Consider the following 56,510-nt stretch of genomic DNA (forward strand, 5'->3'; position numbering starts at 1 on the left):
CGTTGTCATTTAGTACACCATTGATATTTCACACCTTGGGCGGAAACCTTATCGGCTTTTCAGATCGCTTTTTTATTCTTTTCATGCTGGGTTTAAGCGATGTTGGTATTTATTCCGTTGGTTATCAAATAGGAATGGTAATCGCATTGGTCCAAAACTCTTTCAATCAAGCTTGGGTCCCCTTCTTTTTTAAGAAATTGAAGGAAAATGTCTATTCAGAAAAACTGCGGATAGTTAAAATCACGTATTTTTATTTTGGCTTTATGCTAATGTTAGTGCTGTTATTTTACTTTTGCATGCCTTATGTGTATCGCTATTTCATAGGTAGTTCTTTCGAATCCGGCGCTGTGATCGTTTTCTGGATCTTATTGGGTTATGCATTTAACGGAATGTATAAAATGCTTGTCAACTATCTATTTTACCTTAAGAAGACAAAACTGGTCGCATTTTGCACGCTAGGTTTAGGGGGGGTGAATTTAATCTTAAATTACTTTCTAATTCGATTAAATGGCATTGAAGGAGCGGCGCAAGCTACTGCAGTTACATTTTTATTATTGTTCATCGTAATCTTTATGCTAAGTAAGAAGATGTATAAGATGCCCTGGAACCTCAAACCAATCGAATAATGATGTTTTTGATTAAGAAGTTAAGATCCCTTTTTTATACCGCTTTGGCGAAGTTTTCATGTAGAAATTGGAAGGCCGGGCTTAAAGCTAATGGGTATACCAAACTTAGCGCAAATACCGTTATCGGAAAAAATGTAAATTTTAACGGTCTCGTTGTTTATGGAAAAGGAAAGTGCATTTTCGGAGATAATTTTCATTCGGGGTTTGGCTGTAAAATACTGACAACATACCATAATTATGAAGGAGAGGCTATTCCGTATGATAGTACAATGATAACGCGTGACGTCATCATTGAAGACAATGTGTGGTTGGGAATCGATGTTACGATTCTTTCAGGGGTTACCATTGGCGAAGGTGCTATTATACAAGCTGGGAGTACTGTTGTAGGAGACATTCCAAAAATGACGATTGCAGGAGGACACCCCGCTAAGGCATTCTCAAAACGAAATGAAGAGAGGTATCTTGAATTGAAGGAACAAAAACGCTTTTATTAACTGGTCTTACAGGTTGATTGGAGTACCGCCTTCGATTAACAACCCGGGACCACGAAGACCATTATTGAAGTTCATGCCCGTATGCCATTTTGCATGCAATAGATGTATACATCCTTTGCGCTAACCATTAATCTATGAAGATAACCATAGTAAGTAATTATTTATTTCCTGAAACCGGTGCTGCGGTATCGAATGGGATTGCCAAAATGACAAATAAACAATGGATGATTCTAGAGCTAATTTTGACCTACCGCAACAATCATCTTAATTTCTTCAGATTTAGACGAGTGGCTTCCTATGAACATAAACTTTTTCGATGATAGTGAAGGGCGCGCCAATACATTTGAATTTACTTTTCATCCGAATTCCCGAGAGACAATGTGATTGTTGAATTTTTAATTGCACCTACAGGTTCGTGGTGGTTATATAATATCTCAATGGGGCGATAAGCCGAGCTCCAAGTAGACAACCTGGCTTGAAGATTATCACCCCAAAGGCAGAAGTATTCCCCTTAAGGCACCTCCTTTTCGAATCTCTGTATCTGACCCTTAGGCCTCTTGTTATTGAAAAAGAGCGAAGTTGCCGATACTAGGTTAACTCATAGGATTATCAAACTAGTCATTTCCTCCCATTATTTCGTGGTATAAGTAAATCTATATATTCAGAGGTAATTTTACATTTAATTAAAGAAAAATTAAAATAATATTTGTAAAAATAGTACTACTTTTTGTATTATTGAATCTTAATAAAGAAGTAATCGTAAAATTTAGACTATTATGAAAATCAATCTACCCTTGACGCTTGTCTTATTATCCGTTATTCACATTTGTACCGGCCAAAATGAGACCGTAAACGGCAATCTCACCATAAATGGAGGCACAGGAGGCACTTCCAATAAATTGATCTTCAAGACATCGGATAACGGTGACCTTTCAAAATTTATTGCCACTGAAAGTTACTGGACGGTTATAGGGGCCAACGGAAACGAAGGGTGGAAGTTTAAGGATGACTCCGGTGACGTATTGATGCAAATCAATGGGCTCGGAAACAATGATGGTAACGTAGGTATTGGAACGACCGCTCCTACTGCAAAACTTCATGTTAACGGTATTTTTAGGGCTCAAGATAAGATTTTGGTAAATAGAGCAGGCAGTTACCGAATTGCGCTCAACGGTGAAAATGACAGTTATATTAAAGGCCGTAATGCGACTTCGGAAACTAAATTTGAAATCAATACCAATGGGGTCACCTATTTTAATGGAGGTGATGTTGGTATCGGAACAACGGCACCTACGGCAAAACTCCATGTAAATGGAATTTTACGGGCTCAAGATAAGATTTTAGTAAACAAAGACGGCAGCTATCGCTTAGCACTCAATGGTGAAAATGACAGTTATTTCCTAGGTAGAAACGCGGCTTCGGAAACCAAATTTGACATTCGCACCAACGGCAACACCTATTTCAATGGAGGCAATGTAGGCATAGGTACTTCGACACCGGCAGCCCTATTTGAGGTGAATGACAATATCAACAACGATTGGTTGTCTAAAATGTATAATGGCGGAGGTGACGGTTTTGGTCTGCTGATTCAAAGCGGTTATGGTGGCGCGCAATCGGCAAATGTGGGCACCATTCTCCAATTGGAAGATGGCAATGGTAACCTAAGAATGAAGGTGCAAAGCAATGGTAAAGTGGGCATAGGCACGAATGATATTCCCAATGGCTATAAACTGGCCATAGCTGGCTCTGCTATAGCCGAGGAAATTGATGTTCAGCTTCAGGGGCAATGGCCCGATTTTGTATTTAAAGAAGCGTATGAACTACCTTCTTTAAAAGAGGTCGAGACCCATATTCGTCGCAAAGGCCACCTTCAGAATATTCCAAGTGAGGAAGAAGTAAAAGAAAAGGGGATTAATTTGGGTGAAATGGACGCCAAGCTCCTTCAAAAGATCGAAGAGCTGATGCTCTATACCATTCAACAGCAAAAGGAGATTGAAGATTTGAAAAAAGAAATTCAAGACTTGAAAGGCTAGTGTTTGCCACAAGTCAAAAGAAGTTATGTGTTCATTAACTAAAAATCTCCAAATGAAAAAATATACCCTATGCTTTATAGTTTTTGCGCTGTGCTTTTGTAGCCTTGCCGCGCAAGATGAATATAGAATACAGTTTAGTTATGATGCTGCGGGAAATCAGGTTCTTCGCGATCGCGTATGCATCAACTGTAATTCAGGTAAATCTGAAATAGATTCAACAGCCGTTGCCGCCCTTGACGAAAAACTCGAAGAATTGGGTTTGGATGAAGAAAATCTTTCCAGTTCATCCATTACGGCCTATCCCAATCCCGTGACTAATGTGCTTCAAGTAGAATGGTTAGGTAATGAAAACATTGTGAAAAGTGTACTGTTGTTTTCAGGTATTGGCCGCAAACTTCAAAGCAAGAACATTAGCCCCAAGGCGACCAGTATGGGTCTAAATTTTAGCGGGTACCCCCCAGGGTCTTATTTCGTTATCGTACAGTATGCCGACAAGACCAAAGAATCCTTTCAAGTCATTAAAAAATAACCTGCCGAAACATGAAAAAAATCACCATACTCCTGGCTCTTTTCGCTTCGGTCACTCTTTTGTGCCAAGAAAAGAATAAAGGATACAAATCCAAAAATATCCATACCGTTGTTTTGGGGGAAATGCCAGATTCCCAAGAATCGGGCAAATCAAGAAACACAGACGTTAGCGCTCGCACAGGCACCTCAAATGGTAGTATAGTTGCTGATTTATCGGTTTCGAACACTGGAGGGGTTAATTATACGATACCCATTAATGTCCCACCCGGATTAAACAATGTACAACCTGATATTGCCTTGACTTTCGATAGCCAGTCGGGCAATGGATTGGCCGGTTGGGGTTGGAATATCTCGGGTATATCTGTAATAACCCGTATCCCGGCCAACTCGTTCTACGATGGCAGGGTGGGGGGTGTAAATTTAGATCTGAATGATCGCTTTGCCCTAGATGGTCAGCGTTTGAAGTTGGTTTCAGGGAGTTATGGTGCCAGTGGATCAGTCTATGAGACCGAACAAAAATCGAATATAAAGGTGGTTGCCTACGATACCCACTCCGATGTAAACGTACAAGGCCCAAAATATTTTAAGGTCTTTTACCCAGATGGATCTATAGCGCATTATGGGTTTTATGCCGACTCAAGAAGTCCAGTGGACTATGCGATATCTTACTGGGAAAACCCCCAAGACATTCGTGTTTCTTATTCATATACCAATGCCGATAATACTCTTTCTATAGATAAGATTAAGTATGGAAGTCGAGGTACAGCGACTGCCATCAATGAAATCGAATTTATGTATGATGATGTACCGAATAATAGAATCATAGAAACAGCCTATGTAGGGGGCAAACGTTTTATAAGAAATAAGAATTTAAGCGATATTCTGGTGAAAGGACAAGGAGGTTCTTTATATCGTAAATACCATCTTGACTATTCGCGTTCGTCGCTTAGTTATAAAAGATTAGAAAAAGTATTTGAGGAAACCGGTGATGGGTCTGAATCCAGAAACATTGCATTTCAATATTCCGGAAGTGCATATAGCAGCAATCAAATTCATAATGCAGGCTTGGTTGAGGTGTTAGATGAAGCTACGCAACTCGATGTTGGAGACATTGCTTTGAATAATTCAGGAGTAGTCTCATTAGATTTGAATGGAAATGGGAAGATGGATTTTATACTATATCCAAAAACCGGAAACGATGCGAAGAAAAAGTTCTGGTTTTTCGAAGATGTGCAGAATTCTGGTGGATTTAACTATAATCTTGTAAATACTGGCTTGTTTCAAGATGTGTTCCCAGTGAATTGGCTGAACCAAGATAGCAGGCTAATGCCAAATCAGGCACTTGCTCTGGTCAAGAATATCGGCGACCGTGCCTATTTTGATATAATGGTCAAAGCAGCCCCCTCGGCGGGTAATACCTTGTATACCGCTTACTCCAAGACTTGGGATTTGCCCCAAGTGAATAACCCTTATTCAAGTGGTCAGTTGACTGTGCCTCAAAAATATGTTTCTGGTGATTTTGATGGAGATGGACTTTCAGATATTTTGGCAATAGGGGAACAGGTAAATGCTCAAAATGGTCCCTATTCTGTACCCGTTCAAAACATTCCAAGGGTACACGCCATTAAATTGGATCGCAGAGATGGGAGTGAAGTGGGTATTGATTTAGGTCTTCTTAACAATGCCTTGTCCGGTAACGATCAGCTTTTTGCATTGGACGCAACCGGTGATGGAAAAACAAACTTGATCCATTTCGAGCCAAATAACAAGGTTCAAGTATACGGTTTGAATTCTTCAAACACGGCAATTGAACTGTTGTGGGAACATACAGATGGTGACCTCAATATGGAATTTGTACCAATGCCTGGGGATTATAATGGAGATGGGAAAAGTGATTTTTTAATCCCGCTCGCCAACAATAGCGATGCATTTTTCATGTTGCTTTCTACTGGTAAGGGCTATGATAGAAAAGAGTACCTGCACCAATCTTTTGAATATAGAAATACCGATTACAATGGTAAAGGAACACTTTATGGGTATAACTTGTTTCCAGCAGATATTAATGGCGACGGCAAAACCGATATCATTGAGTATAATACAATAACCTACAATGGCAATGATAATGGTGAACAATACATTCGTTTACATCAGAATGCGACAAAGTATTTAAGTGCTGACCAGCCAAATTTTATTCCGACTGACCCCCTAGAACCGCCCCCGGGTGATTTAAGGCATTATCCAATACCGATCTTCCTTTCTTCCAATGACGAGAATCCTAGTTTAGAGTTTGCTACGATTAGCAATAAATGGGTACGGTCCTTTAGATCCTTAAAGGATCATCGCGAAGATGTTACTTTAAGCGGAATTACCAATAATGGGGTTCAGACTGATATTAGTTATGATCAGGTCAATATACATTATGTTCATGATGCTGATCCAAATTATGTAAACTCCTATAGTGCTTCAGCCCAAGTATTGAATCAAGTTTTTCCGTTTGTGAACGTAGATGCGGCACCATCGTTTAAAGTGGTGAGGGAATTGCTACAAACCGGTTCTGGAATCAGCAGAACCCGGAGCTTCAAATATGAAAACGCAATCTCTACGGCCAACGGTCACGGGTTTGTAGGTTTTGAAGTGGTCAAACAGAGCAATTGGTATGGCACCAATGTACCGGCGGTCTGGACTATTTCAAAATACAACCCCTTGCTCCGGGGTGCCTTATTTGAACAGATCGTTTCAGACTCCTATGCCAATAATCCGAGTCAATATGCCAGCAAGGTCAATTACTTTTACGACTATCAACTGATAGACAATCCCGTTTTTCCTGCTGGATCAGGTTACCCCTTTACCTTGAACCCAACTTCACCGGTCACGGTATCAAGAGTTGATGAAGCCGAGTACAAAATTACCCTATCACCAGGTTTTAACGCGAACGCTAGCAACTTTGATTATTCCGCTAGAATCATTCCTCCAATTAACCAATCCGGTCAGGGGGGCTATACTGGGGCCATCGACATACGCCTCAAACGTATGGAAACCGATAATGGACTCACCGGGGTGCTCACCACCGAGACCTATGTGTATGACCAATATGATAATCGCACTAAGATCAGTACGGTATTTCCTGGCGGGAGTCGCGTAGTAGATTATACCTACTACAACAACCCTTCTGCCACCAATAATACCTATCATGTAGGTCGGCAAAAGACCATGAAGGAAACCATGACCACCTATGGAAACACCTTTAGTACAGAAGAAGAGTACGAATACAACAATAACCTCGTCACCAAGATCAAACGCAAAGGCAATGGCACCCCTTGGTTGGTACAAGAACTTGATTATGATATTATAGGAAATATCAAGAGCAAAACATTGAAGGGTGGCACACAAGCCGATCGAGTACAGCAGTTTGAATATGAGCTCAATGCTCCTTATTTCGGTCGTTTTATGACCAAGTCGACTGCTGTAAACGGTCTCGCGGCCACCTTTGAATATGACCCTATTGATGGTAGTTTAACATCGTCCACCGGACCTTATAACCTTGAGACCAAATATGATCACGATAGCTGGAACCGTATTTGGAAGGTAACCGATTATCTTAATCACGATACGTTACATACCTATACACCCCTTAGTGGAGGGGCATTAAAGCATACCGTCGATTACCCTGAGGGAGGTATGGATGAAACCGTTTACAACGCTTTTGGATGGACAACCCGTTCAGGGTCCCTAAGCCTGAACAACCAATGGGTATATACCGATTATGAATATTATGTTTCCGGGCAACTGAAAAAGACCAGTGAGCCGCATCACGGCTCAGCCTCGCAATGGAATACGACCATTTACGATGAATATGGCCGCCCCCTAACGGAGCAATTGTATACGGGCAGAAACATCAACATCTCGTATAATCAGGGCACCCTATCTTCCACGGTCAATGATGGGGTAAAGAGTGTAACGACCACTCTTGATGCTTTGGGCAATGTCGCCAAATCACAAGATCCAGGGGGTATGATAGACTATACCTACCATGCTAGTGGGCAGTTAAAGACGGCCGACTATGGGGGGCATGTGGTCACCATTGGTGTTGATGGTTGGGGCAGAAAGACCAGTTTGAACGATCCCTCCGCAGGCACATATACCTATGAGTACTATGATGATTTCGGCGATTTAAAGAAAGAAACCACTCCCAAGGGCACCACCACCTATACGTATGATGACTTTGGTCGTGTCGATATGAAAACCGTGGTAGGCGATTTAACGGACCTATCATTGGATTATATCTATGATCCCAACACAGAACAACTTTCTGACATCAATGGATTTGATAACACCAATGGGAATCGGGCCTATACCTATGAGTATATCTATGGCGCGTATGAACGTCTGATGACGATAACGGAAGATACCGGCCTAGCGGATTTTGAATACAGCATGACCTATGATCAGTATGGTAGGGTAGAAACGGAAACCCAAATCGCCAATTTGACAGGAGGCGCCACCAAAAGCCTCACTACTAAAAATGTGTATGATACTTCAGGACTCCTCAAGGAAATTTGGAATAATGGCACCCCGGATAAATTATGGGAATTAAATGATATCACCGCTCGTGGCCAGGCAAAGACCATTGCATTGGGGAATGGCATAAATAAGGTCAAGGAGTATGATACCTATGGGTATTTGGAGAAAATCGAGGATAAGGAAGCAGGGAATAATCCTAGTCCGACAGTCGCCTTACATACGGAATATGATTTCAACCAGCAGCGAGGAACGCTCAACAGCCGGGAGAATTTTGGGTTCAATTGGCAAGAAGGGTTTAATTACGACGCTCAAGACCGTCTAACGACCATCACAGGTGATGTCGTAAAGACTATGGCCTACGACGATCGCGGAAGGATTGATGACAATACGGATCTGGGCGACTACACCTATGCCACACCCAAAGATTATCGCTTGAACGAAATAGACCCCAACCCGGCAGGGGAAACCTTCTTTCAGCAACACCCCACCCAACAGATTACCTACAACGCCTTTAAAAAGCCGATTGACATCCATCAATCGGGCCATGGGCGGGTGAGTTTTGAGTATGGGCCGATGATGAACCGCAGCACGGCCTATTATGGAGGCGAAGATCAAGATAAGACACTAAGGCGCTACCGCAAACACTATTCGAGCATTATACCCGCTGAAATTGTGGAGGACACCCAAACAAGCAGTACCAAGATCATCAATTATGTAGGGGGCGACGCCTATTCGGCACCCATTGCCCATATCAAACAAACGGGTACCAATGCCCTTGATGAATACCATTACCTGCATCGCGATTATTTGGGCAGTATTTTGGCGATTACCGATGCCGCTGGCAATGTCAAGGAAGAACGCCACTTTGGGGCCTGGGGTACGGTAGACAAGTTCTTGGACAGTTCTTCAGGTACCACCTTTGATCACACCAGTTTGTTAGGTCGGGGGTATACCGGTCATGAGCACTTTTTTGAAGTGGGGCTGATCCATATGAACGGCCGGATGTACGATGCCAATTTGGGTAGGTTCTTATCACCGGATAACTATATACAAGACCCCTTCAATACCCAAAATTACAATCGGTACGCTTATGTGTTAAATAATCCGTTACTATATACGGATCCCAGCGGAGAAATCGCAATTGAGAGTGCGGCCGTGGCTATTATTGTTAAAGCAGTTTCGATTATATCCGCCTACGTTGCCGCTCATGTACTAATATCCGAGTTTTTGGTTGACAAAGTTTCTATAGGTTCGGCAGGCGGAGCACCAACGCCTTCAAATATCCAAAATAACTCACAGACCACTTCGAGCATATCTAGGCAATCACGAGGTAATGGCAGTCTTAACGATGGAGGTAGAATACCGCTTAATATTCCTGCGATAGAATTCCCTGATGGGGGTGTGACTACTTTTGATAATATGTCATCACAAAGTAGCGGTGTTTACGGTATTTCACAAACTGGTAGTGCCGATCCCTTGCAAGGCATTCCGAAACCAGCTAATTTTGTCCCCAACGATGGTTTGGACGACCCTTTGGCTGACGAAGGGTTTAACATCACTGCTGAGGATGTTATAGACACTGCTCTGGATTTCATTCCGGTGGTGGGAGGCGCAAAGGATATTTACAAAGGTATTCGGGATGGAAATGGCTGGATGGTTGCCCTTGGAGTAGGATCTATTATCGCAGACGTGTTTACATTGGGAGGAGCATCCATTGCTAAAGGGGCCATAAAAACTGGAATTAAAGCAGGAGGAAGGGTTCTAACTAAAAAAGCGCTCACTAATAGGCAATTAGTACAAAAAGCAGCAAACCTGGCCAATAGAAATGTTAGAAATATCAGACGCACTGCGCGAGGTACTGGCACCGCCAAACATTCGCACGCTTCGGAATTATTGAGAAGATATCAACGTAGATATGGTGATCGAGGGCTTCAAGTCAATGAATACTTTAATAATAATGCACTACTTGGACCTGGAAACAGAGGGTTTTTAGATGTACGAGACATTAAGGACAATAAGATTTATGATTTTAAATTTGGAGACGCAGGCTGGAGTCCGGGACAATTTGAAAAATACCAAGGCAACTTTTTGGATCACGCTCTGGAACTTATTAGACCTCAATAAATAAAAATTTAAGTATGTCTAAAAAACAAATTTCAAAAGATTGGCTTGATGCTTTTCCAGAACTTAGGATTTACTCAGCAAATAGATTTTACAAAATTCTTGGTCCGACTATAATAGGTTTAGAGCTTACCAAACTCCCTAGGGTGGAACATTATAGGCCACATTTTGTTATATATTCTTTATGTGGCAACAACGCAGGGAATGATTTAAAGTCCTGTATGTCAGGCCCAATTCTACTCCGACAGTTTTACAATAAAAAAAACCTTCAATTTTCAATTCCTTATAATGATCACTCGAAATATTTTCAAGAGGTTAAAGCAGTGGTTAGAGACCAAGCAGAAATATGCACTGAGGGAAATTACCCATTAGGAAAAGCAATTCAAGCATTAAAGGAATACTCTAAAAAACCTCCTATGGGAGTTTCTCCAAATTCGTATTTACAAGCAATGTTTTATGAAGCTTTACTTAAAATAACTCTGTATTGTGATTCTTTAAAGGAGATAAGTACAATTCTAGATATAATTGAATCTAGAAAATGGGACGCCAAACATTTCAAACTTTTTGGGACAGATATTGATTCTTGGCTTAATAATATAGTGGAAATATCTCAAAATCAGAGTCAGATTATTTCAATAGTAAATACAAACCTTAAGGATTTAAGATTAACTAAATTATTAAAATCAGAACTGGTTTAATGGATTCCATTTGAAGGTTCCCATGACTTTGTTTCAACAAGGTAGTTTTAGTCTATGCTACCCTTTTTGTTATCTTATAAGGAGTATAAGAATCGATTGATAAAGATAAGAATTAATAGGCTTTTAGGGTTTCATTTCTTCGTCTGTCGTATGGCTGTAAAAGCCTCTTTTTCATTACCCAATCCCTCAGTCAAACTATGGGTCTTTGGATAGCGAGATAACCTTGTCATCGGTCTCCCCAGCATCAATTAGCTTTAAAAGAGAAATCGGTATAATTTGGTAACGGCATGCCTTCTGGCGCTTTCCGAGAGCGCCAATACGGCTAGAGGTGTCACTACCATACCCGGCTAAGCTTTGGGATAAGATCGACCGAATAGAACCATAATGCGTAGGAGTGTCCATATGGCTACCAAAGCCTTGTTAAACCAGCAAGAGAATTCGTGGTAGTAGTACTTTTTAAGGGATGTCGTTTTTAAGTGCATGTACTACACCAATTCATTGTGGTACAAGAGGTTAATCCCATTGACATACTTCGAATTTTTGGAGAGACGGGCCCCAATTTGTTGCGAGAGTTGTCGGGCTTCGGCATCGTCTGCTGTTGCATATTTGAGTTCTAAGACCACATCGGCGATTTTTCGTCGACTGTACCGCAGCTTTGTGTAATTGGGGTTGTAGAAGGCCTGATTAAAGTCTACCGTAATGCGGTAGCGCCCACAAAACGAGAGAAAATAGCGTCGCTCATAGGTATTGATCAGGGTAGGATGCAAGCGTTTTAAGACCTCGTGAACTGGCCCATGGTGTTCGGTGTTGGCAATCAAAAGTTGGTGCATCTCATCGGCCGTTTGGTCAGCCAAATCAAAGGAAATACCGGTCAGCCGAAACGAATCCTTATCGCCGGCCTCCCCCATTTTTTAGGATCGGCGACCCCTTCTACATTCTGTTTGTAGAAGTTGTAATTCGAATCATCGAAGTAAATGTTGTTAACCTGACGCTTGTGAAAGATCTCCCGAAAACCAAAGGAGTGGCGAAAGACACTTTCTACAATATCTTGAACATGGCTATTTTGAAAGAGAAACTTGCGTTCAAAACGAATGTTCGATTGTTGCACGGGCTTATCTGCTACTTTTTCCATATTCATTGCCGTACATTTTGTCGATGACGTTCGCCGATTTATCTTCTTAGACTACACCATCGATAATCAGATCGGAATTTTCCGCGATCAGATAGGGCACTTCGATACCCGTTAAGCGTAGCTTTTTTAAATACACGATTCCAGGTCCGAATTCGCTTTTCTTTTGAAAACAGGGAATACCCAATCGCGTATGTTCTATAGTGACATCCGTCAGGCTAATGGTCGAGAGATCTTTGCTGACCACCCCTATTTCGTCCTTACTGACCTTGATATTGTGCCCGGTCATGGTACTTCCTTCCCCGGCACTCAGACCTTTGTCCGCAGGGTTTTCAATGACGATATTCGCCAAGCTCAGGGTAGACCCTGAAACATCGATACCATCGTTGCCCGAATCGATAAACGTAGAATTGGTGATATTGCCCATTGTAAAACCCCGATCAAAGGCTATCATAAACTGAGTTTTGCAGGGTTCAAAGGGTGCAATTTATGCAGAAGCTTCCAAAGGCGAGGATAGGTAGAAAGTGGTGTCTGGAAGAATTTCTGATTCGAATTGAAAAACCCCAATATTAAGCATATCTTGCCTTGAGGATAATAGCACGAAATCTCCATGAAAATCACCATAGTCAGTAATTACCTTTACCCCGAAACCGGTGCTGCGGCCAATAGAATCACCCTGATGGCAAAAGCGCTGTCGGTGCATCATGAGGTTACCGTACTGGCGCCCTTACCCAACTATCCTACCGGAAGCATTTTTAAAGGGTATAAGGGAAGATTTTTCATGAAAGAATCATTGGAAGGATTCACGGCAAGGCGCTATTGGACCTACAATACCATTTCAAAAAGCCCTATGAAGCGATTTCTCGCCATGATTTCCTTTGCATTTTCGATGCTTTTTGAAATTTGGTATTGGTTACGGCATCCGCCGGAAATGATGATAGTACAAAACTCTCCCTTATTGGTCTCAAGTTGTGCTATTTTCTATGGGAGGCTTTTCACCAAAGCCAAAATTGTGCTTAATGTTTCCGATTTGTGGCCCCTTTCCGCCTTAGAACTCGGTGCGATGAAAAAAGGCACGTTCTATTCCCTCTTAGAACGACTAGAGCTGTATAACTATCGAAAATCAGGGCTCATTTTAGGCCAATCACAAGAAATCATTGATTACGTTCGAACAAAAGTGTCGGGTAAGACCTATTTCTTATACAGAAATATACCTGTGCTGAAAAAAATGGATGATATAACCAAAGCAGATGAAAACGAACGCCCCTTAAGGCTCGTTTATGCCGGATTATTGGGTGTGGCCCAAGGAATCATGGAGATATGCCGTCAAGTCGATTTTGACGGTTTAGGTGTAGAGTTCCATGTTTATGGAAAAGGAAATGAATTAGTGGAATTGGAAGAATACATTGCCACAGGAGAACAAGAGAACATTCAGTACAAAGGTTCCTTTGATGCCGATACGATTCGTAAAAAATTGAAGCAGTATGATTTTGCCCTGGTGCCTCTGCGAAACCGGATATACGGAGCGGTCCCTTCAAAGATTTTCGAGTTGACCCTTTTACATGTACCCATTATTTTTTGTGGAGGAGGAGAAGGAGCTGAGATTATTACCCAAGAAGGCATAGGACTGGTTTCGGAACCAGGAGATTTTGACGGACTGGCGAAGAACATCGTCAAGGCCAAATCGCTTTCTGAGGCCGATTATCAAGAAATGGTTCAGAAGTGCAAGGTTCTGGCTCGGGAGCAGTATGATTTTCACGCACAAATTAAGGCTTTGAACGAGGTATTACATACGTTCGGTGCTTCTGGCGAATACCCTTAATTTAACCCATAAGTCCATCTGTATTCAGAAGTGAATGGGAAGCGCTTTGTGATTTGAGCGACACGACGGATCTAAAAAATAACGATTGGTATAGCCCAAAAGATGGCATACTTCCCATTTTTATTGGCTTGAAGTAGATGCTCGATTAGTTCAGATCGGTATTTTATCTACTTTCCGCTATTATTTTAAAATTGAAAAGTTACTTTTGAATGACTCAAGATGAGTTTCTTAAATTGGCAAGCTAACCATGGCCCGACCGTCCATTCTTAATTCCGTTGAACGCAAGTTTATACTGCTCGTTATAGATGTAGCTATTATTGTGGCGGCCATAAATGTCTTGGTGAATTTTGCCATAGACTCGGAGTTTATTTCGTTGCGGCTGAAAATCGGGGTGTTTGGTTTTGGAATCTTCACCTATTTGGTCTTGGCTTACGTACTGGAGTTTTATAATCTTGAAAAAATCACTAAAAGGCGCTACATCGTATCCCAATCGCTCTATGTCAGTGCAATTTTCGTATTCTTGGTGTTTATTTTTTCGGTACTCGTCTATGACGTTAGCTTTTGGCGGATACCCTTATTGTCTTTCCTTTTGCTAACCCCGGTTCAGATTGCTGGTTGGCGGCTGTTGTTCCGAAACGTTTTCGACATTATACCCGACACCAAAAATGTCTTATACATCTATGACGAAAATACCTATGGCAGCCTTCAAGATGATATCAAGGTCATCAACGGTGATGATATGAGGACCTTTTACAAGGTTAAATTGACCTATTCCCTGCAAAAAGACTCTGCCGTGAATAAGAAATTCTTCCTGTCGGCAACGGATAAGATCGATGCCGTAATCGTCAATATCAAATCGTACAATGACCTCCCCCAAAGTTTGGAAAATATGGTCTTGAAATCCATCCTAAATGGTAAAGAGGTGATTTCCTTTACGACCTTCTATGAAAACACCTATGAGGCCATGCCTATAAAGTCGCATAATGATAGTTTTTACGAACTGTTACAATTGCGAAATAAGAAAATCAGGTATTTACAGCGAATTTTTAGTTTTTTGATTAACTTTTTTCTTTCCTTAATTGTTGGGGTTGTCTTTGTAGCCAGTATTCCCTTCGTTTGGATTCTGAATTTGTTCTTCAACCGGGGCCCATTATTTTACACACAATACCGGGTGGGGCTCCATGGGAAGGAGTTTAAAATTTATAAGTTTCGCTCAATGGTGGTTGATGCGGAGCGTCAAGGTGCCAAAATGGCTACCAAGAACGATGCTCGTATTACCCCCTTTGGTAAAATACTCCGGCTATTTCGGGTAGATGAATTGCCACAGATTATCTCGGTCATCAAGGGTGATATGCAATTTATCGGCCCTAGACCCGAACGTCAGGTCTTTGTCGATGAATTGAATCAATTGACCTCATTTTACAACGTACGGCACCTCATTCGACCGGGAATAACGGGTTGGGCCCAAGTAAAATACAAATACGGGGAAAATTTAGAAGATTCCATCAAGAAACTGGAATACGATTTCTATTATATCAAGAATAGATCGATTACATTGGATTTACGTATCATTTTCAAGACGATAACTACCGTTTTGTTTTCGAGAGGCGTTTAGAATTTCTTGCTCTATACATTTTCGGGGATGATAAAGGGAAAGAACGTTTTTTTCTGACCCGATGGTGTTGCCTTCAATATTGGTAGCTGCTTCCCTGATGGAATTGCGAATTTGTTTTTTGGAATTTGAAGGCTTTAGCGATCTTGAACAAGGGTTTTCGACAGTTTACCTAGTCTATTTGGTCTTTCGTAAGTTCAAAATTACATTTGCCATTCAATTTTTACGAAATACTTACGTTACAACCTCAAACAATAGTATCACATGAAACGAATCTTAATCACGGGCGCAGCGGGTTTTTTAGGCTCACACCTTTGCGATCGATTTATCAAGGAAGGTTTCCACGTCATTGCGATGGACAATCTCATTACAGGAGACCTAAAGAATATTGAACATTTATTCAAACTTGAAAATTTTGAATACTACCATCATGACGTGACCAAATTTGTTCATGTTCCAGGCAAATTGGATTATATCCTTCATTTCGCCTCACCAGCGAGTCCGATCGACTATCTAAAGATTCCGATTCAGACCTTGAAGGTGGGCGCATTGGGTACGCATAATCTGTTAGGGCTTGCCAAAGAAAAGAACGCTAGAATCTTGATTGCTTCCACATCCGAAATCTATGGAGATCCGTTGGTACATCCACAAACTGAAGAGTATTACGGAAATGTCAATACAATAGGCCCTAGGGGCGTATATGACGAGGCGAAACGTTTTCAAGAGTCCATTACGATGGCCTATCACCGTTTTCACGGTCTGGAGACTCGTATCGTACGTATTTTCAATACCTATGGCCCACGTATGCGACTCAATGACGGGCGTGTGATTCCGGCATTCATGGGGCAAGCACTACGAGGAGAGGATTTAACCGTATTTGGCGACGGCTCGCAAACACGTTCTTTTTGTTATGTAGATGACGAGATAGAAGGAATATACCGCCTATTGATGAGCGATTATGCGTTGCCGGTGAATATTGGCAATCCACATGAGATTACCATACGCGATTTTGCCGAAGAAATCATAAAACTGACCGGGACTACCCAGAAAGTGATTTACAAAGACCTGCCTCAAGATGATCCGATGCAACGGCAACCGGATATTTCAAAAGCAAAGGAAATTTTGGGTTGGGAGCCGAAAGTCGGACGGGAAGAAGGTATGCGAAAGACCTTCGAGTATTTTAAGACCTTGTCTCAGGAAGAATTACAACGAACGGAACATCGTGATTTCACACAGCGTAACAAGAAGTAAAGAAAAAACTCAAAAAATAAATTAAAAAACCGGACTGATTTCAGTCCGGTTTTTTAATTTATACCAAGTGCTCCATTTTTGAACTGATTTCTTCTATATAAGGAATATTCCAGAGGCCAGAAGGCTCTAAAACGAAGCACAAAAATCGTATACGATTTTTGTGCTTATTAATGAAATCCCGTGTTCGCGGTAGATTAACGGTTGTATTTAGTCGATGAGGTGCTTCTATTTACATTAAAAGGAACAGTTCTAATGCGAATATGATTTTCAGATGAAAAAGGTTTTTAAGGGCCGATATTAGGGTCTATGAATCACACTATTGACATCTTATCCTCTTTTCGCCCAACGAGCATTGCTATTGCCTAGAACATTTCTATTTTTACGGCAAATCTTATCCAATGAATATTTTGATTCTAGGCTCGGGAGGTCGCGAGCATACATTAGCTTGGAAACTGAGCCAAAGCCCTCAACTGAAGAAATTATACGTCGCTCCCGGAAATGCCGGTACCGCGAGCATTGCACAAAACATACCGATTGGTGTAAATGATTTTGAGGCCATTAAGAAGACCGTTCTTTCAGAAGATATAGCCCTAGTGGTCGTTGGCCCTGAAGATCCTTTGGTTCGAGGGGTACACGATTTTTTTCTTAACGATGGCGAATTGAGGGATATCCCCGTGATAGGTCCTCAAGAAGAGGCAGCGCAGCTTGAGGGAAGTAAGGAATTCGCCAAGCAGTTTATGATACGCCACGCTATTCCGACTGCTGCCTATCAAAGCTTTACCGCGGCGGATTTGGAAGAGGCCTATGGTTTTCTTGAATCGTTACACCCACCCTATGTGCTGAAGGCCGATGGTCTTGCCGCTGGCAAAGGCGTTGTGATACTAAAAGATCTCAATGAAGCTAAGGCCGAACTTCGCTCGATGTTGGTAGATGCAAAATTTGGTGAGGCGAGTGCCACGGTAGTTATTGAAGAGTTTTTAGACGGTATTGAGCTCAGTGTATTTGTATTGACCGACGGTAATGGATACAAAGTATTACCTACCGCCAAAGACTATAAACGAATCGGTGAGGGTGATACCGGATTAAATACAGGCGGTATGGGGGCGATTTCCCCGGTTCCTTTCGCCGATAAGACTTTTATGGATAAGATACACGAGCGAATCGTTAAACCGACCGTAGAAGGCCTTAAAAAGGACGAGCTCCCCTACAAGGGGTTCATCTTTATCGGATTGATCAAGGTGGGCGATGACCCCAAGGTCATTGAATACAATGTACGTATGGGCGATCCAGAGACGGAAGTGGTCATCCCCAGGATCAAAAACGATTTTCTGGAAGTTTTACAGGCCGTAGCCCAAGGAACCTTGGATGAGGTGGTTTTGGAATTGGATTCCCGCTCAGCAACAACGGTCATGTTAGTATCTGGAGGCTATCCTGAGGCTTACGAGAAAGGAAAAGAAATTACAGGCTTTCAAGATATCACCGATTCGCTGGTGTTCCACGCAGGTACCAAGCTCAATGAGGATGAGGTTGTTACGAACGGAGGTAGGGTAATGGCAATAACCTCCTTGGACGAGGATTTTAGACAGGCACTTCAAAAGTCCTATCAAAATATAAAAAAGATTCGGTTTGATGCGATGAACTATCGCAAAGATATCGGCTTTGACCTATAGGTACGAATGTGAAGAGATGCTTTTGTCTTCTTCGCCCTTGTCATTGTACTTTTTCAGTTCGAGCATCCAGTAGACGAAAGCAACCATTCCAATAAGGGCCAACAACCAATTCACCATGTTGGACGCCCACCAACTTTCCATGAAACGGAAAAAATCATAGGGCCAAAAAAGTACGTTTACGAATAAATCCTCAATGCCTTCAAAGAATGCTCTCATCTTAATAGTATATTTACATTGCAAAAATAGGGCATAAAACACAACTTGCAAAATCTCGAATACCCGATACAATGATCTCAAGCATTTTTGGAAAGACGAAACCCATAAATTATATCATTGTACTGGTTTTTTTATTTGTTTTTTACTGGTTTTGGCACGCTATGATGTCAACCATGCCTTCCGAATCTGAAGTATTTGCATTAAAACTTCTGGCCTCGGCGGTGTTGCTGCTCAGTGTTTTTGTGGCTGATTTTATAGTGAAACGAAACAAACTGACAGAACCGAATTCCTTTGCCATTTTGTTCTATGCGATTTTAGTCCTTGTTTTTCCTGAAACATTATTGGACAATGATGCCGTCTTCTGCAGCCTTTTTTTGCTATTGGCCTCAAGACGGCTGATTAGTATCCGGTCATTGAAGAATATCAAGCTCAAGATTTTCGACGCCACGGTTTGGGTTATGGTATCCAGTGTTTTTTATGATTGGGCTATCTTGTATCTGCTACTTGTATTTGCGGCGATCTATATCTACGAACCTAAAAACATCAGAAACTGGATGGTCCCTTTTGCCGGCATCTTTACAGTATTCATGATTGGGTATGGGATACTGGTTTTGGCGGGAAACACAGCCTACATCACCGAACATTATCAACTTCGATTCAATTGGGACTCGTCTTACTTTTCCAATATCGCAAATAGCTCTAAACTGATCTTGTACATACTGCTTATATTTGCTTTAAGCATCTATGCCTTCTTAAAACTGGGAAAGGCAGGCCTCGGTAAGATTGTCACGATGCGCTTGATAGCATTTTCGTTCGTAATCGGATTGGTCGTTAAGATTTTGACGAAATCAAGTGATGATTATCCCATAATGATCACGTTTTTTCCTGCTGTGATTTTTTTGACCAATTATGTAGAATCCATTAAAAAAGCCAATATCAAAGAGTTGGTCTTGATGGCTTCCATTGCCGTACCCCTATTGGTGCGTGCTATCGGACTTATCATTGGTTAGTGTATTCGTGGGAACCCTGCATTTGCCCCCAAAACTCAATTGACCCTCAGAGGAGAATATTCTATCGAACAAACCAAAAGTTGAATCGAGTTCAATAACTTTGCATAAAATAGCACACCTATGTTCAGCACAATGGCCTTTGGCATTTTTGACGAAAGTATTACGAAGTACCATATTGTGGACGATGTCGATCAACCCTTTGAAAACCCATATCCGAAGGATGAAATCGCTCATTTGCTATATCGCAAAAACTGGATAGACACCGTACAGTGGCATTACGAGGATATCATTCGTGATCCAAATATAGACCCTGCTGCGGCCCTGGTCCTTAAACGTAAGATCGATGCCAGCAACCAAGACCGCACGGACTTGGTCGAATTTATCGACAGCTATTTCTTAAATAAATACCAATCGGTAGAAATTAAGAAGGATGCCAATATCAACACGGAGAGCCCAGCTTGGGCCATCGACCGCCTATCTATTCTAGCCTTGAAAATCTATCATATGAACGAGGAGGCTACCCGAGAGGATGCCACTTCCGAACATTTGGAAAAATGTCGCGCCAAACTCGCAGTCTTGCGGGAACAAAAGCATGACCTTTCTACGGCGATCGACCAATTGCTCTCCGACATCGAAAACGGAAACAAGTACATGAAAGTGTACAAGCAGATGAAGATGTACAATGATGCTGAATTGAATCCAGTGCTCCGAAATCAAAAGTAAGCCTTACCCATCGCCATGAAACCCATTAAACACCTATTGGTCATACGCTTGTCGGCCATGGGAGATGTCGCGATGTCCGTTCCCGTTCTAAAGGCATTTTGTAATCAATATCCAGATATTAAGGTCACCGTACTAACCAAGGCTTTTTTTAAACCCATTTTTTCTCAGTTGCCCAATGTTGACGTGCATATTGCGGGGGTAAAGGGCAACCATAAAGGAGTTTTTGGCTTATATCGCTTGTACAAAGAACTGAAATCGAAGAAAATCGATGCGGTGGCCGATTTACATCGGGTGTTGCGCAGTACAGTGTTAAAGGTATTCTTCAGATTCGGGGGTGTTCAGTTCGTTCGAATAGATAAGGGTAGGGCCGAGAAAAAAGCCCTGGTCAATGGCAAAGCCGGTGGGTTCAGACAATTGCGAAGTACGCATAATCGATACCGTCAAGTGTTCGTCCAATTAGGATTTGAACTCGAAGTCCCGAAAAATTCGGTAGTACCAACACAACCCATGAGCGATAAAACAAAACAAGTTTTTGGGGAAGGACAACAACAGGTCATTGCAATTGCCCCATTTGCAGCCTTCAAGGGAAAAATGTATCCGCTTGATCTGATGAAAGTGGTCGTATCCAAATTGAACGCATCCAATGCGTATCGCATACTTCTCTTTGGAGGGGGTGAAAGGGAATTGAAACAGCTTTCACTTTGGGAAGGAGCGTACCAAAACGTGACGAACGCCTCGAGGATACTCAATTTTCAGGAAGAGTTAAGCCTTATTTCACATGTAGACTTGATGCTAGCGATGGACAGTGGCAATGGACATTTGGCCGCTATGTACGGAGTGCCTACGATTACCCTCTGGGGCGTGACACATCCGTTTGCAGGCTTTGCCCCTTTTGGGCAACCCCAGGAAAATTCCCTGCTCGCTAACCGTAAGGAATTCCCAGCGATTCCAACCTCCATTTATGGCAATAACATGCCAGAAGGCTACGAAAAGGCCATGGAGACTATTGCTCCGGAAACAATTCTAAACAGGATAACCGAGCTTACTAATAAATAGTATCATTCGGCTGATTCTCGGCTCGAGACTCTATCGATTTGAAATATTGGCGCAGTTGCGACATAAATCGATATTTACGTGCACTCGGGGCGGTTTCAACCATTAAGGTTCTGATTCCAATAAAGGAGCTCATCAAATAGACGGCGACACCTTCGGCGTCGACATGCCTATCGATATGCCCGTTGAATTTTCCGCGTTGAATCGCTGAAACCAACGTCACCTCCCAAATTCGTAAGATCTCATTGAGATGCTTCATTATTTCCGGATTTCGACCATTGAACTCATTAATGAAATTGTTCAACAAAAACCCATAATCCAGCTCATTGTGCACTGCGGTTTCCAAAGCATCTTCGAAACAATTGGTAATCAACTCTAAAGTGTTTTCATGGCCTTCTATAGGTTCGATGAGCATACTGTAGACTTTACGTACCACTAACTGTTCTATAATCTGTACAAAGAAATCCTCCTTCGAATCAAAGTGATAATAGAAGGCACCTTTTGAAAGCGATAATTCTTTTAGAATATCATCCACACTGGTGTTGTAGTATCCTTTTTTATAGAACAGATTAAGTCCGGTGACTTGCATCCGTTGCATGGTCGCCATGCGTTTTAGATTTTTTTCCATATAATTTGGGGGTTTAATGAAACCGACCAACAGGTCGGATTACTATAACTGGTAAAACATATAATTGTTTTACACCCTCGGTTATTTTTGATGAAAAAATCGTTGAAATACCTGAAAACAGGTAAAATGCGACGCTTTTTGGGCTCACCCGACCCATCAGTCTGTTTCATTAGGCTGTGGCAATGATTTAAATAATGCCTATATGGTCGATTTACTTCCCACTATTTGATTGTCACTCACAATTCCGTTAACTTAAGGGGTCTCATATAACCAACACACGACCATGAGGTTTTTGGAATTTTACAATAACGTCTTATACGATGAGGAACCAGTGAAAGACGTTCCTTTTCCCATAGAAAAAGTGTTTTTCGCAAAAGGAAAAGTAATCACACCTTTTGATGCAATCGAGGGTTCCGTTTATTTTATCAATAAGGGCATCGTCGAACTTAGTATCAAAAGCTATATGACGGAGAAGATCATTGACTTCTTCTTTGAAAATGAAATGGTAGCCAGTTTAACCTCGTTTTTACTGCAGTCGAAAAGCGATGTTCAGGTAACCGCACTTTTGGATTGTGAGCTAGAAAAGGTCACCTATGGGGATCTCATGACGGCGTATCAAAAAGACCTTCGAATCAACAAGTTCGGGAGAAGGATTATGGAAGGGGCCTACATTCGAAAGTCAGACCGAGAGAAAGCCCTGTTGACCAAAACAGCAGAAGAGATCTATGGGGGGATGTTCGAAAAGCAACCTCGTTATATTTCTTATATACCGGTAAATAAAATCGCCAAGTATTTGGGTATTCATCCAGAAAGTCTCAGTAGAATACGTAAAAAGCTAAATTCCTAACATAGGTCAAGTCCGAATTTTAGGGTGCTGTTTTTTCCACAGTTAGTTTTGCGGAATTAATTGTAAACCGTAAAATCATGGAAAGTTTAATACAGCAATGGCCATCGCCAATTGCTATTTTAGTTGACCCCTTATCGATTGTTGTCTATTTCATTTTTGGCGCCCTATTTCTATGGGAAACCCTTTTTCCGGCCAGAATACTTCCTCAAATGAAGTTTTGGAAAGTTAAAGGACTATTGTTCTTTTTCGCGTATCTCTTGTTTACCACCTACATCCCATTGCTCTGGGACGGTTTCTTGGCACCCTATCAACTTATGGACCTCAGCGCATGGCCATTGGCCGCGCAACTGCTTTCAGGAGTGATTTTATTCCAATTGGTACAATATGGGTGGCATGTCAGTATGCACAAATCCGATTTTCTATTTCGTATATCGCATCAAATGCACCATAGTGCAGAACGCCTTGATGTGCCGAGCGCCTTTATGTTCAGTATACCCGATATGGTCGGCCTGTCATTGGTAGGGTCGATTAGTTTTACCTTGTTTATGGGCCTTTCACCGCAGGCGATTACGACCATTATACTTTTATTGACTTTTTTAGGGGTCTTTCAACACGCAAATATCAAAACCCCGCGGTGGTTGGGCTTCTTTGTACAGAGACCGGAAAGTCATTCGTTGCATCATGCCAAGGGTATCCACAAATACAACTACGCCGATTTGCCTATCATCGATATGATTTTCGGAACGTTTAAGAATCCAAGATCTTTTGAAAAGGAAACGGGTTTCTATTTGGGTGCCTCCAATCGGATATGGGATATGTTGTCGTTTAAGGACATTACCCATAAAAAGGGTTAGAACGCAGCACCAAGAAATAACTGTGCTATGCAAAAACCAACCAATATTCCTTCAGTTGGTTTTTGCATAGTACCGAATGGTGCTTTAGCGTCATTTTATTTTCTAAGCCACCGTCCCTTGACAACTACTGCCCGCCCCTGCCGTGCAGCCATAACAGTGCTGTGAGATGATAATATTTCGATCATTTAGGAGGTCTTCATTGTAGTCTTTGATATGTTTGACTTTACTCGCGACCTTTAAGTCTAGCATCTGATTAAAGTCACAATCATAGATCCAACCGTCCCAACTAATGGAAATCGTATTGGTGCACATTACGTTTTCTACAGCGGCCGGATTGTAAGCCTCCACTAGGGCGTACATATAGTCCTCATAATTCTCCGAGGCGATCAAATAATCCAAAAAGCGAGCGATGGGTAGATTGGTAATGGCGAACAAGTTGTGAAACTGAATATTGAAATCTTCATCCAAGGCCTTTTTGAAGTCCCTTTCCAAGGCCATTTGATTTCCTGGCAAGTAGGCCCCCGAAGGATTGTAGACCAAATCGAGACGCAAATCACTATCCGGCATGCCATAACCGACAGCGTTCAACTCTTGTAATGCTTTGATCGACTTATCAAAAACACCATCGCCTCGTTGCTTATCCGTTTTTCCACGGGTATAGTGGGGCATAGAGGAAATGACATGTACGTTGTGTTTTTTGAAAAACTCCGGAAGATCGTAGTATTTCTTGTTCGCTCGAATGATGGTCAGGTTCGACCGCACGATAAAATCGGTAATCCCCGCCTTAGCGGCCTCCTCCACAAACCAACGAAAATCAGGGTTCATTTCAGGGGCTCCCCCGGTGAGGTCCAAGGTATGGGCTCCGGTATTTCGAATAATATCCAAACATTGCGACATGGTTTCGCGGGTCATGATCTCTTTTCGGTCGGGGCCGGCATCTACATGACAGTGCTCACAGACCTGGTTACACATGTAACCGACATTGATCTGTAAAATCTCGAGCTTCTTGGGGCGCAAAGGATACTGTCCGATTGTAGCGATTTTGTCTTTGAAATAAGGGAGTTCTCCATCGGCGAAGATACCCCCGTTCAAGATTTCCAATTGCTTATTGGTAACGGCAAGGGAATCTTGCCTCGCTTTTAGTGATTTTGTAGCCATACTTCTAATTCTCAGTAGTCAAAACAAGCTACGGTTGGGCAAAGATCGACCATCCGCTGCGAGCAGTGCATCATCTACGGTTTACATGCTTAATTTGTTGTACTTATTCATCATTTGTACTCCGTGAACCAAGGTGGCACCACTTTCAATAGCCGCTCCGGCGTGTACAGCTTCCATCATTTCTTCCTTGGTGATTCCCTTTTCGAGACCATCCTTGGTGTAGGCATCTATGCAATAGGGGCATTTGACCACATGGGCCACTGCTAAAGCGATTAATGATTTTTCGCGGGCCGAAAGTGCGCCCTCTTCAAATACTTTTCCATAATACTCAAAAAATTTAGTGCCGATTTCTTCACTCCATTCCGTAATCTTTCCGAATTTTCGCAGATCTGCCGCGTCATAATATGGGTTTGCCATGTCGTAATAGGTTTAAAAAGTTAAAAGGATGGGATTACTGAACGAACCTATGATCAGGTCGGGAATCCAAATGAAAATGCTAAAAAGGTCTTCAGAAAAGGGAAGGAATCGGAGACCCTTTATTAAAGGGAATGGAATAATTAACCACTTTTAGACAGAGTGATATCGGAATGTCATTTCTTTTGTGTTCGAAAAGAATCAATTCAATCGCTTTTAGCACTCGTCTTGAGGAGCGCAGCGTCGATTTGGCCATAGCCTTCACATCGAAAAAAGTATCGATATCCGATAATTGATTTAAAGCAAAGACTTTTTTCTCTTTGGGTAGCACCATATCGATTACTTCCTTCCGAATGGAGGAAGTCTGCCAAGAAAGCTTTTCGAAATTGGCTTTGTTGAAGTCGTTTCGGTGCAATCCCATAAGATAGAACCCTCCATCGGAAGATGGACCGATAACCAAATCTTCATTTTGTAATGCCAAAATGGCCTCCTCAATATGGGAAGAGGTCAGGTGTGGACTATCATTACCTATCGTAATGATTCGGTTGTACCCTTTATCAAAAACCATTTGAATGGCATTGGAGAAACGTACCCCGAAAGAAACACCGTCTTGCTGTGTTTCATTAATATGAAAATAAGGGAGTTGGGTTTTTTTGACCTCAGTTAGAACATGCCCTGTCAACGCATCGAATAGCGATTTGCCCCGTCTGATTTTCTTATGCCTTAGTTCTTCTTCCGAAGAACGGGCAAAAACCAGAATGGCCGTGCTATTTTTTGTAATGACTTTCATATAACGAAAAGTATCCTGCGCTAAATTTACGATAATTCTGTATGTAATTCTCTGTCGAAAATGTTGTTTGTCCATTACATGCGCTGCTAAAAGATTCTTCCGAAATCAGATTACGCTGTTTTTAATACCATAACAATAGCTCCCATTTATAGAAAGGACGGTAGGACTGCACTTTAAAACAAAATCTATTTTATTGTTGAATGGGAAGATGGGAGTAAGGAATTTGATTTATGTAATTTAGAGGTCTTATCGAAGCATTTTTGATACGGCCTCTTAATTTTAGATACTCGGATGAACGACTTGACATCAAAAAAAATCGGATTGGTCCTTTCTGGAGGAGGTGTGCGCGGGATGGCCCATATTGGAGTGCTCCGCGCGCTCGAAGAGTATGGAATATCGGCGAATATCGTATCCGGTAGCAGTGTCGGCGCCTTGGTCGGCGCCTTGTACGCCAATGGAATTGCTATACAAGACATGCTGACCTTTTTTAAGGAGACCCCTCTGTTCAAATACAATTTCATTACTATTTTAAAGCCTGGCCTTGTTGATACCGAACGGTATTTCGATATTTTTAAAGACTATTTCCCGGAAGACAGCTTTGACCACTTGCAACGGGAACTGCATGTCGTGGCCACCAATCTTCAAGAAGGAGGGGAAGAGTTCTTTCATGAGGGCGAACTTATTCTACCCTTACTTGCTTCGGCCGCATTGCCCCCGGTTTTCAGTCCGGTCGAGATTAACAATTGTCTTTATGCAGATGGCGGGATCATGAACAACTTTCCCATAGAACCACTTTCCGGAAAAGTTGATTACATCATCGGAAGTAACGTTTCGGTCATTAAAAAGGTGGATAAGAAAGCCATTGGTTCTTCCCTTCAACTGGCGAATCGTACTACGGCTTTGATGATTTATGCCATTAACAGGCAAAAAATCAGACAGTGCGATTTGGTTGTTGAACCTTTGGAGTTGGAAAGTATAGGCGTCTTGGATAAGAAGGGTATTGAAAAGGCGCACACAATAGGTTATGAGTCGGCCCTAAAAAAATTGAGCACTTTACAGATCAACCGGTCTACGTAATGGCCTAAAAACCTACTTGTACAATTTTTCGAGGCATTCATACAATTCCCAATGCGACTAATACAAGTATAACTCGTCTTGATCTATCAATCGTTAATTTGAAATCCAATTCCAAAACAAAAGCAGGTAACTATGGAAAAAAAGTATTTCAAGTGTATGGTGTTGGCTAGTTCAATGCTTTGTATTTCGGCATGTTCCGATGATAATCCCTTAAACCCCCTAGGTTCTTGCGGGAGTGGTTCCTGGGCCACTGAGGTCACTAACGAATCTGCGGCACTCTCTGCTGCACAACAAGCGTACGACAATGACCCAACGGTTGCAAATTGCAATGCGTACAAAGCTGCGGGCGTCAGTTATTTAGATGCGCTGGAAGACGCTCAAGGATGTGTAGTCGCCCTCACCCGGGTGGCTTTCGATGAAGCCGTCGACGAGGCCCAAGCTGAAATCGATGCGATCGATTGTACAGAGGGAGGCTCCTAGTCTAGTATTTATCTGAACGAATCAGACATCGTCATAATCTACTTTCAAGGTTGGGGTAATCGGTCGCGCTTGGCAGGTTAGTATAAAGCCTTCGGCTATTTCGCCATCGGTCAGAATTTGGTTGTTGGCCATTTCGGCCTTTCCTTCTGTTACACGGGCAATACAGCTGCTACAAACCCCACCTTGACAAGAGTAGGGAGCATCGATATTTTCTTTCAATACCGCATCTAGCACCACCATTTTCTTATCCATGGAAAATGAAAAGGTCTCATCGTCGACCAACACTTCAATCTGCGCTTTTCCGTCAGCGGCAACGGGTAGTTCATCTTTGATTTCCGTAGGCGTAAAAAGTTCAAAATGAATGGCATCCGTGGTCACTCCATTTTCCTTGAGGGTATCACTTACCTTATGGATCATAGGTTCAGGGCCACAGAGGTAATACGCATCGAAGTCAGCATTACTATGCTTGTTTTTTAGGGCATAGTTGACCGTAGACACATCGATACGGCCAAAAAGAGAGTCGTTTGAACGAACTTCACTATGCGTGAAATAGATAAAAAACCGGTCCGAATGATCTAATTGCATTTTTACCAAATCCGTATAGAACATGGTTTCTTTTTCCGATTTATTGCCGTAGACGAGCACAAAGGTGTTCTTAGGATGACCATCCATGACCGTCTTTGCGATGCTCATGATTGGGGTAATACCACTTCCGGCGGCAAAAGCGGCAATCGTCTTGGGCTTTTCTGAGGGTGTGAATACAAAACGCCCTTCAGGGGGCATCACTTCCAAAACATCGCCAGCGGCGAGTTTGGTATTCGCATAATCCGAAAAGCCCCCTTTGTCCACCTTTTTGATACCAATGGTTATCGTATCCGCTTTTGGTGAGGAACTTATGGAGTAGGCCCTTCGCAATTCCTTTCCCTTGAGTTCTTTTTTTATGGTAATATATTGGCCGGCCGAGAAGGTGAACGTTTGCAGTAATTCTTTTGGAATTTCAAAGGTAACCGCCACAGAACTTGGGGTCAGTGCTTTAATATTTTTTACCTTCAGAGAGTGAAAATCGGGCATATGTGAATTTTCGGGCAAAAATAAGCATTGACACGTCCATATAAAATCGGAAGACCAAAAAAATCTCCTTTCTTCGGCTTTGTATGCATGTGCGAAATGGAAAGTTTTCAAGACGCTTCATAAAAAATGCGTTAAAAGTGTCCTCCTATGTGCAAATGGCCTCGTCATAAGGGCAAATAGTAATAACCTTTAAATAAAAACAATGAAAGATTTTATGATGATTTTTATCGGAGCGGATTATCAAGAGTTGGGCCTATCGCCTGAGCAGATGCAACAGCGCATGGGCAAATGGTTCGGTTGGAACGACAAAATGACGGAAATGGGCATTGTCAAGGCCGGAGATGCCTTGGTTCCAGAGGTCAAACGAGTTTCCGGACCAGACCGCACGGTGACCGATGGTCCTTTTGCCGACAGTAAAGAGTTGATCGGCGGATACTATATCGTAAAGGCCGAAAATGCCGATGCCGTTGTTCAAATTGCACAAGACTACCCTGATTATGATTTAGGAGGAACGGTCGAAATACGCGAGGTAATGGTTTTTGATCAATAATGAAAGATCAGAAAATTGTCGACCATCTCTTCCGGCACCATTACGGGAAGATGGTCGCTATTTTGACGCGATTTTTTGGGTTAGCCCACATAGAGACCATTGAAGATGCGGTTCAAGATACGTTTATCAAGGCCACCCTACAATGGCGGAAACAGCTTCCCGACAACCCCGAGGCCTGGCTGACACGCGTGGCCAAAAACCGTACGATAGACTTGCTACGCAGCATCAAAGCGGAAAAGAAACGAATTGAAAAGATATCCAATGGCCCCTCCTCCATTCCGCTGAATGAGTTGTTCTTGGACCATGAAATCGCCGATAGTCAGCTTCGCATGATTTTCGTGGCCTGCCACCCGAGTCTAAAACCGCAAGAGCAAATTGCTTTTGCCTTAAAGACCATTTCCGGTTTTAGCACTCCTGAAATTGCCGCTGCGTTATTGACAAAGGAAGAAACCATCTCCAAACGGTTACAACGTGCTCGTAAGACTATTGTCAAAAACGAGATTGAATTTGATTTTCCTTCTCCCGCGAATCTCCAAAACCGATTGAATCGTGTCATGGAAGTAGTCTATTTAACGTTTAATGAGGGCTTTCATTCGACCAACACCGATACATTGATTCGTGAAGATCTCTGTGGTGAGGCGATACGGCTGTGCAAGCTTCTGATACGAAAAGAGGAATTCAGATCGGGAAGTCTTTACGCGCTCTTCGCCCTGCTTTGTTTTCATGCGGCACGCCTGAAAAGCAAGACCAATCAAGACAATGAGATTGTTGATATTCGCGAACAAGATCGTAGCCAATGGCACCTACCGTTGATTGAAATAGCCAATCGCGCCATGTATAAAGCGGGTACGTATGAAGATATCTCTATTTACCATTACGAGGCGGCCATAGCCTGCGAGCATATCAAGGCAAAGACTTTTGAGGAGACGAATTGGACGAACATTCTGAAGTGGTATTCCAAATTGTACGAGCGACAACCCACACCTTTTACCCTATTGAATATCGCTATTGTCTACTTGCAGATGAATGAACTGCCCGCGGCCAAGAGCCTATTGGAAGAACTTGAAAGTGCTCATTTGGGCCAACGACAATACCTATATTTTGGAAGTCTTGCGGAATACCACTTGAAATTTGACGATCGCACAATGGCCAAAACCTATTTTGAACAAGCGATTGCTACAACCTCGAACGGACTTGAAAAGCGGTATCTTGAAAAAAAGTTGATGCAATTGAGCTGAGGTTTATGAACCAAATCAAAGATGTAAAGGGCTAACATCTGCGATAAACTCTTGGGTACGCTCCAAAAAGAAAGAACCGACTTCTCGGTCGGTTTTAGGTCATTTAAAAAACTTCGGAAAGCTGAAAAAAATCGTTTTCTGGTAAAGAAATCTGTTCGAAATACCGAAAAACCATTGTCTATTCGATAAAATGGTGAAAAACAGACTGAGGGGTATGTAAGGAGTGCGGACTTTAGAGCACAAACCCTCCACTATTTTTCGCATAGTGGAGGGTTTGTGAAGACCAATGGTCCATCTTATCGGGTGAATGCCCTTAGGGGGCTACCCAGCTGGATTCATAGGTGTAAAGAAAAATTGTTCCCAAACGATTTTACCGTTTTCCGCTTTGTACAGACATACCTCTTCCATCGTATTTCGCGGAGCTCCCTTGAAAGTAACATCCATTTTCATTGAAATAGCGAAAAACTTATCGCCGACGACGGGATCTGAAACCTCCATTCCATGAACTTCTTCGACCATCTCGTTAAAGTTTTTCGTTTTCTCTTTAACGGCTTCCAACCCTCTTACTTCTTTTTGGGGAGCTCCGTCCGGCTCGATGCTCACGATATCCGCTCCATAGAGTTCATTAATGGCCTCGTTAAATTGTCCTTGTTTACAGTAATTGGCCAGTTTGTCGGCCACCTCTTGTGTAGTCATAAATGTGTGTTTTAAAAGCAGAACCTTTCGGAACAGCAACTGTTGATGAATATAATTGTACTATTTATTGTAACGCCTTACTCAAATAATCGTTTAGTGGCCGAATGGCCTCAAAATGCATTAGAATTTCCTCTGTCAATGTGCTTGAGTTGTAAAAAGGGGCCAACGGAAACTCGACAAACGCATAGAATTGCTTATGCTGTATGAGCTCCGTTCTTTGAAGGACCTCCTGAAAATCCTTGTCCAATCTTTTTGCTTTTTCGCCCTTGAGCACTCCGAAATTTTCGATGAATTTGGGTGCTTTTGTAATTTGAATCAATTCATCCGTATTGGCCGTAATATGCTGCCGAATCTTTTTAAGCTCAGGTGGACGAATCATGAAAAGACCTCCGCCTACATGTATGTGTTCTGCATCAATACCCAAATAGTAACCGGGGTCAACAGACTTTTTGCCTCCAGGGGAAAGGCCGGCCTTCATCATAAGGTTGTAAGGGGTCTTGTCCTTTGAGAAGCGCAGATCTCTATTGATTCTAAAAAGCGCTTTTTTTGGATCTGGTAAAATGGCATTTTCCCATTCTCTCAAAACGGGTATAATCGTCTCCAGCAATGCCACGAATGGCTGTCTTACCTCCTGTTCATAGTGTTTCTTATTCGTGTGGAACCATTCTTTGGTGTTGTTTTTTTGCAAATCCTTAAAAAAGGAGGAATACGTCTCTCGAATCATAAGATGGGTTTTAGTTTCCGTTTTCCTTAAGACGAACCCATTCTGAAATAACGGACATTAAAGCCTCTTTTTTTTGTTCGATATCCTCCATATTCATAAAACGAGCTACTCGAGCTTCTTTCCCATCACCCTCTAAGAGGCCATGTTCATCTTTGATCAAAGCCCCTTTGTGAAACATGAGGCTTACGAACTTTTTGGCGTTCATGAAGTAGGAGGCAATATTTCCTTTGTATATAAAGGTTGGACTCTTCCATTTAATAGCTTCGGTGATTTTCGGATCAACGGACAAAATGATTTCTCTTATCCTTTGAATTTCCTCGGTCAAGGGATGGTTTTTTTCTTCTAGAAAACGATCTACTTCAGGATTTGTGTTCATCACTTTTCAAAAAAAATGTTCGCGTTAGTTTCCAAGGAGTATTCCTCAATATCAAAAGCTATTGCCTCACAAAGGCCGACCTATATTCAAATGTATGAAACTTAAAAAGCACTAAAAATGGCTAAATCAGACAGTTTAAAGGGTTGATTGTGCCAAAAAAACAAATTACTTTTAAGGGTGAAGAAAAATAGATCCCATGAAACATGTAAGCATCTTGGTTCCGAAGAAAAATGCTGTGTTAAGCAGTATTGTTGGCCCTTATAAAATATTCAGTGCGGTCAATCAGTTCATGGAAAGCCGAACTGATCGAAAAACACCATTTTTCGACATCCATCTCGTGGGTATTGAACCGAATACGGCCCTGTACCAGGGGGCCTTCAGCATCCACTGTGACCGTATCCTTGATGAAATAGACAAAACCGATTTGATCATAATACCTGCTTGCACGCCGCATACCTTGGAAAAAGACCTACAGGAAAACTATGATTTTGTACCATGGATCAAGAGGCAGAGAGAAAGAAATAGTACTGAGGTAGCGAGTTTTTGCCTCGGCGCCTTTTTGCTGGCCGAAACTGGACTGGTCAATGGCAAAAGATGCACTACACATTGGGCAGGGATGGAAATGTTTCGAAAATTATACCCTAAAGTGCATTTGATATCGAATAAGGTGGTAACCGATGAAGATGGTATTTACACCAGTGGTGGCGCGTATTCGTTTCTCAATTTATTGTTGCATTTGGTAGATAAGTACTGTGGCCGTGAAACCGCTATCTACATTTCCAAGTTTTTTGAAATAGAAATAGATCGTGATAATCAAAATCAGTTTGCCATCTTTCAAGGGCAAAAAGATCATGAAGACGAGGCCGTCAAAAAGGCGCAGCAGTATATTGAGGGTAATGTATCACAAAAAATTACGGTAGAACAGTTGGCCGAAAAGTACGCGATAAGCCGTCGCAATTTTGTGAGACGTTTTAAAAAAGCTACTCAGAATACCCCATCAGAATATATTCAACGGGTAAAGGTGGAAGCGGCGAAAAAAAATCTGGAGTCTACCCAATATAATGTGAACGAGGTCATGAACAAAGTAGGGTATATCGATCAGAAGGCCTTTAGAACTGTTTTTAAAAAATATGTGGGCCTTTCTCCTTTCGCTTATCGTGGAAAATATAACCGAAAAGCACTCGAATTCGGGGAAAACCTCACTGCGTGGTAGCTACTTGCGGATAACCGCTTCGAAAGGGGATGTTTGACGAGCAACTGACTCATTAGTCGGTTGTCGCCTTGCAAAAACCTCAACGTAAAGGGCATAAGGCCGTTCTAAAGTTGCAAAAACACTATGAACGGGCATTTGCGATGGTTTGTAACCTCCTGTTTTCGATAGGTACAGACCGAGTGGTCCATAACATGCTGTGATTTGAAAGTAGGTGTCGGCATGCAGTTGCGTTCGGTGTAGAAAATTTACCTCAATCGCGACTGTCCCAAGACTTGAATTGGCGGTATGGTGGATGTTGCGGAGGTTCATTTTGGACATATATTTTCGAAGGATTACCATATTGTGCATTTTATCGATGAACTGTATAATAATCTGGTTGTTTTTCAGTTAAGTTTACAGACGAATACTTGCAATTTTGAACTTTCGAATTAAACTAGTCATCACAGCTTTTCTTGGGGTCCTTCTTTTTAATGCCTGTTCGGTAAAAAAAGATAAGTTCATCAACCGTAATTGGCATGCCTTGAACACAAAATACAATGTGTTGTACAATGGCAATATCGCCTTTGATACCGGTCGGGAAGAATTGAATTCGAGCTACAAGGATGATTATTGGGAAGTGCTTCCTGTAGAACGGTTGGAGGTCACCGAAGAAATCAAACTCGATTCGGAAGATAACAATCCCAATTTTATCATTGCGGAAGAAAAAGCGACCAAGGCCATACAGAAGCACAGTATGGATATCAAGGACGAAGAACGCAATCCGCAAACAGACGAGGCGTTTTTGTTATTGGGCAAGGCAAGGTATTTTGATCAACGGTATATTCCAGCGCTCGAGGCCTTTAATTACATCATTAGAAAATATACCTATAGTGACAAGCTGAACGAGGCACATATTTGGAGGGAAAAAGTCAATATTCGGCTTGAAAACGAGGAGTTGGCCTTGAAGAACCTCAAACGACTTTTCAAATACGAAGAGTTAAGAGATCAAGAATATGCAGATGCCCGTGCGATGATGGCTCAGGCCTTTATCAACCTCAAGGCACCCGACACTGCCATTCAAAATCTGAAAATAGCCGGGCACTACACGAAGAAAAATCCTGAAAAAGGACGGTACTACTATATTATCGGGCAATTGTACAATCAGTTGGGATATAAAGACAGTGCCAATTATGCTTTTGACAAAGTCATTGATCTGAATAGAAAGTCCCCACGGGTGTACATGATCAATGCGGAGATTCAAAAAATCAGAAACACTGAAATCACGCAAGAGAACAAAGAGGAACTATTCGAATACTTGACCGATTTGGAAGAAAATCGTGAAAATCGACCCTTTTTGGATAAAATTTACCGTCAGGTGGCCGAGTTTCATTTAGAAAACAATGCCGACAGTCTGGCAATCGTCTATTTCAATAAATCGTTGCGGGCCACACAGAACGAACCCAAATTGAATGCGCTCAATTACGAAAACTTGGCGGTATATAACTTTGATGGTAACGAATACAAGATGGCAGGAGCCTACTACGATAGCATGTTGACCAACCTCAAAGAGAACACGAAGAAGTACAGAACGACCAAAAAGAAACTGGACAATCTGGAGGATGTTATCAAATATGAGGATATCGTACAATATACCGACAGTGTGATTACCCTTTATCACATGCCGAAAGACGACCAACTTGCTTATTTTCAAGAATTCATCGATGAGATGAAAAGAGCGGAAGAAGCTGCTGCAAAAGCTGCAGAAGAGAAGCTTACGGCGAGTTTCGCGGCATTTGGAGATTCTAAGGGAGGTAAGGAAAACAAGGGTAAATTCTATTTCTACAACATTCAAAGCCTTGGTTTTGGCAAAAATGATTTCACCAACCGCTGGGGCAATCGTGAATTGGGTGATGATTGGCGTTGGAGCAACAAGGCCAGGGTCTCACCGCAAACACAAGATGAGACACTAGCCGCCAATGATAGCCTTAGCAGTGGTCCAACGGACGAGGAAAAGTATTCGCTGGAGTTCTATATGGATCAAATTCCTACCGATATCGCCGTAATCGATAGCCTCAACAAAGAAAGAAACTTCGCAAATTACCAATTGGGGCTCATCTATAAAGAAAAGTTCAAAGAGAACCTTTTAGCCTCCGGAAAACTTGAAGATGTACTTGGGGCGAATCCTGAAGAGCGCTTGGTACTGCCGTCAAAATATAATCTGTACAAGATTTATGAAGAAGAGGGCAGTCCGCTCATGGAAACCTTGAAGAACGATATCATTCAAAACCACCCCGGATCCCGGTATGCCGAGATTTTGTTGAATCCGCAGGCGGTTTTGGCGGCCAATGAAGATAGTCCTGAACAGCGTTATAATGCCCTGTTTCAAAAATACCGGAATCAAGACTTCTTGCAGGTAATCACGGGTGCCGAAGAAAATATCAATCGATATACGGGAGACCCCATCGTGCCCAAATTTGAAATGCTTAAGGCAAATGCCATTGGAAGATTGAATGGTTTTGAAGAATTTAAAGAGGCATTGAATTATGTTGCCCTAACGTATCCGAACAATCCCGAAGGGAAAAAAGCGGAACAAATGGTCGCCGAACAACTACCCAAACTAGAGCCGAAAGAGTTTTCTTCGGAGGTAGGTTCAGAGGGATCCGGAAATTGGAAGGTAGTATTTCCGTTCAAACGGTCTAAAAATGAAGAAGCGTTAAAATTGAAAGAACGACTCGAAGAATCGATAAAAGATTTAAAATATAGGAACGTAGTTTCAAAAGATATTTATACCTTGGAAGACCAATTTGTAATCGTACATGGCTTTAAATCAAAAGATAGGGCTCTCGGTTACTCTGAATTGTTGCAAAAAAATAAAGACTACAGGATCAAGGATCCGCGCTTTGTTATATTATCGTCCAATTATAAAATAGTGCAAGTACACAAGAATTTAGAGACTTACAAAAACTCAGTTTTAACCCCAAAACCATAAGTGAACAATGTTTTCAGACAACAAAAAACCTAGAACTATGAACGAGATCGGAGGACAACCTAACAGAATTGAAAAGAACACGAAAATCAAAGGAGATATCATTTCCGAAGCTGATTTTAGAATTGACGGAAAATTAGACGGCAACGTAAAAACTTCCGGCAAGGTGGTGATTGGTAAAGATGGCTACATTCACGGTAAAGTAGAATGTGTAAATGCGGATATCGAAGGAAGCTTTAATGGTGAACTTTTAGTTTCGGATTTACTTTCTCTAAAATCTTCCGCGGTCATCGAAGGTACAGTGGCCGTAACGAAATTGGCCGTTGAGCCGGGTGCTACTTTCAATGCTTCATGTACGATGAAGGGCAAAGGCGGTTCGTTAGGTGGAAGTAAGCCAAGTGCGGCTTCCTCTTCTGGCGGTTTCAAGTCGTCTTTAAGTTCTAGCTCAAGCAATAGCAATGGGCCAGCAAAAGCATCCTAAGAAAAAGAATAACCTTAAAAACATAGCGATGCTTTCAGGCATTGCTTTTGAGATGGGCGCGATCATCTTCTTGGCTGCAAAAGCAGGCATATGGTTAGATGAACACTATCAAACTGAAAAACGGATTTTCACTGCGATTGCCACACTAATTGGTGTGGCAATTTCTATTTGGGTAGTTTTGCGCCAACTAAAACGAATAGAGTATTAAATGCCCAAATTAAACCCGATACTGCAATTTGTCGTATTGCTATCCATTGTACTAGGAATCGCTTTTGGCACACATACCTATCTATTGGGCCAAGCGGAACTTCCAAAATTTGAGAACAATATCGTTTTGGCCTACAGTGTTAATGGTCTGTTGGCGGCCGCTATCTTTGGCCTCCTCTATTTCTACAGGCTCAAACTCAAAAATGCTATTGGTTTTTTGTTCATGGGCGGCAGTTTCATAAAGTTCATTTTCTTTTTTCTACTATTCTATCCGGCTTACAAGGTCGATGGCGAGATCGATAAATTAGAATTCGCCGCCTTCTTTGTGCCGTATACCCTAAGTCTGGTTTTTGAAACGGTTTTTACCGCTAAAATGCTGCAAAAAATGGATTAAAATCCCAAGAGGTTTACGTTCAGAAACCCCTTAAAAATAAACATCTAAAATGCTTTTTTCTTTTTAGAAGAATAGCGTACATTTGCAGCGATTTTTAGGGACCGATTTTTTAAAGGAATATGAGCAGATACTTCACAAGATTTCTTTTGGTAATGGCACTTCTTTTGAGTGCCAATTCTTTTGCAAAGGAAAACGAGACTTCTTCCGAGTCGGGAAAAGACCTCAAAACAGAGATAAAGGAGTACATCCAACATCACTTGAAAGATTCGCACGACTTTTCCCTGTTCTCCTACACAACCGATGCTGGCGAGCATAAATACGTTGGGTTTCCCCTACCCGTCATTTTATGGGACAACGGCCTCAAAGTATTTTCCTCTTCCAAATTTCATCACGGTGAAACCTTGGCCGAGGTCGATGGTAACTTCTACAAGTTGTACCACAGTAAAATATACAAGACCGATGCCCAGGGAACCATCAATTATGATGAGGCGCATCACCCGACAAACGCAAAGCCAATAGACTTTTCAATTACCAAAAGTGTCGTAATGATTTTTATAACGGGTCTTTTGATGTTCTTGCTGTTTAGAGGGTTAGCCAAGTCGTACACTAAAAACAACGGTATACCCACGGGAGTCGGCCGCTTCTTTGAACCGATCGTGCTCTATATCCGTGATGATATCGCAAGACCGAATATCGGCGAGGAGAAATATAAAAGGTATATGCCCTACCTGTTATCCATATTTTTCTTTATCTGGTTCTTGAATATTTTTGGTTTAACCCCGCTCGGAGTGAATGTGACCGGAAATATCGCTATAACCTTCGCATTGGCGTTATTGACCTTCCTGTTCACGAATTTGACCGGCACCAAAGACTATTGGATGCATATTTTGGATCCACTAGGTGATTCAATGCCTTGGTATGGCAAGTTGTTTTTATACCTAATTTTGATTCCAATCGAATTATTGGGGATTATAATCAAACCCTTTTCGCTATTGATTCGTCTATACGCGAACATGCAAGCTGGTCACATTGTCTTGATGAGTTTGATTGCCCTAATGTTTTATGCCAAAAATGCGGTAAATGTAGATACAGGTTTGGAAGACCCTAGTTGGTTGGGGGTTGTTTTGTCATATTTTTTAGCTTTTGCCATATCATTAATAGAAGTTTTGGTAGCCTTGTTGCAGGCGTACATATTTACGATGCTTTCGGCTCTGTATTTTGGTTTCGCCGCTGTAGAGCATGATCATGCTGAGGCCCACTAAGTAAAGAGTTGATAAGTAACGGTTGCTGAGCGCAGTCGAAGCAAAGAGTGAATTTTAATTTTTAAACTATATATATTATGGAAATTCCAGTAATGGTAGGTGCCGGTTTGGTAGTAATTGGTGTTGGTATGGGTATCGGTAGAATCGGTGGCTCAGCGATGGAAGCAATTGCGCGTCAGCCAGAAGCTTACGGTAAGATTCAGACTGCGATGTTGATCGCAGCTGCACTTATTGAAGGTATTGGATTTGCTGCACTTTTCGCAGTATAATTCTACGTATTCAGAGTAATGGCTACGACGGTTGGTCGTAGCTGTTACTTTATTTAAAAATTAAAAGGCTTATAAAGTATTTAAAGGATGGAAAAATTATTAGAGGAGTTTTCGTTAGGGCTGTTTTTTTGGCAGTGTCTTTTGTTCGGTTTACTACTTTTCCTATTGTGGAAGTTCGCCTGGAAACCGATTTTGAATGCGGTCAACGAACGTGAAGATGGTATCAAGGATGCCTTAGCTGCCGCAGAAGATGCCAAGAAGGAAATGCAGAACGTTACGGCGGATAGTGAGAAATTGTTAAAAGAGGCCCGTGCTGAACGTGAAGCGATGTTAAAGGAGGCCCGTGAAATCAAGGATAAATTGATCGCGGACTCCAAAGAACAGGCGAAAGTCGAAGGGGATAAGATGTTGAAACAAGCCCAAGCCGCAATAGAAAGCGAAAAGAAGGCTGCCGTTGCCGATATCAAGAGTCAAGTGGCCAATTTATCGGTCGACATTGCGGAAAAAGTGATCAAAGAGCAGCTCTCCTCCAAAGAAAAGCAGTTGAAGTTGGTCGAAGATATGTTGGGCGACATCAAATTGAACTAAGCGAACATGGGTAATTCAAGAGCAGCAGTACGGTATGCAAAGGCGATTCTTGACCTAGCAGTGGACAACAAAACCACTGATAAGGTAGAAAAAGACATGCGTAGCATTGTAGCCACGGTAGCGGAAAGTGCCGAGCTTAGAAATCTATTGGCGAGTCCGGTAATCAAATCCGCCATTAAAAAGGAGACACTTTTAAGTATTTTTAATGGAAGCGATGCCGTTACGGAAGGATTGATTACGATTTTGGTCGATAACAAGCGGGTAGACTTGCTCGATGAGGTGGCCGAAAAGTATATCATCCTCAATGAGGAGTTAAAGGGTAAAGATTTGGCCTATGTGACCACAGCTATTCCTTTGACCCCCGCGTTGGAAAAAGAGATATTAAAGAAAGTAACCGAATTGACCGGTAAAAAGGTGACCATCGAAAACAAGATCGATGAAAGCATCGTAGGGGGCTTCGTCCTTCGGGTAGGAGATTTGCAGTATGACGCAAGTATTTCCAACAAGCTGAACAATTTAAAGAGAGAATTTACAAATAGTCTATAAACAAATATTTTGGGATGAGACGTCTGACGTCTTATCTCTTACGTCTTATATCTAGAACATATGGCAGGAGTAAAAGCCGCTGAGGTATCAGCAATTTTGAAGAAACAATTATCAGGATTCGAAGCGACCGCTTCATTGGATGAGGTCGGAACCGTATTGCAAGTAGGTGATGGTATCGCACGTGTATACGGCCTTTCTAATGCTGAATATGGCGAATTGGTGGAGTTCGAAGGCGGACTGAAAGGTATCGTCTTGAACTTAGAAGAAGATAATGTTGGTGTCGTATTGTTGAGCCCTTCAAGAGACGTAAAAGAAGGTTCGGTAGTAAAACGAACACAAACAATTGCCTCTATCAATGTTGGCGAAGGTATCGTGGGCCGTGTGGTAAACACTTTGGGGTTACCTATAGACGGTAAAGGTCCTATCTCAGGTGAGACTTACGAGATGCCATTGGAGCGCAAAGCGCCAGGGGTTATCTTCCGTGAGCCGGTGACTGAGCCCTTACAGACCGGTATTAAGGCGATTGATGCCATGATTCCCGTAGGTAGAGGACAAAGAGAATTGGTCATTGGAGATCGTCAAACAGGTAAGACCACAGTTTGTATCGATACCATTTTGAACCAAAAAGAATTTTACGATGCAGGTGAGCCCGTATATTGTATATATGTAGCCATTGGACAGAAAGCTTCAACAGTTGCCGGTATTGCACAAACCTTGGAAGATAAAGGTGCTTTGGCGTATACTACTATAGTCGCTGCAAATGCATCTGACCCTGCTCCAATGCAGGTGTATGCTCCTATGGCAGGTGCGGCGATTGGAGAGTACTTCCGTGATACAGGTCGTCCAGCATTAATTATCTATGATGATTTATCAAAACAAGCGGTTGCCTATCGTGAGGTATCACTTTTGTTAAGAAGACCTCCGGGCCGTGAGGCATACCCTGGTGATGTTTTCTACCTACACTCTCGTTTATTAGAGCGTTCTGCAAAAGTCATCAATGATGATGCGATTGCAAAAGACATGAATGATTTACCTGATTCATTGAAACCAATGGTAAAAGGGGGAGGTTCTTTAACTGCATTGCCAATCATTGAGACACAAGCAGGTGACGTTTCTGCATATATTCCAACGAACGTAATTTCGATTACGGACGGACAGATATTCCTTGAGCAAGATTTGTTCAACCAAGGGGTGCGACCTGCAATTAACGTGGGTATCTCCGTATCGCGTGTAGGAGGTAACGCCCAGATCAAATCGATGAAGAAAGTGGCCGGTACCTTGAAGTTGGACCAAGCACAGTTTCGTGAATTGGAAGCATTCGCCAAATTCGGTTCTGACCTAGATGCAGCTACCTTGAACGTTATCGAAAAAGGACGTCGAAATGTGGAGATTTTGAAACAAGCACAGAACGATCCGTTTACTGTAGAAGACCAAGTAGCGATTATCTATGCAGGTTCCAAGAACTTGTTACGCGACGTTCCTGTCGATAAAGTAAAAGAGTTCGAAACAGACTATATCGAATTCTTGAAAGCAAAACATCAGGATGTTTTGGATACTTTGAAGTCTGGAAAACTGACCGATGAGGTTATTGACACCTTGACAGCGGTTGCTAAGGATATTTCTGGAAAGTATAGAAGCTAGTTAAGAGTTATGAGTACGGAGTTATGAGTAGATTAAATGAAAGCCCGATTCGAAAGAAAAGCTTTCTATTTGCCTGCGAAATAGTCCAGTACTGCGATCAACTCAAAGAAAAAAAAGATTTCGAATTAGCTTCTCAACTTTTAAAAAGCGGAACAAGTATTGGTGCTAATACAAGGGAGGCCCAAAGAGGAGTTAGTACAAAGGATTTTAAAAATAAGTTTGGGATTGCATTAAAAGAAGCCGACGAAACCATTTATTGGTTAGAAATATTGGAGGCAACTGGAAGACGAGTTCCCAAAGACATGAAGGAAAAGTGTGAGGAGTTAATTAGAATTTTGGTTGCTATAATCAAAAACTCATAACTCTGAATTCCGAACTCATAACTTAAAAAAATGGCCAATTTAAAGGAAATCAGAAATAGAATAGCGTCGGTATCGTCAACAATGCAGATTACCAGTGCCATGAAAATGGTATCTGCTGCTAAGTTGAAGAAGGCTCAAGATGCTATTACTGCCATGCGCCCGTACTCTGATAAATTGACGGAACTTCTTCAGAGTTTAAGCGCAAGTTTAGATGGAGACTCAGGAAGTAAATTTTCAGATAACCGAGAGGTAAATAAGGTATTGATAGTTGCGATAACCTCAAACAGAGGTCTTGCAGGGGCATTTAATTCCAATATCTTAAAACAATGTACTACGTTGATAGAAGAGACTTATGCTGGTAAGCAGGTTGATTTTATTACAATAGGCAAGAAAGCAAATGATTTTTTAAGTAAAAAATCTACTATACTTTCCAATCATAGCGATTTGTATGAGGATTTAACCTTCGATAATACCGCGATAATCGCTGAAGACTTGATGGAGAGATTCACTTCAGGGGAATATGACAGAATTGATGTCGTTTACAATAAGTTTAAGAATGCGGCAACTCAAATTGTAATGACAGAGCAGTTCTTGCCTATCGTTCCTATTGAAGATGAAGAAGGTTCTAGCGGAGACTATATTTTCGAACCCTCCAAAGGCGAAATCGTTGAGCAGTTGATTCCGAAGTCTTTAAAAACACAGTTGTATAAGGGAATTCGTGATTCTTTTGCCAGTGAGCACGGGGCTCGTATGACGGCCATGCACAAAGCGACCGATAATGCTACCGAGTTGAGAGACCAATTGAAGTTGACCTATAACAAAGCAAGACAAGCAGCGATAACCAATGAGATTTTGGAAATTGTGGGCGGTGCCGAGGCATTAAATAACTAAAGTGTCATCCTGAGCTGCTGACCGAGCGCAGCCGAAGGAACATAACATAAAATTTGAACAATAAAAACCTCACAGCAATGTGAGGTTTTGTTTTTTTAACCGATTTTTGTCGCCGCCATGCAATCCAAGAAAACCGCCTTACTTTTTATTTTCATCACCATCTTGGTAGACGTGATCGGTATCGGAATCATCTTGCCGATAATTCCTGATCTGATCATGGAGTTGACGGGCGAAGGTACGTCGATGGCCGTTATCTACGGCATGTGGTTGACTACCGCCTTTGCGGGCATGCAATTCTTGTTCTCCCCTGTTTTAGGTGAAATTTCAGATCGGTTCGGAAGAAGGCCCATATTACTATTGGCACTTTTGGGACTAAGCATCGATTATATGATCCACGCCTGGGCGCCTACCATTATGTGGTTATTTGTCGGGCGCTTTCTTGCCGGAATTACCGGTGCAAGTTTTACGGTAGCATCGGCCTACATCGCCGATATCAGCGCCCCAGATGAAAAAGCAAAGAACTTTGGATTGATTGGTGCCGCTTTTGGATTGGGTTTTATCATTGGTCCTGGTATCGGTGGGTTTTTCGGTGAGATCGATATCCGGCTACCCTTTTATATCGCAGCCGGCTTGACGTTCGCTAATTTTGTTTTTGGATACTTCTTCGTACCCGAATCGCTGACCGAAGAAAATAGAAGACCTATTGAGCTATTGAAAATGATCCCAGGGGTTTCTTTAGTAAGTCTACGCAACTACAAAGGGGTTTTATTGCTCATTTTTGCCTTCTTTTTGGCGAATTTGGCTGGACAGGCCTTACCGTCTACTTGGTCGTATTACGGTATAGAGCGATATGACTGGAGCCCTCAGGACATCGGAATATCACTTATGGTCGTCGGATTACTCGTGGCTATTGCACAAGGCTTTTTGGTCGGAGTGGCCGTAAAAAAATTCGGCAAACAGAATGTGGTAGTATTCGGCTTCTTGATGTGGACTATAGGAATGTTCCTCTTCTCGTTGGCTTCCGAGCCATGGATGTTGTATGCCTTTTTGATTCCATATGCCCTTGGAGGGGTCGCCGGACCCACGGTTCAAGGGGTTATCTCTAATCAAGTATCCGAAAAGGAACAAGGTAATCTTCAGGGTGCCATTACCGGTTTGGTGAGCATCACCGCCATTTTAGGACAGTTGATTTTCTCTCCGGTGTTCTACTTCTTTATTCGCCCGGAAGGTAACACCTACTTCCCAGGAGCTCCCTACGTACTGGCCGCTATCTTTTTGTTCGTAGCACTTATCTTCGCAACACTGGCCATGAAGCGCATTGCAATCAGTGAAGAACCTCTTGGGCAATAGCCTATTTTTGATCAAAAGAGGTATAGGAGGATGTTTTTTTGATTTTCAGTGTAACATTTTTCAGGTCGTGTATCTAAAGGAAAGAAATCATAAAAAGATACATCATGAAAACCATTCAAAAATTGATCGCTTCCGTTCTATTGCTCTCCCTTTCGCTCGTTTCAGCACAATACAAGGCCTTTGAGGTAGAAGTTAGCGGAGCAGGACAACCGATATTATTGTTCCCAGGATTTACATGTACCGGCGAGGTATGGGAAGATACCGTTACCGAACTCTCCAAAACCTACGAATGCCATGTCTTTACCTTTGCCGGATTTGGGGATGTTCCTCCTTTGGAAAAACCATGGCTACCCAAAATCAAAATAGCCGTTCAGGAATACACCAAAGAAAAGCAACTCGAGAACCCGATGATTATCGGGCATAGTTTGGGGGGCGCCTTGGGTCTATGGCTAACGACAGAAGAAAACCATCCCTATTCAAAACTGATTGTAGTAGATGCATTGCCCGCAACTGGAGCGTTGATGATTCCGAACTTCAAAAGCGAGAATATGGCTTATGAAAGTCCATGGAATCAACAATTGCTAGAAATGGATGAGGCTGCTTTTGCACAAATGGCCACTCAAATGGCGGCCGGTATGGTATTGGATACCGAAAAACATCCACTTTTGAAGCAGTGGATCATCAACGCCGATCGCGAAACCTATGTGTACGGGTATACGGATCTCTTGAAACTTGATTTAAGACAGGATATCGCCAACATTGACATTCCTGTAACCATTTTGGCAGCGACCCACCCGTATGGGCTTGAAATGACCAAAAGCACGTACGATTCGCAATATAGTGCGCTTGACGCCTATAACATTCAATTCGCCGAAGGATCCGCTCACTTTATTATGTATGACAAAACCACTTGGTTTATGGAGCAACTCAAGAAACACCTATAACACAAATGGAGAAAAGCCCAACTGTTTTCCAAAGTATCTATACGTCGAACTACCCGAAGGTCATGCGGCTTTGCCTGGGGCATGTAAATGGCGACGAGGCCATGGCCCAAGAGCTGGCCCAAGAGACGTTCATCAAAGTCTGGGAGAATTTATCCTCCTTTCGTGAAGAAGCACAGGTGGCTACTTGGGTCTATCGGATTACCGTAAATACCTGTCTGCTCCATTTTAGAAGAAAGAAAAGGGAAAACACCGTAGAGTTAAGTCAACAACTGGCACAACCCGAAGCGGAGGACCACCTAACAAAGCAAGACCAAATCACGCAACTATATGCCTGTATCGATACACTTCGATCAGAGCAGAAATCAATCATCTTATTGGAATTGGAAGGAATACCCCAAAAGGAAATTGCCGAAGTGATGGGATTGACGCATGAAGCGGTTCGCGTACGGATACATCGAATAAAAAATGCACTAACAAACTGTGTACAGCATGAAAACATTTAAGGATTTACAAACACAATGGAAAAATCAAGAGGAAGTTCAGGTTCCTGAAAACGGGGCCGAACGGATTATGACAACCTTGACCGACATTAAGCGAAAGCAGCGGTTGACCAATGGCATTCTATTGACAACGGCAGTAGTACTTATCTGCTTTTTCTTCTACGTCTCCGCATTTAAATTCCAGACCGTACTGATCGGACTGCTACTTATGATAGGGTCGCTTTTCTTTCGGATAGTGCTTGAACTATTGAGTTTAAAAAAGCTCAGAAGTATGGACCCTTTGAATAGGGCGGTGGAATATAAAAGGCAAATGATCCGGTATTACCATAGACGGCGAATCATACATCTGGTGATCACTCCTTTGATCATTTTGACTTACTGTGTTGGATTTTGGTTATTACTTCCGGCTTTTAAGTCCAGTTTGAGTGCCGGTTTTTACCAATATATCGTTTGGTCGTCCGTGGTCGTCCTATTGATTCTCGGCTTTTTCATTGGGAGGCAAATTCAGGAGGAATTGAAGGTTTTGAGAGGCTTAAAAGAATAGAGAACACACGAGACCGTTGTCGTAGGCACGGCATCGCAAAGGGAGAGGTGAACTAAACTTTGTTAGCTCTCTTAGAATAGGTACTTTTATGGTCCTAATCCGTCAGGTATTGAACCCGCTTAAAAAACTCTTCAAACAAACTGCGATTTATGGATTGGCAACCGTTTTGCCGCGGATGTTGAACTTTCTACTTTTACCCCTGTATACCGGAATATTGGTAACTGCAGGGTATGGAAGGGTCAGTGTGATTTTCTCTTGGATAGCGATTTTCAACGTATTTCTGGCCTATGGGATGGAAACCGCCTTTTTCAGATTTTACAACAAGGCTGACAATAAGCAGGGCGTGGTAGCCACCTCCTTGATTTCATTGATGGCGTCTACCCTTGTATTTGTGTTGCTCGCTTTTTCTTTTCAGGGAAGTATGGCAAGTTCCTCAGGAATAGATGTTCGTTTTGTCCGTTATGCAATTGGTATTCTAGCTTTGGATGCTTTGGTCATTATCCCCTTTGCGTGGCTTCGGGCCAATGAAAAGCCCATGAAATATGCGATCATCAAGATGACCAATGTGGCCATAAATCTGGGATTGAACCTGTTCTTCTTACTGCTATTGCCGAAGCTGTTTCAGGAAAACCCCGATGGCGTATTGGCTGGAATGTATCGACCGAATTTTGAAATATCCTATATCTTTTTATCCAATCTTGTTGCCAGCGGCATCACCTTGTTGTTCATGTTGCCATTGTATCTGAAAAGCACTTATGTTTTCGATACCGCCTTGTGGAAACAGATGTTGAACTATGCTTGGCCGGTCTTGGTGGCCGGGGTTGCTTTTACGGTGAATGAGGTTTTTGATAAAATTTTGCTTGAAAGACTGCTTCCCGCTGAAATTGCCCTAAGCGAAACGGGGAAATATACTGCTTGCTATAAATTAGGACTGTTCATGATGCTTTTCGCCACCGCCTTTCGCATGGGAATCGAGCCTTTTTTCTTTAGCCATTCCGGTACGGAAAACCCGCAAAAGGCGTATGCCCAAATCACCAATTATTTTGTTATTATAGGAAGTGTAATTTTGCTTACGGTCGTTGTCTTCTCCGACCTTTTAAAGCGTCTCTTTATCGATGAAGCCTATTGGGAGGCCATGGCGATTGTACCCCTCATCTTATTGGCAAGTTTTTTTCTGGGCATTTACCACAACCTTTCGGTATGGTACAAAGTGACCGATAAAACACGTTTCGGTGCTTTTATATCGGTTATAGGAGCGATTATAACAATTGGTATAAATTACTTTTTTATTCCGCTTATCGGGTATATGGCTTCCGCCATTGCGACCCTGATGGCCTATGGTACCATGATGGTATTGTCGTATTACTTTGGCAAGTCTCGCTACCCCGTGCCCTATAATTTCCGAAAGATCTTGTTCTACTTGGGCATTTCCATTCTTTTTTCAGCAATCGCTTTTTATGGTTTCAACAGAAGTCTGATCGCGGGTTGTATTTTATTGACCTTATTCTTGGGGCTCGTGTACAAATTGGAAAATGATAAACTAAGACAGATATTCTTAAAACAGAAAACTTAAGCCTAAAAGTAGCCGTCCGATATAGGAACTAAAATTCTTGGCTTTTTATATACATATGCGTCATGAACATTAAAATTATCAATAGATCGTCCCATAGCTTACCACACTATGAAACCGGTGCTTCTGCGGGAATGGACCTTCGTGCCAATATTTCTGAAACTGTTACGTTACAACCTTTAGAGCGTACCATTATTAAAACTGGTCTGTTTATAGAACTTCCGGTAGGTTTTGAGGCGCAAGTGCGACCCAGAAGCGGCTTGGCGGCCAAAAAAGGAGTCACGGTGTTGAATGCGCCAGGTACCATCGATGCCGATTACCGTGGCGAAATTGGTGTGATTCTTGTGAATCTTTCCAATGAAACGTTCACTGTTGAAAATGGGGAACGCGTGGCCCAATTGGTAATCGCCAAGCATGAACGGGCCGATTGGATAGAAGTAACCGAGCTTTCGGAAACCAATAGAGGAGAAGGAGGTTTCGGTAGCACTGGGGTCAAATAAGAGCAACCCTCCGGAAAAATAGAGTAGAGTTACTATATGAAAAAGAGTCTTTTTCTTTGTTGTATCATCACCTGGTTAGGAGGTATTACTGCCCCTGCCCTCTATAGTCAAGAAGAGCAGGAATTAGATGTGGAACAAAGTGCAGAAGTGTTTCTAGAGGAATACTCCGATGATTTTCAGGAAAACTTTTTCGAGGCGCTCAAACAGAAGGGTATAGAAAACTATGACAAAGCTGTCAATCTTTTGTTGAAGTGTAAGCAGCTCGATGAAACCAATAGAGTGGTAGATCATGAATTGGCAAAGGCCTACTATGAAGACAAACAATTTACGGTAGGCGAGGGCTATGCCATCACCGCTTTGGACTCAGAGCCTGATAATCCTTGGTATCTCGAAACTCTGGTCGATATTCTCGAAAAACAAGGCAACAACATTGATGTGGTCGCTGCCCGAATACCTTATGATAATCCGAAACTAAAGGAAAATCTGGCCCTGACCTATTTCAAAAGAGGGCTTTATGAAAATGCATTGAAGGTATTGGAAGAAGTCCGGAAAAGTCCCTTTTCCGAAGATTTGACTACGAAGATCAACGACTCGGTAGAAAAGCGCAAAGCGAAATCTACCTCCTTCACGGTTGAGAACTCCAATGCGGGTGCCGCGAACCCGATGCAAGGGTATCAACTGCGTATTGAGGGGCTGATACGTACAAACAGTACTACCATTTTGCTTCAGGTTTCCGAAGAAGCTCTTGAAACCTACCCTTCACAACCCTACTTCTACTATGCACAAGGCTATGCGCTAAATAAGGCCAAAAAACCACGGGAGGCCATTGACGTTTTGGAGGCTGGTTTGGACTATCTCGTAAATGATATTGGTCTAGCCAATAAATTCTATACCGAACTTGCTGACGCCTATACGGCGACCTATAATACTGTGAAAGCAAATATGTACCTTAGTAAGATAAAACCTGGTTTTTGAATATGCGAATCCTGAATCGAATCGGCACTATGGGGCTGCTTTTTGCAGTCATTGGTATTATGACGGTATCATGCAAGTCTAAAAAAGTGCTGGCCGATGGCTCCATGGACGCAAACGCTTCGGCGAAATCCATTATTAAGGCTCATTATCAGAATCAAGTTCAATTCAACACGCTTCGCGGTAAAATGAAGATCGATTATTCTGACGGTGAAGCCAAACAGGGTGTTACGGTAAGTTTTCGCATAAAAAAAGACGACGCAATTTGGATGAGTGCCCCCTTTGGAATGGTAAAGGCATATATAACACCCGAGCGTGTCTCTTTCTACAACAAATTGGAGAACGAGTTTTTCGATGGTGACTTCTCTTACCTCAGTAATTTGCTGGGTACCGAACTTGATTTCGAGAAAGTACAGAACCTGCTTTTAGGCCAGGCCTTATTTGATCTTCAGGAGGCTAAATATGACTTGGAGGCTGCTGATGGGACATATCAACTGACACCAAAAAAATCAATGGCACTCTTTCAAACCCTTTTTCAAATAGAGCCGAAGAACTTTAAAATGGCGTCGCAAGAATTGTCCCAGCCTTTGAAAAAAAGATGGCTGCGTATCAATTATACCGATTATCAAAAAATTGGGACCTGGGTAGTGCCGAATACGGTATTGATTACCGCCATGGAAGAGAATACCAAAAACACCATCGATATTGAGTATCGAAATTTGGAATTTGACCAACAAATATCATTTCCATATAAGATTCCCAAGGGGTACAAAGAGATTGTTTTGAATTAAAATGATAGTTAAAAAGCGACTTGTCCTTTTTGCAATAGTATCATTGGTACTTCTGCTGGTACCCCGAGCTACCTTGGCCCAAACCAGCGAACAGAAGGCGTTGGAATCAAAACGGGAGCAACTTCAAAAAGAGATTGACGATATCAACCGATTGCTTTTCGCGGAGAAGAAAGAGAAAGGGACTATTTTAGACCAAATGGAGGCGTTGGACAAGAAAATCAATGTGCGTGAACAGCTGATTCGGGTGACCAACCAACAATCAAACCTGCTCAACCGACAGATTAACGCCAACGTCAAGAAAATATCCAAGTTACGGGAGGATTTAAAACTGCTAAAGGATGACTATGCCTTGATGATCCGAAAGTCGTATCAAAATCGGTCACAACAGAGCAGATTGATGTTCTTGTTGTCCTCTGAAAACTTTTTTCAAGCCTTCAAGCGCTTGCAGTATATGAAGCAATACACGGCGTATCGCAAAGAACAGGGTGCCGAAATCGTATCGAAAACAGATGACTTGGCACGTTTGAATAAAGACCTTAATGAAGAACGCAAGGTGAAGGAAGTCTTGATTGCACAGAATAGAAAGGCCAAAAACCAACTTTTTAAGGAAATCAAGACCCAGAAAGAATTGCTGGCGACTATACGCCAAAATGAAAGCAAGTATACCGCCGAAATACGGAAGAAGCAGCAAGAGGCCAAAAAGATCGATCGGCAAATCGAAAAACTCATTAAAAGCGCCATTGCGGCGGCCAATAAAAAGTCGAACAACACCAAAGGGGACTTAAGCAAATTTGTTCTTACCCCTGAAGCTACAGTCTTGGCCAACAGTTTTACGGCAAATAAGGGCAAATTGATATGGCCGGTCGAAAAGGGAATCAAAAGTCAGGGCTTCGGGGTTTACAGTGATCCAGTCTATCCCGGAATTAAGCATGAAAGCAATGGGGTCATTATTGCCACGGATGAAGACGCGAAAGCACGGGCGATTTTTCAGGGTGAGGTCATTGCCATTCTTTCAGTACCCGGAGGAAAAAAAGGGGTGCAAATCAAACATGGCAATTTTATTAGCACTTACTACAATCTTTCCGAAGTGTATGTGAAAAAAGGAGATCAGGTCGCTGCCAAAAAGGAACTCGGAAAAATATATACCAATCGAAATAACGGTCAGACACGCTTGAAATTTTACCTTTACAAAGATACATCACGATTGAATCCTGAGGAATGGGTGTATCAACTATAATGAAAAATAATGAAGAAGATTACTGATTTACAAGGGAGTTTTACGCTGCATAACGGAGTGAAAATGCCCTATCTGGGTTTGGGAACCTACCAATCGGATAATGATCAAGAGGTCATTGATGCAGTTTCATATGCCTTACAATTGGGGTACCGGCATATCGATACGGCCTCGATCTATGGCAATGAAGAAGGGGTTGGTAAAGGAATAAAAGAAAGTGCTGTAAACCGCGAAGAGGTATTTATGGTGAGTAAAGTCTGGAATGCGGACCAAGGGTATGAAACCACCTTAAAGGCTTTTGAAGCTTCACTGAAACGGCTAGATCTCGAGTATCTCGATCTATATTTGATTCATTGGCCGGTTGATGGAAAGTATACGGACACGTGGCGTGCCCTGGAGAGACTCTATGCCGAAAAGCGCATTAGGGCCATCGGTGTAAGCAATTTTATGCAACATCACTTGGAAGACCTGTTGACCCACGCGGAGGTAGTTCCTATGGTCAATCAGATGGAATTTCACCCCTATGTGGTGCAACAAGATCTGATCGATTACTGCAGTGCCAAAGGAATTCAATACGAGGCCTGGTCACCTTTTATGCAGGGAAAGGTTTTCGGCTTGGATATATGCCAAGAACTTTCAAAAAAGTATAAAAAGACAGTGGCTCAGGTCATTCTTCGTTGGAATTTGCAGAAAGGAGTCGTAACGATTCCAAAATCGGTCAAAAAAGAACGGATCCTATCGAATGCGGCTATTTTTGATTTTGAAATAAGTAAAGAAGATATCGCCTACCTTGATGGTTTGGACCGGGGAGAACGCATCGGTCCTGATCCGAATGACTTCGATTTTTAATCGCCCATAAATAAAGCCCTCAATTCTGTTGCCTGATTGGGTTTCATTTTACCCGCAAGAACCAAACTCAATTGTTTTCGGCGCAGGGCCGCGGCGAATCGTTCTTTTTCCAGTTCGGTTTCGGGCTCCAAAGGAGGTACTTTGGTCGGTTTGCCCATCTCATCCAAGGCGACAAAAGTATAAATACCCTCATTTGCTTTTGAACGCTGTCCGCTGAATCGACTTTCGATCCAAACATCGATATACACTTCCATTGAGGTAGAGAACGCTCTTGAAACAGCAGCTTCTACGGTAACTACACTCCCCAACGGAACGGGTTGAGTGAAGGCCACATGATTGACCGATGCCGTGACCGTAATACTACTGCTATGTCTTCCTGCGGCGATACTGGCAGCACGGTCCATTCGGGCCAAAAGCTCCCCGCCAAAAAGGTTCTTAAGCATATTGGTCTCTCCCGGTAATACCAGGTCACTCATTATCGTTCGCGAATCGTTTGGGGTCTTAGCGGTCATACCTGAATTTTTTTGACAAAGATAACGGGCACAAAATGATATTCCTTGGAAAACGTATTTATTTGAGCTTATTTCCAGCTTTGTAGTTCGATGAGGTTCCCTTCGGGATCACGAGCATATACGAAAGTGATTCTCCCGACACCGGGCACTTCTTTTTCAGTAATCTGGCCAAATGCCTGTCCGCCATTTTGAATTAAGGTTTGTAGTACGTGTTCCACATGGTCGACCTCAAAGGCAATATGTCCAAAGCCTCTGGTGTTCGGTCTAACAGCTTCACGCTCATCAATAGATCGGTATTGATATATTTCAAGGGTAGGCCCGTAATTTCCGTGACCAGGTAGCAACAAATGGACGCCCTCTAACTGTGCATTTTTCAAACCTGTGCCCTGGTCGAGCCACTCACCTGATTGACGCCGGACCGGAGGAACCAGTTTGCAGTCAAAGGTGTTCATGTAGAAGTTGGCGAGCTCCCTCCAATTGGCACTGATGATGTTCGTATGTGCAAACCTCATGATACTGAATTAGATCGTAGTCAAATTGGAAACTGTCATGTCGTTGTTTACATTTCCTGTGTTCAAGGTGCTTGCGGGTTCGAACAACAATACATGTACTTCGTTGGGAGCGTAGGGTTTATGAAAAATACCTTTTGGTATAATGACAAATTCCCCGGGCTTCAGCTGCAGTGTTTTATCTTTCAGTTCAATATACAGTTGACCGGATATGACATAGAACAATTCATCTTCGTTATCGTGTTGGTGCATCACGAAATCTCCCTTGAATTTGGCCACTTTGACCAGTTGTCCGTTGAGTTCACCGACTATTTTCGGTGACCAATAGTCGCAAAAGGAGCTCAGTTTATGCGATATGTTTACTTTCGTTATTTCCATGGTCTTAATATAGTGTTGATGCTATTCCAAAAGCAGTTTGAGAAGGAACTTCGCTTCCCTATTCCTTTATTACAATGGTGGCCTTGTGCCCGATTTTAAAATTACAGGAGTTGGCGATAAAGCACATTCTGTTTGCTTCTTCATGCAGTTCATTGGCTTTATCAAGAGTATCGGCTTCCATAACTTTTACCTTTGGATAAAGCGTAACCGCTGTGAAGCGTCCAGCGCCGTTGGCGTCCTCTTCCATAAGTCCTTCGGCATGGTCAGTATACTCAGTAACGATAATTTGATGAACAGCACATAAATGCAAGTACCAAAGCATATGGCAGGCGGAAAGTGACGCAAGAAACAGTTCTTCAGGATTATATCTTGTGGGGTCTCCCATGAAGGAGGGGTCAGATGCCCCCATGATGGGGTGCATCTTCCCATCCGCATTGATTTGATGGTTTCGTTCATAGGCCTGATAGCCGGAAGTGCCTTTGCCCGTATTGCCCGTCCATTTCAGTGAGGTGTTGTACCGATGCAGTTTCATAGGTCGTTCTTTGTTAATTCCTCTGCAATGCGCTCACCAAAGGAGCTATGCTCGAGATTGGATTCCAATATTTCCAGATGCTTCATAATTTCAATGTTTTTATTGAGGAGTTCGAAGGTGACTTTTTTTCCGATTTCCCAGATTTTGGTAAAAAGAGGGAGTGTGTCTTGCGCTTTTTTCGTCAGTCTAAAAATGGTTCTCCTTTTGTCGGCAGTGTCTTTGGTACGGAGCAAATACCCCTTTTGTGTCATTTTATGGGTCATGGTAATGACCGACTGATGTGTGAACTTTAATCGGGCAGCAATTTCCATAACTGAAACGTTGGGTTGCTCGTTGACGATCCACAGCACCAAATACCAATTGGGTTCGGTGTCTATATCGAGATCTCGGTACATCGCGCGTAAGCTATGAGACATTTTATCACTGATGCGTTTTAACCGGGTATCGAGATTGGCATAATCTAATTGCCGGACCAAATCAAGGGCCATAAAGGTGATTTTTTGTAAAACTACAAAAAACGCAGTGAACTGCGTAAAATCATTTTGTATGCTTACAATAAGAGTACAGTAGGAAAAAAAAGTATGGGAAACACAAACAAATACCCGTTTTCGTATCTAGTTGACGCATAGCGTGATAGGTCAAGCGAAAAAGTCTTTGAAAAGTCGACGGGGTGTACAATTAGTATACATTCGATGTAAACATTTTTTACATTAAAAAAGCGCGATAGTTTAAGCAATTGACATAACGTTTTGATATTGAGCAAATTGAATATCTGGCATAGTTTTGGGCTAAAGCACAACATCCTCTAGGATGTTGGTTGTCAGCCTCTAGTGTTGATCAAAAACTACTTTTTGCGTTCATTGGATTGCGACAAAACGAAAAATCATGTTAAGAACCCATCTCAAATTAGCTTGGAGAAACATTGTGAAGAACAGGGCATTTTCACTCCTGAATATTGTAGGCTTGGCTACAGGTCTTTTGTGCAGCCTCCTAATTTATTTATGGGTGGCCGATGAACTAGCCGTTGATAAGTACCATGAAAATGGGGACCGCTTATATTCGGTATACCAAAGGCAGCTATTTGAAGGAAGGGTAGATGCAGGTTTCTCGACACCGGCAGTGCTTTATCGTGAATTAAAGCTCAAGATTCCTGAAGTGGAAAAGGCATCGCCGATGAGTTGGAAGAGTTCAAAAACGTTTGCCACCGGGAATAAGATCTTTAAGCAAGAGGGGTTTTACGTGGGGCCGGATTATTTTGACATGTTCTCCCACGACTTTTTGGAAGGTACTGTGACTTCTGTGATGAATTCCCCTGATAACATTGCCATTTCAGAGAAAATGGCCAAGGTCTTTTTCGGGAGTGCTGAAAATGCTATCGGCCAATCACTCTCCTATGAAAACAGAAGTCAGCTAAAGATTTCCGCCGTATTGCGAGATGCTAGCTCCGCGAATTCGAGAGAAAGTGATTTTTATGTGCATTGGGACATGTTCCTGGAAGAAAACGGTTGGGCTCCGGATATTACCAATAGTGGCCCACCGACATTTGTGATGATCAAAACGAATGCGGATGTCGCAGCAGTAGAGCGTAAAATCAAGGATTTTCTAACGCCCTATCGCGATTCGGAGAATAGTATTTCGAAAGTTGAACTAGGGTTACAGCCCTATGGGGAGAGCTATCTGCACGATAATTTTGAGAATGGTGTTATTTCCGGAGGTCGGATCGATAATGTACGCATCTTCGGATTCATCGCATTTTTCGTCTTGTTCATCGCCTGTATCAACTTTATGAACTTGGCCTCGGCAGGGTCTTTAAAGCGGGCAAAGGAAGTCGGGGTACGCAAATCATTAGGCGCTAAAAAGGGAAGCTTGGTTTTTCAATTTATGTGGGAAGCCCTTTTACTGTCGTTCATCAGTACGGTAGTATCCCTAGTATTGATTTCGCTTGTACTACCTTATTTCAATGTGCTAGCAGGAAAAGATTTGAGCCTCGGGAATCTTTCCGTGCTTTCTTGGCTCGGCATTCTTGCGGTTTCCTTACTAACGGGTTTTTTATCGGGCAGTTATCCGGCCTTTGTATTATCATCGTTTCGAGCTAT

General features: G+C 42.3%; 61 protein-coding genes (2 of these 61 cut by a window edge). 43 read left to right on the plus strand and 18 right to left on the minus strand.

From position 1 onward, the window contains the following. The 7 genes from ACKWCA_RS05515 to ACKWCA_RS05545 all read left to right on the plus strand — a co-directional run. On the plus strand, positions 1-626 hold the final stretch of the coding sequence (locus tag ACKWCA_RS05515; protein WP_413977164.1) for a lipopolysaccharide biosynthesis protein. 640 nt of this gene lie to the left of the window's left edge; the window shows 626 of its 1,266 coding nt (coding positions 641-1,266); its start codon lies beyond the left edge, outside the window; it ends in the stop codon at positions 624-626. Beyond that, positions 626-1,120, plus strand: coding sequence for an acyltransferase (locus tag ACKWCA_RS05520; protein WP_413977165.1), 495 nt, complete (start codon positions 626-628; stop codon positions 1,118-1,120). Before ACKWCA_RS05515 ends, ACKWCA_RS05520 begins: the two co-directional genes overlap by 1 nt. Positions 1,121-1,254: 134 nt before the next feature. Further along, positions 1,255-1,440: a hypothetical protein gene (locus tag ACKWCA_RS05525; protein ID WP_413977166.1), complete on the plus strand. Its 186-nt coding sequence runs from the start codon at positions 1,255-1,257 to the stop codon at positions 1,438-1,440. 456 nt (positions 1,441-1,896) lie between these two features. Beyond that, positions 1,897-3,153 (plus strand): hypothetical protein, encoded by a 1,257-nt coding sequence (locus tag ACKWCA_RS05530; protein WP_413977167.1) that lies wholly within the window; start codon positions 1,897-1,899, stop codon positions 3,151-3,153. Positions 3,154-3,205: 52 nt separating this feature from the next. Further along, positions 3,206-3,682: a T9SS type A sorting domain-containing protein gene (locus ACKWCA_RS05535; protein ID WP_413977168.1), complete on the plus strand. Its 477-nt coding sequence runs from the start codon at positions 3,206-3,208 to the stop codon at positions 3,680-3,682. 11 nt (positions 3,683-3,693) lie between these two features. Continuing rightward, a complete protein-coding gene (locus tag ACKWCA_RS05540; RefSeq protein ID WP_413977169.1) occupies positions 3,694-10,326 on the plus strand; it encodes an RHS repeat-associated core domain-containing protein in 6,633 nt (2,210 codons plus the stop codon). A 14-nt stretch (positions 10,327-10,340) separates the two neighbouring features. Beyond that, positions 10,341-11,021: a hypothetical protein gene (locus tag ACKWCA_RS05545; RefSeq protein WP_413977170.1), complete on the plus strand. Its 681-nt coding sequence runs from the start codon at positions 10,341-10,343 to the stop codon at positions 11,019-11,021. A 485-nt stretch (positions 11,022-11,506) separates the two neighbouring features. Here ACKWCA_RS05545 and ACKWCA_RS05550 read toward each other — a convergent pair whose 3' ends face one another. From ACKWCA_RS05550 to ACKWCA_RS05560, 3 genes are read right to left on the minus strand one after another with little or no spacing between them, the layout of a single operon-like run. Continuing rightward, entirely contained in the window at positions 11,507-11,929 is a 423-nt protein-coding gene (locus ACKWCA_RS05550) for a VTC domain-containing protein (RefSeq protein WP_413977171.1), read from the minus strand. Beyond that, positions 11,893-12,153 carry a CYTH domain-containing protein gene (locus ACKWCA_RS05555; RefSeq protein WP_413977172.1) on the minus strand — a complete coding sequence of 87 codons (261 nt, stop codon included), beginning with the start codon at positions 12,151-12,153 and terminating at the stop codon, positions 11,893-11,895. Before ACKWCA_RS05555 ends, ACKWCA_RS05550 begins: the two co-directional genes overlap by 37 nt. A gap of 46 nt (positions 12,154-12,199) precedes the next feature. Next, positions 12,200-12,604, minus strand: a complete 405-nt coding sequence (locus tag ACKWCA_RS05560; protein WP_413977173.1) for a hypothetical protein — start codon at positions 12,602-12,604, stop codon at positions 12,200-12,202. Between the two features lie 156 nt (positions 12,605-12,760). On the opposite strand from ACKWCA_RS05560, the gene ACKWCA_RS05565 reads away from it, so the two are divergent. From ACKWCA_RS05565 to purD, 4 genes are all read left to right on the plus strand, one after another. Further along, the gene (locus tag ACKWCA_RS05565; protein ID WP_413977174.1) at positions 12,761-13,972 is read left to right on the plus strand and encodes a glycosyltransferase family 4 protein; all 1,212 of its coding nucleotides are present in this window, start codon (positions 12,761-12,763) and stop codon (positions 13,970-13,972) included. A gap of 247 nt (positions 13,973-14,219) precedes the next feature. Further along, positions 14,220-15,587: a sugar transferase gene (locus ACKWCA_RS05570; protein ID WP_413977175.1), complete on the plus strand. Its 1,368-nt coding sequence runs from the start codon at positions 14,220-14,222 to the stop codon at positions 15,585-15,587. Positions 15,588-15,848: 261 nt separating this feature from the next. Next, on the plus strand, positions 15,849-16,835 hold the full coding sequence (locus tag ACKWCA_RS05575) for a UDP-glucuronic acid decarboxylase family protein (protein ID WP_413977176.1): 987 nt from the start codon (positions 15,849-15,851) through the stop codon (positions 16,833-16,835). Positions 16,836-17,233: 398 nt separating this feature from the next. Further along, on the plus strand, positions 17,234-18,505 hold the full coding sequence (gene purD, locus ACKWCA_RS05580) for a phosphoribosylamine--glycine ligase (RefSeq protein WP_413977177.1): 1,272 nt from the start codon (positions 17,234-17,236) through the stop codon (positions 18,503-18,505). Here purD and ACKWCA_RS05585 read toward each other — a convergent pair. After that, positions 18,500-18,721: a DUF6341 family protein gene (locus ACKWCA_RS05585; RefSeq protein ID WP_413977178.1), complete on the minus strand. Its 222-nt coding sequence runs from the start codon at positions 18,719-18,721 to the stop codon at positions 18,500-18,502. The genes purD and ACKWCA_RS05585 overlap by 6 nt on opposite strands. Positions 18,722-18,792: 71 nt before the next feature. Here ACKWCA_RS05585 and ACKWCA_RS05590 point away from each other — a divergent pair, with 71 nt between their 5' ends. The 3 genes from ACKWCA_RS05590 (at position 18,793) to ACKWCA_RS05600 (ending at position 21,510) form a co-directional block, all read left to right on the plus strand. Next, positions 18,793-19,731 (plus strand): DUF6427 family protein, encoded by a 939-nt coding sequence (locus ACKWCA_RS05590; protein ID WP_413977179.1) that lies wholly within the window; start codon positions 18,793-18,795, stop codon positions 19,729-19,731. Between the two features lie 120 nt (positions 19,732-19,851). After that, positions 19,852-20,454 carry a DUF4254 domain-containing protein gene (locus tag ACKWCA_RS05595; RefSeq protein WP_413977180.1) on the plus strand — a complete coding sequence of 201 codons (603 nt, stop codon included), beginning with the start codon at positions 19,852-19,854 and terminating at the stop codon, positions 20,452-20,454. Positions 20,455-20,469: 15 nt separating this feature from the next. Then, entirely contained in the window at positions 20,470-21,510 is a 1,041-nt protein-coding gene (locus ACKWCA_RS05600; RefSeq protein ID WP_413977181.1) for a glycosyltransferase family 9 protein, read from the plus strand. On the opposite strand, the gene ACKWCA_RS05605 is transcribed toward ACKWCA_RS05600, so the two are convergent. Then, the gene (locus tag ACKWCA_RS05605; RefSeq protein ID WP_413977182.1) at positions 21,500-22,135 is read right to left on the minus strand and encodes a TetR/AcrR family transcriptional regulator; all 636 of its coding nucleotides are present in this window, start codon (positions 22,133-22,135) and stop codon (positions 21,500-21,502) included. The genes ACKWCA_RS05600 and ACKWCA_RS05605 overlap by 11 nt on opposite strands. A gap of 283 nt (positions 22,136-22,418) precedes the next feature. On the opposite strand from ACKWCA_RS05605, the gene ACKWCA_RS05610 reads away from it, so the two are divergent. Next, a complete protein-coding gene (locus ACKWCA_RS05610) occupies positions 22,419-22,982 on the plus strand; it encodes a Crp/Fnr family transcriptional regulator (protein ID WP_413977183.1) in 564 nt (187 codons plus the stop codon). 77 nt (positions 22,983-23,059) lie between these two features. Continuing rightward, positions 23,060-23,836 (plus strand): sterol desaturase family protein, encoded by a 777-nt coding sequence (locus ACKWCA_RS05615; protein WP_413977184.1) that lies wholly within the window; start codon positions 23,060-23,062, stop codon positions 23,834-23,836. A 102-nt stretch (positions 23,837-23,938) separates the two neighbouring features. Here ACKWCA_RS05615 and arsS read toward each other — a convergent pair whose 3' ends face one another. From arsS to ACKWCA_RS05630, 3 genes are all read right to left on the minus strand, one after another. Next, on the minus strand, positions 23,939-24,994 hold the full coding sequence (gene arsS / locus ACKWCA_RS05620; protein ID WP_413977185.1) for an arsenosugar biosynthesis radical SAM (seleno)protein ArsS: 1,056 nt from the start codon (positions 24,992-24,994) through the stop codon (positions 23,939-23,941). An 81-nt stretch (positions 24,995-25,075) separates the two neighbouring features. Continuing rightward, positions 25,076-25,411: an arsenosugar biosynthesis-associated peroxidase-like protein gene (locus ACKWCA_RS05625; RefSeq protein WP_413977186.1), complete on the minus strand. Its 336-nt coding sequence runs from the start codon at positions 25,409-25,411 to the stop codon at positions 25,076-25,078. 91 nt (positions 25,412-25,502) lie between these two features. After that, a complete protein-coding gene (locus ACKWCA_RS05630; protein ID WP_413977187.1) occupies positions 25,503-26,198 on the minus strand; it encodes a DUF2064 domain-containing protein in 696 nt (231 codons plus the stop codon). 291 nt (positions 26,199-26,489) lie between these two features. Between ACKWCA_RS05630 and ACKWCA_RS05635 the strand changes: the two genes are divergently transcribed. Together ACKWCA_RS05635 and ACKWCA_RS05640 are read left to right on the plus strand one after the other, a co-directional pair. Then, the gene (locus ACKWCA_RS05635) at positions 26,490-27,275 is read left to right on the plus strand and encodes a patatin-like phospholipase family protein (protein WP_413977188.1); all 786 of its coding nucleotides are present in this window, start codon (positions 26,490-26,492) and stop codon (positions 27,273-27,275) included. A 132-nt stretch (positions 27,276-27,407) separates the two neighbouring features. After that, entirely contained in the window at positions 27,408-27,755 is a 348-nt protein-coding gene (locus ACKWCA_RS05640; protein WP_413977189.1) for a hypothetical protein, read from the plus strand. A gap of 21 nt (positions 27,756-27,776) precedes the next feature. On the opposite strand, the gene ACKWCA_RS05645 is transcribed toward ACKWCA_RS05640, so the two are convergent. Then, a complete protein-coding gene (locus ACKWCA_RS05645) occupies positions 27,777-28,826 on the minus strand; it encodes a 2Fe-2S iron-sulfur cluster-binding protein (RefSeq protein ID WP_413977190.1) in 1,050 nt (349 codons plus the stop codon). A 202-nt stretch (positions 28,827-29,028) separates the two neighbouring features. On the opposite strand from ACKWCA_RS05645, the gene ACKWCA_RS05650 reads away from it, so the two are divergent. Continuing rightward, entirely contained in the window at positions 29,029-29,376 is a 348-nt protein-coding gene (locus ACKWCA_RS05650; protein WP_413977191.1) for a YciI family protein, read from the plus strand. Then, positions 29,376-30,614 (plus strand): RNA polymerase sigma factor, encoded by a 1,239-nt coding sequence (locus ACKWCA_RS05655; protein ID WP_413977192.1) that lies wholly within the window; start codon positions 29,376-29,378, stop codon positions 30,612-30,614. Before ACKWCA_RS05650 ends, ACKWCA_RS05655 begins: the two co-directional genes overlap by 1 nt. 321 nt (positions 30,615-30,935) lie before the next feature. On the opposite strand, the gene ACKWCA_RS05660 is transcribed toward ACKWCA_RS05655, so the two are convergent. The 3 genes from ACKWCA_RS05660 to ACKWCA_RS05670 all read right to left on the minus strand — a co-directional run bounded on the left by ACKWCA_RS05660 (position 30,936) and on the right by ACKWCA_RS05670 (position 32,410). Next, positions 30,936-31,310: a SnoaL-like domain-containing protein gene (locus ACKWCA_RS05660; RefSeq protein ID WP_413977193.1), complete on the minus strand. Its 375-nt coding sequence runs from the start codon at positions 31,308-31,310 to the stop codon at positions 30,936-30,938. Between the two features lie 64 nt (positions 31,311-31,374). Continuing rightward, on the minus strand, positions 31,375-32,034 hold the full coding sequence (locus ACKWCA_RS05665; RefSeq protein WP_413977194.1) for a DUF2461 domain-containing protein: 660 nt from the start codon (positions 32,032-32,034) through the stop codon (positions 31,375-31,377). Between the two features lie 10 nt (positions 32,035-32,044). Then, positions 32,045-32,410 carry a DUF1801 domain-containing protein gene (locus tag ACKWCA_RS05670; protein WP_413977195.1) on the minus strand — a complete coding sequence of 122 codons (366 nt, stop codon included), beginning with the start codon at positions 32,408-32,410 and terminating at the stop codon, positions 32,045-32,047. A 196-nt stretch (positions 32,411-32,606) separates the two neighbouring features. On the opposite strand from ACKWCA_RS05670, the gene ACKWCA_RS05675 reads away from it, so the two are divergent. Beyond that, positions 32,607-33,623: a GlxA family transcriptional regulator gene (locus ACKWCA_RS05675; RefSeq protein ID WP_413977196.1), complete on the plus strand. Its 1,017-nt coding sequence runs from the start codon at positions 32,607-32,609 to the stop codon at positions 33,621-33,623. Here ACKWCA_RS05675 and ACKWCA_RS05680 read toward each other — a convergent pair whose 3' ends face one another. Next, positions 33,624-33,932 carry a hypothetical protein gene (locus tag ACKWCA_RS05680; protein WP_413977197.1) on the minus strand — a complete coding sequence of 103 codons (309 nt, stop codon included), beginning with the start codon at positions 33,930-33,932 and terminating at the stop codon, positions 33,624-33,626. A gap of 106 nt (positions 33,933-34,038) precedes the next feature. Between ACKWCA_RS05680 and porW the strand changes: the two genes are divergently transcribed. The 21 genes from porW to ACKWCA_RS05785 all read left to right on the plus strand — a co-directional run bounded on the left by porW (position 34,039) and on the right by ACKWCA_RS05785 (position 52,483). Then, positions 34,039-36,591 carry a type IX secretion system periplasmic lipoprotein PorW/SprE gene (gene porW / locus ACKWCA_RS05685; protein WP_413977198.1) on the plus strand — a complete coding sequence of 851 codons (2,553 nt, stop codon included), beginning with the start codon at positions 34,039-34,041 and terminating at the stop codon, positions 36,589-36,591. A gap of 7 nt (positions 36,592-36,598) precedes the next feature. Continuing rightward, entirely contained in the window at positions 36,599-37,069 is a 471-nt protein-coding gene (locus tag ACKWCA_RS05690; protein WP_413977199.1) for a bactofilin family protein, read from the plus strand. Further along, positions 37,047-37,277 (plus strand): AtpZ/AtpI family protein, encoded by a 231-nt coding sequence (locus ACKWCA_RS05695; RefSeq protein WP_413977200.1) that lies wholly within the window; start codon positions 37,047-37,049, stop codon positions 37,275-37,277. Before ACKWCA_RS05690 ends, ACKWCA_RS05695 begins: the two co-directional genes overlap by 23 nt. Beyond that, positions 37,278-37,670, plus strand: a complete 393-nt coding sequence (locus ACKWCA_RS05700) for a hypothetical protein (protein ID WP_413977201.1) — start codon at positions 37,278-37,280, stop codon at positions 37,668-37,670. A gap of 119 nt (positions 37,671-37,789) precedes the next feature. Continuing rightward, on the plus strand, positions 37,790-38,932 hold the full coding sequence (gene atpB, locus ACKWCA_RS05705) for a F0F1 ATP synthase subunit A (protein WP_413977202.1): 1,143 nt from the start codon (positions 37,790-37,792) through the stop codon (positions 38,930-38,932). Between the two features lie 77 nt (positions 38,933-39,009). Next, a complete protein-coding gene (gene atpE / locus ACKWCA_RS05710; RefSeq protein WP_311349767.1) occupies positions 39,010-39,201 on the plus strand; it encodes an ATP synthase F0 subunit C in 192 nt (63 codons plus the stop codon). Positions 39,202-39,288: 87 nt separating this feature from the next. After that, on the plus strand, positions 39,289-39,789 hold the full coding sequence (locus ACKWCA_RS05715) for a F0F1 ATP synthase subunit B (protein ID WP_413977203.1): 501 nt from the start codon (positions 39,289-39,291) through the stop codon (positions 39,787-39,789). Positions 39,790-39,795: 6 nt separating this feature from the next. After that, positions 39,796-40,335: an ATP synthase F1 subunit delta gene (atpH, locus tag ACKWCA_RS05720; RefSeq protein ID WP_413977204.1), complete on the plus strand. Its 540-nt coding sequence runs from the start codon at positions 39,796-39,798 to the stop codon at positions 40,333-40,335. A 60-nt stretch (positions 40,336-40,395) separates the two neighbouring features. Next, positions 40,396-41,976, plus strand: a complete 1,581-nt coding sequence (gene atpA / locus ACKWCA_RS05725) for a F0F1 ATP synthase subunit alpha (RefSeq protein ID WP_413977205.1) — start codon at positions 40,396-40,398, stop codon at positions 41,974-41,976. A 23-nt stretch (positions 41,977-41,999) separates the two neighbouring features. Further along, a complete protein-coding gene (locus tag ACKWCA_RS05730) occupies positions 42,000-42,338 on the plus strand; it encodes a four helix bundle protein (RefSeq protein ID WP_413977206.1) in 339 nt (112 codons plus the stop codon). 30 nt (positions 42,339-42,368) lie between these two features. Further along, positions 42,369-43,229 carry an ATP synthase F1 subunit gamma gene (gene atpG / locus ACKWCA_RS05735; RefSeq protein WP_413977207.1) on the plus strand — a complete coding sequence of 287 codons (861 nt, stop codon included), beginning with the start codon at positions 42,369-42,371 and terminating at the stop codon, positions 43,227-43,229. 117 nt (positions 43,230-43,346) lie between these two features. After that, complete coding sequence (locus ACKWCA_RS05740) at positions 43,347-44,579, plus strand: TCR/Tet family MFS transporter (RefSeq protein WP_413977208.1); 1,233 nt, start codon at positions 43,347-43,349, stop codon at positions 44,577-44,579. 104 nt (positions 44,580-44,683) lie between these two features. After that, positions 44,684-45,523 (plus strand): alpha/beta fold hydrolase, encoded by an 840-nt coding sequence (locus ACKWCA_RS05745; RefSeq protein ID WP_413977209.1) that lies wholly within the window; start codon positions 44,684-44,686, stop codon positions 45,521-45,523. 5 nt (positions 45,524-45,528) lie between these two features. After that, the gene (locus ACKWCA_RS05750) at positions 45,529-46,026 is read left to right on the plus strand and encodes an RNA polymerase sigma factor (protein WP_413977210.1); all 498 of its coding nucleotides are present in this window, start codon (positions 45,529-45,531) and stop codon (positions 46,024-46,026) included. Then, positions 46,013-46,567, plus strand: coding sequence for a hypothetical protein (locus ACKWCA_RS05755; RefSeq protein ID WP_413977211.1), 555 nt, complete (start codon positions 46,013-46,015; stop codon positions 46,565-46,567). The genes ACKWCA_RS05750 and ACKWCA_RS05755 overlap by 14 nt, the downstream gene beginning before the upstream one ends. A gap of 109 nt (positions 46,568-46,676) precedes the next feature. Next, complete coding sequence (locus ACKWCA_RS05760; RefSeq protein WP_413978025.1) at positions 46,677-48,140, plus strand: lipopolysaccharide biosynthesis protein; 1,464 nt, start codon at positions 46,677-46,679, stop codon at positions 48,138-48,140. A gap of 62 nt (positions 48,141-48,202) precedes the next feature. After that, the gene (gene dut, locus ACKWCA_RS05765) at positions 48,203-48,637 is read left to right on the plus strand and encodes a dUTP diphosphatase (RefSeq protein WP_413977212.1); all 435 of its coding nucleotides are present in this window, start codon (positions 48,203-48,205) and stop codon (positions 48,635-48,637) included. A gap of 36 nt (positions 48,638-48,673) precedes the next feature. Then, a complete protein-coding gene (locus tag ACKWCA_RS05770) occupies positions 48,674-49,612 on the plus strand; it encodes a tetratricopeptide repeat protein (protein WP_413977213.1) in 939 nt (312 codons plus the stop codon). A gap of 2 nt (positions 49,613-49,614) precedes the next feature. Then, the gene (locus ACKWCA_RS05775) at positions 49,615-50,400 is read left to right on the plus strand and encodes a lipoprotein insertase outer membrane protein LolB1 (RefSeq protein WP_413977214.1); all 786 of its coding nucleotides are present in this window, start codon (positions 49,615-49,617) and stop codon (positions 50,398-50,400) included. 1 nt (position 50,401) lies between these two features. Continuing rightward, positions 50,402-51,637 (plus strand): murein hydrolase activator EnvC family protein, encoded by a 1,236-nt coding sequence (locus ACKWCA_RS05780; protein WP_413977215.1) that lies wholly within the window; start codon positions 50,402-50,404, stop codon positions 51,635-51,637. A gap of 9 nt (positions 51,638-51,646) precedes the next feature. After that, on the plus strand, positions 51,647-52,483 hold the full coding sequence (locus ACKWCA_RS05785; RefSeq protein ID WP_413977216.1) for an aldo/keto reductase: 837 nt from the start codon (positions 51,647-51,649) through the stop codon (positions 52,481-52,483). Here the strand turns inward: ACKWCA_RS05785 and ACKWCA_RS05790 are convergent. From ACKWCA_RS05790 to ACKWCA_RS05810, 5 genes are all read right to left on the minus strand, one after another. Continuing rightward, a complete protein-coding gene (locus ACKWCA_RS05790; protein ID WP_413977217.1) occupies positions 52,480-52,995 on the minus strand; it encodes an acyl-CoA thioesterase in 516 nt (171 codons plus the stop codon). The genes ACKWCA_RS05785 and ACKWCA_RS05790 overlap by 4 nt on opposite strands. Before the next feature lie 68 nt (positions 52,996-53,063). Beyond that, positions 53,064-53,507: a VOC family protein gene (locus tag ACKWCA_RS05795; protein WP_413977218.1), complete on the minus strand. Its 444-nt coding sequence runs from the start codon at positions 53,505-53,507 to the stop codon at positions 53,064-53,066. A 9-nt stretch (positions 53,508-53,516) separates the two neighbouring features. Then, positions 53,517-53,882, minus strand: coding sequence for a cupin domain-containing protein (locus tag ACKWCA_RS05800; protein WP_413977219.1), 366 nt, complete (start codon positions 53,880-53,882; stop codon positions 53,517-53,519). A gap of 58 nt (positions 53,883-53,940) precedes the next feature. Further along, entirely contained in the window at positions 53,941-54,414 is a 474-nt protein-coding gene (locus ACKWCA_RS05805) for an OsmC family protein (RefSeq protein WP_413977220.1), read from the minus strand. Continuing rightward, positions 54,411-54,902: a MarR family winged helix-turn-helix transcriptional regulator gene (locus tag ACKWCA_RS05810; RefSeq protein ID WP_413977221.1), complete on the minus strand. Its 492-nt coding sequence runs from the start codon at positions 54,900-54,902 to the stop codon at positions 54,411-54,413. Before ACKWCA_RS05810 ends, ACKWCA_RS05805 begins: the two co-directional genes overlap by 4 nt. Positions 54,903-55,299: 397 nt before the next feature. On the opposite strand from ACKWCA_RS05810, the gene ACKWCA_RS05815 reads away from it, so the two are divergent. After that, positions 55,300-56,510 carry the 5' portion of an ABC transporter permease gene (locus ACKWCA_RS05815; RefSeq protein ID WP_413977222.1) on the plus strand. Its footprint extends 1,159 nt past the window's final position, so 1,211 of the gene's 2,370 nt are visible here — the first part of the coding sequence; its start codon is at positions 55,300-55,302; the stop codon falls past the right edge of the window.

The organism is Maribacter corallii, from assembly GCF_047345415.1.
GTDB lineage: Bacteria > Bacteroidota > Bacteroidia > Flavobacteriales > Flavobacteriaceae > Maribacter_C.

Excerpts from the sequence above, each read along its gene's own strand:
- ACKWCA_RS05520 (WP_413977165.1), top strand. The coding sequence starts at position 626 with ATGATGTTTTTGATTAAGAAGTTAAGATCCCTTTTTTATACCGCTTTG.
- ACKWCA_RS05525 (WP_413977166.1), top strand. The coding sequence starts at position 1,255 with ATGAAGATAACCATAGTAAGTAATTATTTATTTCCTGAAACCGGTGCT.
- ACKWCA_RS05530 (WP_413977167.1), top strand. The coding sequence starts at position 1,897 with ATGAAAATCAATCTACCCTTGACGCTTGTCTTATTATCCGTTATTCAC.
- ACKWCA_RS05535 (WP_413977168.1), top strand. The coding sequence starts at position 3,206 with ATGAAAAAATATACCCTATGCTTTATAGTTTTTGCGCTGTGCTTTTGT.
- ACKWCA_RS05540 (WP_413977169.1), top strand. The coding sequence starts at position 3,694 with ATGAAAAAAATCACCATACTCCTGGCTCTTTTCGCTTCGGTCACTCTT.
- ACKWCA_RS05545 (WP_413977170.1), top strand. The coding sequence starts at position 10,341 with ATGTCTAAAAAACAAATTTCAAAAGATTGGCTTGATGCTTTTCCAGAA.
- ACKWCA_RS05550 (WP_413977171.1), bottom strand. The coding sequence starts at position 11,929 with ATGGGGGAGGCCGGCGATAAGGATTCGTTTCGGCTGACCGGTATTTCC.
- ACKWCA_RS05555 (WP_413977172.1), bottom strand. The coding sequence starts at position 12,153 with ATGGAAAAAGTAGCAGATAAGCCCGTGCAACAATCGAACATTCGTTTT.
- ACKWCA_RS05560 (WP_413977173.1), bottom strand. The coding sequence starts at position 12,604 with ATGATAGCCTTTGATCGGGGTTTTACAATGGGCAATATCACCAATTCT.
- ACKWCA_RS05565 (WP_413977174.1), top strand. The coding sequence starts at position 12,761 with ATGAAAATCACCATAGTCAGTAATTACCTTTACCCCGAAACCGGTGCT.
- ACKWCA_RS05570 (WP_413977175.1), top strand. The coding sequence starts at position 14,220 with ATGGCCCGACCGTCCATTCTTAATTCCGTTGAACGCAAGTTTATACTG.
- ACKWCA_RS05575 (WP_413977176.1), top strand. The coding sequence starts at position 15,849 with ATGAAACGAATCTTAATCACGGGCGCAGCGGGTTTTTTAGGCTCACAC.
- purD (WP_413977177.1), top strand. The coding sequence starts at position 17,234 with ATGAATATTTTGATTCTAGGCTCGGGAGGTCGCGAGCATACATTAGCT.
- ACKWCA_RS05585 (WP_413977178.1), bottom strand. The coding sequence starts at position 18,721 with ATGAGAGCATTCTTTGAAGGCATTGAGGATTTATTCGTAAACGTACTT.
- ACKWCA_RS05590 (WP_413977179.1), top strand. The coding sequence starts at position 18,793 with ATGATCTCAAGCATTTTTGGAAAGACGAAACCCATAAATTATATCATT.
- ACKWCA_RS05595 (WP_413977180.1), top strand. The coding sequence starts at position 19,852 with ATGTTCAGCACAATGGCCTTTGGCATTTTTGACGAAAGTATTACGAAG.
- ACKWCA_RS05600 (WP_413977181.1), top strand. The coding sequence starts at position 20,470 with ATGAAACCCATTAAACACCTATTGGTCATACGCTTGTCGGCCATGGGA.
- ACKWCA_RS05605 (WP_413977182.1), bottom strand. The coding sequence starts at position 22,135 with ATGGAAAAAAATCTAAAACGCATGGCGACCATGCAACGGATGCAAGTC.
- ACKWCA_RS05610 (WP_413977183.1), top strand. The coding sequence starts at position 22,419 with ATGAGGTTTTTGGAATTTTACAATAACGTCTTATACGATGAGGAACCA.
- ACKWCA_RS05615 (WP_413977184.1), top strand. The coding sequence starts at position 23,060 with ATGGAAAGTTTAATACAGCAATGGCCATCGCCAATTGCTATTTTAGTT.
- arsS (WP_413977185.1), bottom strand. The coding sequence starts at position 24,994 with ATGGCTACAAAATCACTAAAAGCGAGGCAAGATTCCCTTGCCGTTACC.
- ACKWCA_RS05625 (WP_413977186.1), bottom strand. The coding sequence starts at position 25,411 with ATGGCAAACCCATATTATGACGCGGCAGATCTGCGAAAATTCGGAAAG.
- ACKWCA_RS05630 (WP_413977187.1), bottom strand. The coding sequence starts at position 26,198 with ATGAAAGTCATTACAAAAAATAGCACGGCCATTCTGGTTTTTGCCCGT.
- ACKWCA_RS05635 (WP_413977188.1), top strand. The coding sequence starts at position 26,490 with ATGAACGACTTGACATCAAAAAAAATCGGATTGGTCCTTTCTGGAGGA.
- ACKWCA_RS05640 (WP_413977189.1), top strand. The coding sequence starts at position 27,408 with ATGGAAAAAAAGTATTTCAAGTGTATGGTGTTGGCTAGTTCAATGCTT.
- ACKWCA_RS05645 (WP_413977190.1), bottom strand. The coding sequence starts at position 28,826 with ATGCCCGATTTTCACTCTCTGAAGGTAAAAAATATTAAAGCACTGACC.
- ACKWCA_RS05650 (WP_413977191.1), top strand. The coding sequence starts at position 29,029 with ATGAAAGATTTTATGATGATTTTTATCGGAGCGGATTATCAAGAGTTG.
- ACKWCA_RS05655 (WP_413977192.1), top strand. The coding sequence starts at position 29,376 with ATGAAAGATCAGAAAATTGTCGACCATCTCTTCCGGCACCATTACGGG.
- ACKWCA_RS05660 (WP_413977193.1), bottom strand. The coding sequence starts at position 31,310 with ATGACTACACAAGAGGTGGCCGACAAACTGGCCAATTACTGTAAACAA.
- ACKWCA_RS05665 (WP_413977194.1), bottom strand. The coding sequence starts at position 32,034 with ATGATTCGAGAGACGTATTCCTCCTTTTTTAAGGATTTGCAAAAAAAC.
- ACKWCA_RS05670 (WP_413977195.1), bottom strand. The coding sequence starts at position 32,410 with ATGAACACAAATCCTGAAGTAGATCGTTTTCTAGAAGAAAAAAACCAT.
- ACKWCA_RS05675 (WP_413977196.1), top strand. The coding sequence starts at position 32,607 with ATGAAACATGTAAGCATCTTGGTTCCGAAGAAAAATGCTGTGTTAAGC.
- ACKWCA_RS05680 (WP_413977197.1), bottom strand. The coding sequence starts at position 33,932 with ATGAACCTCCGCAACATCCACCATACCGCCAATTCAAGTCTTGGGACA.
- ACKWCA_RS05690 (WP_413977199.1), top strand. The coding sequence starts at position 36,599 with ATGTTTTCAGACAACAAAAAACCTAGAACTATGAACGAGATCGGAGGA.
- ACKWCA_RS05695 (WP_413977200.1), top strand. The coding sequence starts at position 37,047 with ATGGGCCAGCAAAAGCATCCTAAGAAAAAGAATAACCTTAAAAACATA.
- ACKWCA_RS05700 (WP_413977201.1), top strand. The coding sequence starts at position 37,278 with ATGCCCAAATTAAACCCGATACTGCAATTTGTCGTATTGCTATCCATT.
- atpB (WP_413977202.1), top strand. The coding sequence starts at position 37,790 with ATGAGCAGATACTTCACAAGATTTCTTTTGGTAATGGCACTTCTTTTG.
- atpE (WP_311349767.1), top strand. The coding sequence starts at position 39,010 with ATGGAAATTCCAGTAATGGTAGGTGCCGGTTTGGTAGTAATTGGTGTT.
- ACKWCA_RS05715 (WP_413977203.1), top strand. The coding sequence starts at position 39,289 with ATGGAAAAATTATTAGAGGAGTTTTCGTTAGGGCTGTTTTTTTGGCAG.
- atpH (WP_413977204.1), top strand. The coding sequence starts at position 39,796 with ATGGGTAATTCAAGAGCAGCAGTACGGTATGCAAAGGCGATTCTTGAC.
- atpA (WP_413977205.1), top strand. The coding sequence starts at position 40,396 with ATGGCAGGAGTAAAAGCCGCTGAGGTATCAGCAATTTTGAAGAAACAA.
- ACKWCA_RS05730 (WP_413977206.1), top strand. The coding sequence starts at position 42,000 with ATGAGTAGATTAAATGAAAGCCCGATTCGAAAGAAAAGCTTTCTATTT.
- atpG (WP_413977207.1), top strand. The coding sequence starts at position 42,369 with ATGGCCAATTTAAAGGAAATCAGAAATAGAATAGCGTCGGTATCGTCA.
- ACKWCA_RS05740 (WP_413977208.1), top strand. The coding sequence starts at position 43,347 with ATGCAATCCAAGAAAACCGCCTTACTTTTTATTTTCATCACCATCTTG.
- ACKWCA_RS05745 (WP_413977209.1), top strand. The coding sequence starts at position 44,684 with ATGAAAACCATTCAAAAATTGATCGCTTCCGTTCTATTGCTCTCCCTT.
- ACKWCA_RS05750 (WP_413977210.1), top strand. The coding sequence starts at position 45,529 with ATGGAGAAAAGCCCAACTGTTTTCCAAAGTATCTATACGTCGAACTAC.
- ACKWCA_RS05755 (WP_413977211.1), top strand. The coding sequence starts at position 46,013 with ATGAAAACATTTAAGGATTTACAAACACAATGGAAAAATCAAGAGGAA.
- dut (WP_413977212.1), top strand. The coding sequence starts at position 48,203 with ATGAACATTAAAATTATCAATAGATCGTCCCATAGCTTACCACACTAT.
- ACKWCA_RS05770 (WP_413977213.1), top strand. The coding sequence starts at position 48,674 with ATGAAAAAGAGTCTTTTTCTTTGTTGTATCATCACCTGGTTAGGAGGT.
- ACKWCA_RS05775 (WP_413977214.1), top strand. The coding sequence starts at position 49,615 with ATGCGAATCCTGAATCGAATCGGCACTATGGGGCTGCTTTTTGCAGTC.
- ACKWCA_RS05780 (WP_413977215.1), top strand. The coding sequence starts at position 50,402 with ATGATAGTTAAAAAGCGACTTGTCCTTTTTGCAATAGTATCATTGGTA.
- ACKWCA_RS05785 (WP_413977216.1), top strand. The coding sequence starts at position 51,647 with ATGAAGAAGATTACTGATTTACAAGGGAGTTTTACGCTGCATAACGGA.
- ACKWCA_RS05790 (WP_413977217.1), bottom strand. The coding sequence starts at position 52,995 with ATGACCGCTAAGACCCCAAACGATTCGCGAACGATAATGAGTGACCTG.
- ACKWCA_RS05795 (WP_413977218.1), bottom strand. The coding sequence starts at position 53,507 with ATGAGGTTTGCACATACGAACATCATCAGTGCCAATTGGAGGGAGCTC.
- ACKWCA_RS05800 (WP_413977219.1), bottom strand. The coding sequence starts at position 53,882 with ATGGAAATAACGAAAGTAAACATATCGCATAAACTGAGCTCCTTTTGC.
- ACKWCA_RS05805 (WP_413977220.1), bottom strand. The coding sequence starts at position 54,414 with ATGAAACTGCATCGGTACAACACCTCACTGAAATGGACGGGCAATACG.
- ACKWCA_RS05810 (WP_413977221.1), bottom strand. The coding sequence starts at position 54,902 with ATGGCCCTTGATTTGGTCCGGCAATTAGATTATGCCAATCTCGATACC.